General features: G+C 39.6%; 52 protein-coding genes, 1 tRNA gene, 1 pseudogene and 1 other annotated feature (1 of these 55 cut by a window edge). Of the genes and pseudogenes, 31 read left to right on the top strand and 23 right to left on the bottom strand.

The annotated features are described in order from the left end of the window. Positions 1 to 82: 82 nt before the first annotated feature. The 4 genes from AC504W_RS19955 to AC504W_RS19940 all read right to left on the bottom strand — a co-directional run bounded on the left by AC504W_RS19955 (position 83) and on the right by AC504W_RS19940 (position 1,696). Positions 83 to 523, bottom strand: coding sequence for an HNH endonuclease (locus AC504W_RS19955; protein WP_494873964.1), 441 nt, complete (start codon positions 521 to 523; stop codon positions 83 to 85). Continuing rightward, positions 520 to 918, bottom strand: a complete 399-nt coding sequence (locus AC504W_RS19950) for an STAS/SEC14 domain-containing protein (RefSeq protein ID WP_494873963.1) — start codon at positions 916 to 918, stop codon at positions 520 to 522. Before AC504W_RS19950 ends, AC504W_RS19955 begins: the two co-directional genes overlap by 4 nt. Before the next feature lie 200 nt (positions 919 to 1,118). After that, complete coding sequence (locus tag AC504W_RS19945) at positions 1,119 to 1,277, bottom strand: YqaE/Pmp3 family membrane protein (protein ID WP_103126829.1); 159 nt, start codon at positions 1,275 to 1,277, stop codon at positions 1,119 to 1,121. 71 nt (positions 1,278 to 1,348) lie between these two features. Then, positions 1,349 to 1,696, bottom strand: coding sequence for a translation initiation factor (locus tag AC504W_RS19940; protein ID WP_103126823.1), 348 nt, complete (start codon positions 1,694 to 1,696; stop codon positions 1,349 to 1,351). Between the two features lie 150 nt (positions 1,697 to 1,846). Here AC504W_RS19940 and trpB point away from each other — a divergent pair, with 150 nt between their 5' ends. The 6 genes from trpB (at position 1,847) to AC504W_RS19910 (ending at position 8,925) form a co-directional block, all read left to right on the top strand. Next, the gene (gene trpB, locus AC504W_RS19935) at positions 1,847 to 3,082 is read left to right on the top strand and encodes a tryptophan synthase subunit beta (protein ID WP_494873962.1); all 1,236 of its coding nucleotides are present in this window, start codon (positions 1,847 to 1,849) and stop codon (positions 3,080 to 3,082) included. A gap of 323 nt (positions 3,083 to 3,405) precedes the next feature. After that, positions 3,406 to 3,945, top strand: a complete 540-nt coding sequence (locus tag AC504W_RS19930) for a CAP domain-containing protein (protein ID WP_494873961.1) — start codon at positions 3,406 to 3,408, stop codon at positions 3,943 to 3,945. Between the two features lie 128 nt (positions 3,946 to 4,073). Further along, on the top strand, positions 4,074 to 4,472 hold the full coding sequence (locus AC504W_RS19925) for a Het-E N-terminal domain-containing protein (RefSeq protein ID WP_494873960.1): 399 nt from the start codon (positions 4,074 to 4,076) through the stop codon (positions 4,470 to 4,472). Positions 4,473 to 4,515: 43 nt separating this feature from the next. Continuing rightward, positions 4,516 to 8,103, top strand: coding sequence for an nSTAND1 domain-containing NTPase (locus AC504W_RS19920; protein ID WP_494873959.1), 3,588 nt, complete (start codon positions 4,516 to 4,518; stop codon positions 8,101 to 8,103). A gap of 178 nt (positions 8,104 to 8,281) precedes the next feature. Further along, positions 8,282 to 8,524, top strand: coding sequence for a hypothetical protein (locus tag AC504W_RS19915; RefSeq protein WP_494873958.1), 243 nt, complete (start codon positions 8,282 to 8,284; stop codon positions 8,522 to 8,524). Then, complete coding sequence (locus tag AC504W_RS19910; protein ID WP_494873957.1) at positions 8,521 to 8,925, top strand: type II toxin-antitoxin system VapC family toxin; 405 nt, start codon at positions 8,521 to 8,523, stop codon at positions 8,923 to 8,925. Before AC504W_RS19915 ends, AC504W_RS19910 begins: the two co-directional genes overlap by 4 nt. A gap of 142 nt (positions 8,926 to 9,067) precedes the next feature. On the opposite strand, the gene AC504W_RS19905 is transcribed toward AC504W_RS19910, so the two are convergent. Continuing rightward, positions 9,068 to 9,649: a Uma2 family endonuclease gene (locus AC504W_RS19905; protein ID WP_494873956.1), complete on the bottom strand. Its 582-nt coding sequence runs from the start codon at positions 9,647 to 9,649 to the stop codon at positions 9,068 to 9,070. 173 nt (positions 9,650 to 9,822) lie between these two features. Here AC504W_RS19905 and AC504W_RS19900 point away from each other — a divergent pair, with 173 nt between their 5' ends. Then, on the top strand, positions 9,823 to 10,359 hold the full coding sequence (locus AC504W_RS19900; RefSeq protein ID WP_103126778.1) for a CAP domain-containing protein: 537 nt from the start codon (positions 9,823 to 9,825) through the stop codon (positions 10,357 to 10,359). A 75-nt stretch (positions 10,360 to 10,434) separates the two neighbouring features. Then, positions 10,435 to 11,064 carry a ribonuclease H-like domain-containing protein gene (locus AC504W_RS19895; RefSeq protein ID WP_096579230.1) on the top strand — a complete coding sequence of 210 codons (630 nt, stop codon included), beginning with the start codon at positions 10,435 to 10,437 and terminating at the stop codon, positions 11,062 to 11,064. A 129-nt stretch (positions 11,065 to 11,193) separates the two neighbouring features. On the opposite strand, the gene AC504W_RS19890 is transcribed toward AC504W_RS19895, so the two are convergent. Beyond that, positions 11,194 to 11,649, bottom strand: coding sequence for a rhodanese-like domain-containing protein (locus tag AC504W_RS19890; protein WP_494873955.1), 456 nt, complete (start codon positions 11,647 to 11,649; stop codon positions 11,194 to 11,196). Positions 11,650 to 11,831: 182 nt separating this feature from the next. Further along, a complete protein-coding gene (locus tag AC504W_RS19885) occupies positions 11,832 to 14,222 on the bottom strand; it encodes an NACHT domain-containing protein (RefSeq protein WP_494873953.1) in 2,391 nt (796 codons plus the stop codon). Positions 14,223 to 14,755: 533 nt separating this feature from the next. Between AC504W_RS19885 and AC504W_RS19880 the strand changes: the two genes are divergently transcribed. From AC504W_RS19880 to AC504W_RS19860, 5 genes are all read left to right on the top strand, one after another. Beyond that, positions 14,756 to 15,472: a response regulator transcription factor gene (locus AC504W_RS19880; RefSeq protein ID WP_494873952.1), complete on the top strand. Its 717-nt coding sequence runs from the start codon at positions 14,756 to 14,758 to the stop codon at positions 15,470 to 15,472. Positions 15,473 to 16,068: 596 nt separating this feature from the next. Next, a complete protein-coding gene (locus AC504W_RS19875; protein ID WP_494873951.1) occupies positions 16,069 to 16,347 on the top strand; it encodes a hypothetical protein in 279 nt (92 codons plus the stop codon). 225 nt (positions 16,348 to 16,572) lie between these two features. Continuing rightward, positions 16,573 to 17,691 carry a T3SS effector HopA1 family protein gene (locus tag AC504W_RS19870; protein WP_494873950.1) on the top strand — a complete coding sequence of 373 codons (1,119 nt, stop codon included), beginning with the start codon at positions 16,573 to 16,575 and terminating at the stop codon, positions 17,689 to 17,691. A gap of 415 nt (positions 17,692 to 18,106) precedes the next feature. Then, entirely contained in the window at positions 18,107 to 18,712 is a 606-nt protein-coding gene (locus AC504W_RS19865; protein WP_494873949.1) for a helix-turn-helix domain-containing protein, read from the top strand. 47 nt (positions 18,713 to 18,759) lie between these two features. Then, positions 18,760 to 19,494 (top strand): peptidylprolyl isomerase, encoded by a 735-nt coding sequence (locus AC504W_RS19860; protein ID WP_494873948.1) that lies wholly within the window; start codon positions 18,760 to 18,762, stop codon positions 19,492 to 19,494. Between the two features lie 74 nt (positions 19,495 to 19,568). Here AC504W_RS19860 and lysS read toward each other — a convergent pair whose 3' ends face one another. From lysS to AC504W_RS19845, 3 genes are all read right to left on the bottom strand, one after another. Beyond that, complete coding sequence (gene lysS / locus AC504W_RS19855) at positions 19,569 to 21,095, bottom strand: lysine--tRNA ligase (protein WP_494873947.1); 1,527 nt, start codon at positions 21,093 to 21,095, stop codon at positions 19,569 to 19,571. Between the two features lie 430 nt (positions 21,096 to 21,525). Then, complete coding sequence (locus AC504W_RS19850; RefSeq protein ID WP_494873946.1) at positions 21,526 to 21,951, bottom strand: hypothetical protein; 426 nt, start codon at positions 21,949 to 21,951, stop codon at positions 21,526 to 21,528. A 410-nt stretch (positions 21,952 to 22,361) separates the two neighbouring features. Beyond that, complete coding sequence (locus AC504W_RS19845; RefSeq protein WP_494873945.1) at positions 22,362 to 23,324, bottom strand: M48 family metallopeptidase; 963 nt, start codon at positions 23,322 to 23,324, stop codon at positions 22,362 to 22,364. 114 nt (positions 23,325 to 23,438) lie between these two features. Between AC504W_RS19845 and AC504W_RS19840 the strand changes: the two are divergent. Beyond that, positions 23,439 to 24,995: pseudogene (locus tag AC504W_RS19840) on the top strand (helicase C-terminal domain-containing protein). Positions 24,996 to 25,190: 195 nt separating this feature from the next. Next, positions 25,191 to 25,406, top strand: coding sequence for a DUF2839 domain-containing protein (locus AC504W_RS19835; RefSeq protein WP_494873944.1), 216 nt, complete (start codon positions 25,191 to 25,193; stop codon positions 25,404 to 25,406). Positions 25,407 to 25,607: 201 nt separating this feature from the next. On the opposite strand, the gene AC504W_RS19830 is transcribed toward AC504W_RS19835, so the two are convergent. Then, the gene (locus tag AC504W_RS19830) at positions 25,608 to 26,147 is read right to left on the bottom strand and encodes a phycobiliprotein lyase (RefSeq protein ID WP_494873943.1); all 540 of its coding nucleotides are present in this window, start codon (positions 26,145 to 26,147) and stop codon (positions 25,608 to 25,610) included. 533 nt (positions 26,148 to 26,680) lie between these two features. On the opposite strand from AC504W_RS19830, the gene AC504W_RS19825 reads away from it, so the two are divergent. Beyond that, positions 26,681 to 28,117, top strand: coding sequence for an efflux RND transporter periplasmic adaptor subunit (locus AC504W_RS19825; RefSeq protein WP_494873942.1), 1,437 nt, complete (start codon positions 26,681 to 26,683; stop codon positions 28,115 to 28,117). Between the two features lie 29 nt (positions 28,118 to 28,146). Then, positions 28,147 to 31,383: an efflux RND transporter permease subunit gene (locus AC504W_RS19820; protein WP_494873941.1), complete on the top strand. Its 3,237-nt coding sequence runs from the start codon at positions 28,147 to 28,149 to the stop codon at positions 31,381 to 31,383. Between the two features lie 5 nt (positions 31,384 to 31,388). Here AC504W_RS19820 and AC504W_RS19815 read toward each other — a convergent pair whose 3' ends face one another. Both AC504W_RS19815 and AC504W_RS19810 read right to left on the bottom strand, forming a co-directional pair. Next, the gene (locus tag AC504W_RS19815; protein ID WP_494873940.1) at positions 31,389 to 32,456 is read right to left on the bottom strand and encodes a glycosyltransferase; all 1,068 of its coding nucleotides are present in this window, start codon (positions 32,454 to 32,456) and stop codon (positions 31,389 to 31,391) included. Between the two features lie 279 nt (positions 32,457 to 32,735). Continuing rightward, positions 32,736 to 33,680, bottom strand: coding sequence for a glycosyltransferase family 2 protein (locus AC504W_RS19810; protein WP_494873938.1), 945 nt, complete (start codon positions 33,678 to 33,680; stop codon positions 32,736 to 32,738). Positions 33,681 to 33,831: 151 nt separating this feature from the next. Here AC504W_RS19810 and rplS point away from each other — a divergent pair, with 151 nt between their 5' ends. The 8 genes from rplS (at position 33,832) to rplL (ending at position 38,113) form a co-directional block, all read left to right on the top strand. Continuing rightward, the gene (gene rplS / locus AC504W_RS19805) at positions 33,832 to 34,194 is read left to right on the top strand and encodes a 50S ribosomal protein L19 (protein ID WP_015114851.1); all 363 of its coding nucleotides are present in this window, start codon (positions 33,832 to 33,834) and stop codon (positions 34,192 to 34,194) included. Between the two features lie 151 nt (positions 34,195 to 34,345). Then, positions 34,346 to 34,418, top strand: a tRNA-Trp gene (locus AC504W_RS19800). Between the two features lie 192 nt (positions 34,419 to 34,610). Further along, positions 34,611 to 34,832: a preprotein translocase subunit SecE gene (secE, locus tag AC504W_RS19795; protein WP_015114850.1), complete on the top strand. Its 222-nt coding sequence runs from the start codon at positions 34,611 to 34,613 to the stop codon at positions 34,830 to 34,832. Further along, a complete protein-coding gene (gene nusG / locus AC504W_RS19790; protein ID WP_096579195.1) occupies positions 34,832 to 35,464 on the top strand; it encodes a transcription termination/antitermination protein NusG in 633 nt (210 codons plus the stop codon). The genes secE and nusG overlap by 1 nt, the downstream gene beginning before the upstream one ends. A gap of 6 nt (positions 35,465 to 35,470) precedes the next feature. Further along, positions 35,471 to 35,896 (top strand): 50S ribosomal protein L11, encoded by a 426-nt coding sequence (gene rplK / locus AC504W_RS19785; RefSeq protein ID WP_015114848.1) that lies wholly within the window; start codon positions 35,471 to 35,473, stop codon positions 35,894 to 35,896. Positions 35,897 to 36,002: 106 nt separating this feature from the next. Then, entirely contained in the window at positions 36,003 to 36,719 is a 717-nt protein-coding gene (gene rplA, locus AC504W_RS19780) for a 50S ribosomal protein L1 (protein WP_096579193.1), read from the top strand. A 70-nt stretch (positions 36,720 to 36,789) separates the two neighbouring features. After that, positions 36,790 to 36,955, top strand: a sequence feature (ribosomal protein L10 leader region). Positions 36,956 to 37,017: 62 nt separating this feature from the next. Continuing rightward, a complete protein-coding gene (gene rplJ / locus AC504W_RS19775; RefSeq protein WP_096579191.1) occupies positions 37,018 to 37,557 on the top strand; it encodes a 50S ribosomal protein L10 in 540 nt (179 codons plus the stop codon). A 166-nt stretch (positions 37,558 to 37,723) separates the two neighbouring features. Beyond that, positions 37,724 to 38,113, top strand: a complete 390-nt coding sequence (rplL, locus tag AC504W_RS19770) for a 50S ribosomal protein L7/L12 (RefSeq protein WP_096579189.1) — start codon at positions 37,724 to 37,726, stop codon at positions 38,111 to 38,113. Between the two features lie 136 nt (positions 38,114 to 38,249). Here the strand turns inward: rplL and AC504W_RS19765 are convergent, their stop codons facing one another. Continuing rightward, the gene (locus AC504W_RS19765; RefSeq protein ID WP_096579187.1) at positions 38,250 to 39,272 is read right to left on the bottom strand and encodes a GGDEF domain-containing response regulator; all 1,023 of its coding nucleotides are present in this window, start codon (positions 39,270 to 39,272) and stop codon (positions 38,250 to 38,252) included. A gap of 939 nt (positions 39,273 to 40,211) precedes the next feature. On the opposite strand from AC504W_RS19765, the gene AC504W_RS19760 reads away from it, so the two are divergent. Continuing rightward, positions 40,212 to 40,472 carry a CRR7 family NDH-1 assembly protein gene (locus tag AC504W_RS19760; RefSeq protein ID WP_494873937.1) on the top strand — a complete coding sequence of 87 codons (261 nt, stop codon included), beginning with the start codon at positions 40,212 to 40,214 and terminating at the stop codon, positions 40,470 to 40,472. A 39-nt stretch (positions 40,473 to 40,511) separates the two neighbouring features. Beyond that, the gene (locus tag AC504W_RS19755; RefSeq protein ID WP_494873936.1) at positions 40,512 to 40,646 is read left to right on the top strand and encodes a hypothetical protein; all 135 of its coding nucleotides are present in this window, start codon (positions 40,512 to 40,514) and stop codon (positions 40,644 to 40,646) included. A 37-nt stretch (positions 40,647 to 40,683) separates the two neighbouring features. Here the strand turns inward: AC504W_RS19755 and AC504W_RS19750 are convergent, their stop codons facing one another. Further along, positions 40,684 to 41,229 carry a DUF2854 domain-containing protein gene (locus AC504W_RS19750; protein ID WP_494873935.1) on the bottom strand — a complete coding sequence of 182 codons (546 nt, stop codon included), beginning with the start codon at positions 41,227 to 41,229 and terminating at the stop codon, positions 40,684 to 40,686. A gap of 212 nt (positions 41,230 to 41,441) precedes the next feature. On the opposite strand from AC504W_RS19750, the gene AC504W_RS19745 reads away from it, so the two are divergent. Beyond that, positions 41,442 to 41,624 carry a hypothetical protein gene (locus AC504W_RS19745; protein WP_096579181.1) on the top strand — a complete coding sequence of 61 codons (183 nt, stop codon included), beginning with the start codon at positions 41,442 to 41,444 and terminating at the stop codon, positions 41,622 to 41,624. A gap of 134 nt (positions 41,625 to 41,758) precedes the next feature. On the opposite strand, the gene AC504W_RS19740 is transcribed toward AC504W_RS19745, so the two are convergent. The 6 genes from AC504W_RS19740 to AC504W_RS19715 all read right to left on the bottom strand — a co-directional run bounded on the left by AC504W_RS19740 (position 41,759) and on the right by AC504W_RS19715 (position 51,182). Next, positions 41,759 to 42,172: a response regulator gene (locus AC504W_RS19740; protein ID WP_096579179.1), complete on the bottom strand. Its 414-nt coding sequence runs from the start codon at positions 42,170 to 42,172 to the stop codon at positions 41,759 to 41,761. 159 nt (positions 42,173 to 42,331) lie between these two features. Continuing rightward, on the bottom strand, positions 42,332 to 44,542 hold the full coding sequence (ppk1, locus tag AC504W_RS19735) for a polyphosphate kinase 1 (protein WP_494873933.1): 2,211 nt from the start codon (positions 44,540 to 44,542) through the stop codon (positions 42,332 to 42,334). Between the two features lie 135 nt (positions 44,543 to 44,677). Continuing rightward, positions 44,678 to 48,820 (bottom strand): carboxypeptidase regulatory-like domain-containing protein, encoded by a 4,143-nt coding sequence (locus AC504W_RS19730; RefSeq protein WP_494873932.1) that lies wholly within the window; start codon positions 48,818 to 48,820, stop codon positions 44,678 to 44,680. Positions 48,821 to 49,005: 185 nt separating this feature from the next. Beyond that, positions 49,006 to 49,896 (bottom strand): fimbrial biogenesis chaperone, encoded by an 891-nt coding sequence (locus AC504W_RS19725; RefSeq protein ID WP_494873931.1) that lies wholly within the window; start codon positions 49,894 to 49,896, stop codon positions 49,006 to 49,008. 19 nt (positions 49,897 to 49,915) lie between these two features. After that, positions 49,916 to 50,425, bottom strand: a complete 510-nt coding sequence (locus AC504W_RS19720; RefSeq protein WP_494873930.1) for a hypothetical protein — start codon at positions 50,423 to 50,425, stop codon at positions 49,916 to 49,918. 151 nt (positions 50,426 to 50,576) lie between these two features. After that, a complete protein-coding gene (locus AC504W_RS19715; protein ID WP_494873929.1) occupies positions 50,577 to 51,182 on the bottom strand; it encodes a hypothetical protein in 606 nt (201 codons plus the stop codon). Between the two features lie 451 nt (positions 51,183 to 51,633). Here AC504W_RS19715 and AC504W_RS19710 point away from each other — a divergent pair, with 451 nt between their 5' ends. The 3 genes from AC504W_RS19710 (at position 51,634) to AC504W_RS19700 (ending at position 55,095) form a co-directional block, all read left to right on the top strand. Then, a complete protein-coding gene (locus tag AC504W_RS19710; protein WP_494873928.1) occupies positions 51,634 to 53,046 on the top strand; it encodes a sensor histidine kinase in 1,413 nt (470 codons plus the stop codon). Between the two features lie 195 nt (positions 53,047 to 53,241). Next, on the top strand, positions 53,242 to 53,721 hold the full coding sequence (locus tag AC504W_RS19705) for a DUF2267 domain-containing protein (protein ID WP_494873927.1): 480 nt from the start codon (positions 53,242 to 53,244) through the stop codon (positions 53,719 to 53,721). A gap of 423 nt (positions 53,722 to 54,144) precedes the next feature. Next, positions 54,145 to 55,095, top strand: coding sequence for a hypothetical protein (locus AC504W_RS19700; protein WP_494873925.1), 951 nt, complete (start codon positions 54,145 to 54,147; stop codon positions 55,093 to 55,095). A 75-nt stretch (positions 55,096 to 55,170) separates the two neighbouring features. Here the strand turns inward: AC504W_RS19700 and AC504W_RS19695 are convergent, their stop codons facing one another. Both AC504W_RS19695 and hslO read right to left on the bottom strand, forming a co-directional pair. Continuing rightward, on the bottom strand, positions 55,171 to 57,237 hold the full coding sequence (locus AC504W_RS19695) for a chromosome segregation ATPase (protein WP_494873924.1): 2,067 nt from the start codon (positions 57,235 to 57,237) through the stop codon (positions 55,171 to 55,173). Between the two features lie 236 nt (positions 57,238 to 57,473). Next, positions 57,474 to 57,671: the final stretch of an Hsp33 family molecular chaperone HslO gene (gene hslO / locus AC504W_RS19690; RefSeq protein ID WP_494873923.1), read on the bottom strand. 708 nt of this gene lie beyond the right edge of the window; 198 of the gene's 906 nt are visible here — the last part of the coding sequence; the start codon falls outside the window, past its right edge; the stop codon is at positions 57,474 to 57,476.

Raw genomic sequence — 57,671 nt, 5'->3', positions numbered from 1 at the left:
CACACATCGTGCTGCTTCGTTAAGACATGGCAAAAATTGTCACGAGGCGCACAAGAGGTTGAACAAATAGTCAAGATTGTGATCAATCATTAACACTCTCTGGAGGATGTTCACCCATTGCGTATAATACTCGGCGCAAATTTACAACTCCTTCTCTGTTCAACTGTAAGGTTTCTACCGTAGCTCTGCCTGTTGGAGTCACACCAATAACTAATGTAAAATCATTATTCCACGCAAAATTATCATTCCATAATTGTTGACGTGGGTGATACAAAGGTACAGTTTCACCAGTCACTGGGTCACAGCCTTGGATTTTATTATATTTGTGATTGTTACAACCCTGACAAGAAAGAGCCAAATTATCTAGATTTGTTTCTCCACCTTGACTTAGAGAAATAATATGCTCGGCAGAAAAAGCTTGAATAGCAAAGCGTTCTTGGCTTCTACAATATTCGCAACATCCATTAGCTCGCTGAACCACGAATTTTTTTTGCCGCGCTGTCACTCTATTTTCAGACATCATTTGTTGCTTGCGTGAATGCCTAAATGTTCCATTAAAGTAGTTAGTGGAATCCCACGCAAATGTGCTAATTCAGCTAAATTTTCTAGACGCTGTGCTTGGATTTTTTCTATTTCATCAGTTAATAGCAATAATTTTTGATACTCATCTTCTGTAAGAATTTCATGATCTCGTTTAGTAATTAATTCTTTGTAATCTCTCTGAAGATTTGGAGAAATACCTTGATTAATTTTGAGCAATAATTCTGCTTCTGCTTGCGGGAGTCTAGTAGCTTTACGTTGAGCTTGTAAAATAATAACTTGCGATACAAATTGTTCTAATTCAGACAAGTTTAATTGCTCAACTGCTTTGAGCAATTCTTCCGAAGATAATTGTACTTCAACTTTAACGATGGACATTATCTGCCTTTTGTCTGCTAATTTATTGGTAATTTGACCTTAGACTCCCACAAACATCTTCTGGATGAGCGATCGCTTTCAACAGTCATCGAGTGATAGCATCGATTGTTACAACTTGGGTGAATAAATTAAGGTGCAATTGCTTACATTAAACCCTTGATTAAAAGCGATCGCTCAGTCATATAGTTAATTCAATTACATTATTTTCTGGCAATTACCCACACCGCGTGTACAATCCCTGGGATATACCCCAAAAAAGTCAAAAGGATATTAATCCAAAAATCTTTCCCCAAACCAACTTGTAAAAACACTCCCAATGGTGGGATAAAAATCGCCGCTAAAATTCTAATTAAGTCCATTTCAGCCTCCTGTATCGGTCTATTTATACTCCTCAAAGATAACATTGCAAAAATGTGGTTTATCTGCTTCCTCAACCGCCACTGAGTTTAGCTTTATAACCTAGTTTGGTGACAATCTCCAAAATCTTTTGCTTGTGTTCGCCTTGAATTTCAATGGTGTCTTCTTTGACTGTCCCACCAGTACCGCATTGAGTTTTCAACTGTTTGACTAAATCTGCTAAAGTTTCCGGCTTGCATTGAAAGCCAGTAATCACGGTGACTGTTTTACCCTTGCGTCCGGTGCGAGTCGCTTGGATTCTCAGATTTTGTTGTTGCGGCGGGAGTTCTTGAATTGGTCTTTCGGTAGCAGCGGAGTTATCGTTACCGAATTCTTGGTAGACAAACTTTTTATCAGACGAGTTGGATTTAGAAGCAGACATACAACATTCCGGCAGTGATGAATCCTACTACATCCATTATGGTGTCAGACTTCCGTAATTACGAATTACGAATTACAAATTGCGAATTGCGCTGATCTGCCGGAGAATACCTATAATTAATGAAGTCTTTACTTGTCATCAATATTTTCTGTGACTACTACTCCCCTTTCTCCAAATTCTTCCACAACTGCTCAGGTTCCCGATACACAAGGACGCTTTGGACGCTTTGGCGGTAAGTACGTCCCGGAAACGCTGATGCCCGCTTTAGCTGAACTAGAAACAGCTTATCAGCAATATCGTAATGCTCCAGAGTTTCAAGCAGAACTGCAACAACTCCTGCGAGATTATGTAGGACGCGCTACACCGTTGTATTTTGCTGAACGTTTAACTGCTCATTATGCCCGACCTGATGGTACGGGGGCGCAGATTTATTTGAAGCGAGAAGATTTAAATCATACAGGCGCACACAAAATTAATAATGCCTTGGGTCAGGTATTATTAGCCAAGCGTATGGGTAAACAGCGAATTATTGCCGAAACTGGTGCTGGACAGCATGGAGTCGCGACAGCAACAGTTTGCGCCCGGTTTGGATTGGAATGCGTGATTTACATGGGCGTTCACGATATGGAACGCCAAGCCCTGAACGTATTTAGAATGCGGCTGATGGGGGCAGAAGTCCGTCCAGTGGAGGCGGGTACAGGTACGCTCAAAGATGCAACTTCAGAAGCAATTCGGGATTGGGTGACGAATGTTGAAACAACTCACTACATCCTCGGTTCTGTAGCTGGCCCCCATCCTTACCCAATGATGGTGCGAGATTTTCATGCGGTGATTGGACAAGAAACTCGCGCCCAGGCGTTAGAAAAGTGGGGCGGTTTACCTGATATTCTCATGGCTTGTGTGGGTGGTGGTTCCAATGCAATGGGGCTATTTTATGAATTCGTCAATGAGCCATCTGTGCGGTTAATTGGGGTAGAGGCTGCTGGCGAAGGTGTGAATACAGATAAACACGCTGCAACCTTGACAAAAGGACAAATAGGTGTATTGCATGGAGCGATGAGCTATCTGCTGCAAGATGAAGATGGACAAGTAACTGAGGCGCACTCAATTAGTGCTGGGTTAGATTATCCCGGCGTAGGGCCAGAACACAGTTATTTAAAAGACATTAATCGGGCAGAATATTATAGTGTGACAGATGCCGAAGCTTTAGCAGCATTCCAAAAACTGTCTCGCTTAGAAGGGATTATCCCAGCATTGGAAACATCCCATGCGATCGCCTATCTCGAAACTCTCTGTCCGCAACTTAGCGGTAGTCCCAAAATTATCATCAACTGTTCTGGACGCGGTGACAAAGATGTGCAAACCGTCGCTAAATTTTTAACTTAGCAATAAAAAGTGCTGAATTGAAAGTGCTAAGTGCTGAGGGAGTCGATTAAGCCAATTAACACAGTTGCGTTGCAGAGGAAGAATATCTTTCCTCTGCACCTCTTTGAACTGAACATATAACCGAGGCGTGTCATCATTTATTTCTCTACCCAGAGAATGATGATGTATGGAAATTTATGAATATGTAAGTTGGTTGGTAGTTTTGCCAGATATAGCAGCATAAATCCCCAGATGCTGGCTAATAGCCTATTTGTCCAGTTTACATAAGTCCGGTTACATTATCTGGAAGTGTGTTCTTTCAGTGTGTTTAGGGCTACCTATTAATGATTCAGAATAAAATATCCAGTGCTGGTGTAGCGACTCTGGCCTTGATTGGAGGCGTAACCGCTTTTTCTACACCAGTTCAAACTGCTACCTTGCAACAACCTAAAATGTCAGACCATAGCATCCAACTGGCACAATCAACTGTGAATACTGCGACATTAGAACTTGCAGTATTCAACCAAATTAATCAATATCGAGCTTCACTTGGTCTACCAGCGTTAAGCCGTAATTCAACTATTGACAATCAAGCCAGAATTCACAGTCAAAACATGGCTCAGGGGCGAGTTGCATTTGGTCATGATGGTTTTGGTGCAAGAATTCAAGCGATCGCAGTGACAATTCCCTATACAGCAGCAGCAGAAAATGTGGCTTACAATCAGGGATATAGAGATCCTGCTACTCAAGCCGTGCAAGGCTGGCTGAGAAGTTCAGGACATTTGGCTAATATCAAAGGTAATTACAATCTCACAGGTGTTGGTGTGGCGGTAAATAGCAGAGGTGCGGTTTATTTCACCCAAATATTTATCCGCACACGTTAGGAAGATAATTCAGTTAAAACTTGCTTAAAACTTGGGGTGCGTTACTAAATTTGCGTAACGCGCCCTATTTTTGCTGTATGGTTCTTAGATACATCGAATTTCTCTTGCAAGCTTATTGAGAATTAACTATGGAACCTATTTCTCTGATTATCGCTGCTTTAGGTGCTGGTGCGATCGCTGCTACTAAAGAAACCGCAGGGACAGCCGTGAAAGATGCCTATCAGGGTTTGAAAACCTTGATTAAGAAGAAGCTTGAAAGTGATCCTCTGGGAAAAGGGCTGGTAGATGCGAAACCAGAAGAAATTAAGCAAGTGGAAGGTTTGTTAAAAGATAAGCTTACTCAAGCTGGTGTTGATAAAGATGAGGAAATTATTAAAGCAGCCGAAGAGGTCATGAAAAAAGAAGATCCTCAAGGATTTGAAGAAGGCAAATATAACACAAATGTCACAGTTCAAGGTGATGTATTTGGTGTGGCTGGAACCAACTCAGGAACGGTTAATATTGGCCCAGTTACTAAGGGCAAATAAATAATCTTTAAATTGTGTTTAATCAAATTTAAATAAAATTAGCATGACTACAGATCCTTTCAAAGTAACGACTGAAGGTGATGTATTAGGCGTTGCTGGAACCAATTCAGGAACTGTCAATATTACCTATATTTCTCGCACTTTATCTGATACTGAAATTCATAATCGAAAGCTTATTGAAGGTTCTCCTTATTTGGGATTAAGTAAATTTGAGACAAAAGATAGTAGTAAATTTTTTGGTAGAGATAGTTGGATTAGTGAACTAACAGATTACTTCAAAAAAAATAATGTTCTTCTGCTTTTAGGAGCGTCTGGAAGTGGTAAGTCCTCCTTAATTAGAGCAGGTTTAATTCCTGCTTTAGAAGATCAGGCTGGTTATGAACAATTAGTAAGTTTAACCTTTGTACCTGATGCAAACCCATTTCAATCTTTTCATAGTAGTCTTTTAACAAAATATAAACAATCAGAAGCAGAACTAGCCCAAGCTGTTAAAGAAGATACTCTGGTGAAAGTTGTGCAATCTCTTAAACGGGATTCTCAATGGCTGATTTTTGTAGATCAATTTGAGGAATTATTTACCACAACACCAAAGAAGGAAAGAGATTTCTTCATAAAAAGCCTCATTCAATTAATTGAAAAATCTGATAGTTCCGTTAAAGTTGTTCTGACTATGCGGGCTGATTTTCTCGATAAATTAAGCCCCTATCCAAAATTAGGAAAAATCCATGATTACTCTAGCCGAATGCTCACAGATATGGATGATAGTGAGCTAAAATTGGCAATTGTTGAACCTGCGGCTAGGAATGGAGTAACTTTTGCACAGGGATTAATTGAGCAAATTATTGCCGATTTTCATCAACAGGCTGGGTCTTTACCACTTTTGCAATATACTTTAAATGAATTGTGGAAAAAAGATAATATTCAAGACAGAGTTTTAAATATCAAGACTTATCAAGATTTGGGAGGAGTGACAGGCGCACTTCAGAAACAGGCTGATAAAATATATGATAAATTTAATGAACAAGAAAGAAAAGCAGCACAAAATATTTTTATAGGATTAATCGGATTAGAACGCAAAGAAGCTGTTAGTAAAAGGGCTGATATAACGGCTTTTGAGAAAGATGAGACACAAAAAAAAGTTTTGTATCAATTGATTGATAGTCGCCTTTTGGTAAGTAAAAGAGAAGACGGAAAGGCGACGGCTGAAGTGGCACATGAGGAATTACTTCGCTCTTGGAAAGTTTTACAGAATTTAATTCGGGACAAAGAAGAGATAATAGTCCTGGGAAATCGGTTATCTGCTGATGCGAAACAGTGGGATGAGTTACGCAAAAAAGATGCCCAAAAAGCTAACAGTGAACTTTGGAGTGGTTCTAAGCTGGTGCGAATTGTTGAGCTTGAAAAAGAGCAATCTTTCCCTAATTTTGATGATGTGGCAAGAGAATTTATTAAGGTTAGTGTCGCTCAAGCAGAACGCCAAAAGAATGAAAAGATTAGAACAGCAAGAACAATTGCGGCGGGTTCCTTGGTGGCAGTGGTAATTAGTGGTGGCTTGGGTTTGACGGCATGGAATGAGAAAAACCAATCGGAACTCAATCAAGCCGAATCTCTTGGTCGATATTCCTTGTCTCTATTTAATGAAAATAAACAATTGGAGGCTTTTGTCCAAGCAATCAAGGCGGGAAAAATCCTGCAAAGCCAACACACAACTAACCCAGAGGTATTCAATGCCTTACAGACAGTTCGTTTTCAAGGAAGAGAGCGCAACCGCTTAGAAGGGCATAGTCTACCTGTCTGGAGCGTGAGTATTAGCCACGACGGCAAGACTTTGGCTTCTGGCAGTGAAGACAACACAATCAAACTCTGGAATCTAGAGACAGGCAAGGAAATCCGCACCCTGTACGGGCATAGTCAACCTGTCTGGAGCGTGAGTATTAGCCCCGACGGCAAGACTTTGGCTTCTGGCAATAGTGAAAAGACAATCAAACTCTGGAATCTAGAGACAGGCAAGGAAATCCGCACCCTGAAGGGGCATAGTGGAGGTGTCATTAGCATGAGTATTAGCCCCGACGGCAAGACTTTGGCTTCTGGCAGTGAAGACAACACAATCAAACTCTGGAATCTAGAGACAGGCAAGGAAATTCGCACCCTTATTGGGCATATTAACACTGTCACGAGCGTGAGTATTAGCCCCGACGGCAAGACTTTGGTTTCTGGCAGTGATGACCACTCAATCAAACTCTGGAATCTAGAGACAGGCAACCAAATCCGCACCCTGAACGGGCATAGTGAAAGTGTCAATAGCGTGAGTATTAGCCCCGACGGCAAGACTTTGGCTTCTGGCAGTGATGACCACTCAATCAAACTCTGGAATCTAGAGACAGGCAACCAAATCCGCACCCTGAACGGGCATAGTGAAAGGGTCTATAGCGTGAGTATTAGCCCTGATGGCAAGACTTTGGCTTCTGGCAGTTATGACAAATCAATCAAACTCTGGAATCTAGAGACAGGCAACCAAATCCGCACCTTGACTGGGCATAGGGAAGGTGTCCATAGCGTGAGTATTAGCCCTGACGGCAAGACTTTGGCTTCTGGCAGTCTTGACAGCTCAATCAAACTCTGGAATCTAGAGACAGGCAACCAAATCCGCACCCTTATTGGGCATAGTTACACTGTCTATAGCGTGAGTATTAGCCCCGACGGCAAGACTTTGGCTTCTGGCAGTGGTGACAAGACAATCAAACTCTGGAATCTAGAGACAGGCAAGGAAATTCGCACCCTTATTGGGCATAGGGGAGGTGTCCATAGCGTGAGTATTAGCCCCGACGGCAAGACTTTGGCTTCTGGCAGTGATGACAACTCAATCAAACTCTGGAATCTAGAGACAGGCAAGGAAATTGGCACCCTTATTGGGCATAGTGATCTTGTCATTAGCGTGAGTATTAGCCCCAACGGCAAGATTTTGGCTTCTGGCAGTCAAGACAAGACAATCAAACTCTGGAATCTAGAGACAGGCAAGGAAATTCGCACCCTCAACGGGCATAGTAGAACTGTCTATAGCGTGAGTATTAGCCCCGACGGCAAGACTTTGGCTTCTGGCAGTGATGACAACTCAATCAAACTCTGGAATCTAGAGACAGGCAAGGAAATTCGCACCCTTATTGGGCATATTAACACTGTCACGAGCGTGAGTATTAGCCCCGACGGCAAGACTTTGGCTTCTGGCAGTGATGACAAGACAATCAAACTCTGGAATCTAGAGACAGGCAAGGAAATTCGCACCCTTATTGGGCATAGTGGAGCTGTCAGTAGCGTGAGTATTAGCCCCGACGGCAAGACTTTGGCTTCTGGCAGTTTTGACAAATCAATCAAACTCTGGAATCTAGAGACAGGCAAGGAAATTCGCACCCTGTACGGGCATAGTCAAGATGTCTGGAGCGTGAGTATTAGCCCCGACGGCAAGACTTTGGCTTCTGGCAGTCAAGACAACTCAATCAAACTCTGGAATCTTCCAGAATTGGAGTTAGACCCTTTAATGCAGAACAATTGTGATTCAATACGCGGTTATTTACAAAATCCTAATGTTAGCGAGAGTGATAGGCATTTGTGCGACGGTATAGGCAAGAATTAGGGGTGTAGCACTTCGGCTTACCTCGACTTCGCTCGGCAGGCAACGCTCAGTGATAAGGGCAGGGGTGCGATTGGTATACTCAGAGAAACTTCTAGAAAGGGCGATCTTCCTGATGATGTTGTGGCTATTATTCATGTCCGCCACACTTTACTAAAATTATGAGAGGTTGGTAGTCAAAATGAGTGCAGAACAAGAGTTATTAACTAAGTGGCGTTCCCTTCCACAAGACAAACAGGAAGAAGTCTTAGATTTTGTCGAATTTCTTCGCTTGAAAACCTCTGCAAATAAAGCTCCTTTGGGAGAACGTTTACGCCAAATTCGCTCTAAGATTGTTGCTTCTGGTGAACCTTTATTAAGTCGAGATGAAATAGCAAAAGAAATTGCTAGTCGTCGCGGGGGATTACAAGAAACTGATCTATGAAAATCACTTTTATTGATTCTGGAGTATTGGTAACTGCGGCGCGTGGGGTGGGAGAAGATGCAGAGAAAGCTTTAGAAATTTTAGCAGATTCAAACCGTGAATTTGCTTCGAGCAAATTTATCAAAATGGAGGTAATACCTAAAGCAATTTATAATCGAAAAACAGCAGAAGCTGAATTTTACGAATCATTCTTTAGTGCAGTCACTTACTGGAATAACGATATAGAAAAAGTCATACAAGATGCTTATGACATTGCTTGTCAGTATGGTTTAGCGGCTATGGATGCGCTTCATGTAGCTGCGGCGTTGTCAGTTGGTGCAGAGGAATTTGTGACAACTGAGAAAAAAACCAAACCTATGTTTAGAGTATCTAGTCTTAATGTAATTTCTATTTTTGATTAATTTTTTGGGAAACTTCAGGGGTGTTAGCATAGCTTACCGTAGGTATCGTGCATTGAGGAAAGGTGCAATGGGTATACTCAGGGAAACTTCTAGAAAGAGCGATCGCATTTTTGCACAACTTCAGGAGTGATCGCACGATAAACTATTCTTCTGCTGGTGCAAAGATAACATCTTCATAGAGTAGTGCGATCGCTAACTCAAATTCTATGCTAGATAGGGTAATCATATCTCCCTCAGTGTAGGGATAGTAAAGCCACATTCTCCCCTCTCCACGAGAGTAGCGTTCAACAGAGATTTTTTCGGAATCTATCAATAAATATTCTTGTAAAGAGGGAATTGTTAAGTAATTAGTGAATTTTTCGCCCCGATCTTTGCTACTCGTATCAGGAGATAAAACTTCAGCAATGATTGTAGGATTTTGAATAAATTTGCGAGCATTCAAGTCTTGATGGTCGCAACTAACAATCACATCAGGATAATAATAGATATTTTTAGCATCAAATTGCACTTTCACATCCGACACATTCACTCGGCAGCCTCTAGCGCGTAAATGTGGGCGTAAGGCTGTGTAAAAATTCAGTGCAATGTCATTGTGGGGAATTGTCCCACCTGTCATGGCAAAAACTTCGCCGTTGACATATTCATAACGCAGCTCTTGCTGGGGTTCCCATACGAGATATTCCTCGATGGTCATTTTTTGTGGTTGTGGGGAGATTGCTACCATAGCAAGATTGTTTCCCGTTTTTTTGATTTTAGCTTGGAGGGCGGAATGGCTATAGTCCTTAGTCTCTAGCCTTTATTTCCCAGATTGAGCAATTTTTCATAATATCCTGTTACAGATTCTCGGAAGTCGAAGGTAGAGTATAGGTCTTAATCATCTATATTTTGTAACTCTCCATGTTTCGACAACCTGCTTTTGGCATCGCTTTAAGTACGCTTGTCCTTGCTAGTGGATTTATCACTACTCCCATACCAAGCCACTCATCTACTAACAACACAACTCAGCAAATTGCTTCAAGCCAGCTGGCCTCATCCACTACTACCTTTAACACGACCGCATTAGAAAAATCAGTTTTTGAACAAATAAATCGCTATCGATCTGCTAAAAAACTGCCAAAGTTAACTCTAAATGCTAATATCTCTCGACAAGCCAGAATTCACAGTCAAAATATGGCTAAGGGGAAAGTTCCCTTTAGCCATAACGGATTTGAAAAGCGTGTCACAGCTACTTCAATTCGCTTCAATAGTGCAGGCGAAAATGTTGCAGTGAACCAGGGATACAGCAATCCTGCTAGTCAGGCTGTGATTGGTTGGTTAGATAGTCCTGGACATTTAAAGAATATCAAGGGTAAATACAACCTGACGGGGGTTGGTGTGGCTACTAATCAGCAAGGTGAAGTTTATTTAACGCAAATTTTTATTCTGACCAGATAAATTTACTGGCTGAAATTATGTAGTGTCTAAGGGTATTCTTTTGTGAAAGACACTGCATTTATGGTTGAGTGACTCATGACATTACCAGATTTTCAGGTTTGCGATCGCGATATTAATGACTCTACCCTCAGTGAGTACTTAAAAGCCGAGGCGATCGCTGTTGATACAGAAACTATGGGATTATTACCACAGCGCGATCGCTTGTGTCTCGTTCAGCTGTGCAACTCACAAGGTAAAGTCACAGCAATTCGCATCACTAGAGGACAGACCCAATCGCCCAATTTAAAACAACTTCTTGAAGCCAAGAATGTACTGAAGATTTTTCACTTTGCTCGTTTTGATGTTGCGACTTTACGCCACAACTTAGGAATTTATGTCCAGCCTGTTTTTTGTACCAAAATTGCGAGTAAGTTAGCCCGGACTTATACCAACCGTCACGGACTAAAAGAGGTAGTACAAGAGTTAGAACAAGTAGAACTTGATAAAAGCGCCCAAAGTTCTGATTGGGGTAATGCTGCTAATTTAACTGAGGCGCAATTAAGTTATGCTGCCAATGATGTTCGCTATTTAATTAGTGTCCAGCACAAGCTGAGTGAAATGCTCAAACGAGAAGAACGTTGGGAACTCGCACAAGAATGCTTTCAAGTTCTACCAACAATCGTTTCATTAGATTTATTGCAGTTCAAAGATTTATTTGAACATTGATTAAAAGTCAAGAGTCCATAGTCCATAGTATTAGGACATCAGTAAAAGATAAGACTTAGACAGCACAGGTTTCTTAATACTGTCACCTGTCCCCTGCTATACCATTGACTATTGACTCTTGACCATTGACTATTGACCAGATTTTTGTTGATTTTCTGCGTGGTTTTTCAGACGAGAGACAACATTATAGTCATCTGCACCTGCGGGAGTTCTAGATTCAACGATACCTTCTGTTGGGCCGCCAATTGCCTTCCATGCGCCTAGACCACCAATGAGTTGAGAGATATGCTCAAAACCAGCAGAACGCAGAACTTGGGCAGCTTGAGCAGATTCTTCGTCATTGCCACCGTAAACATAAATATCACGGCTTTTATCTAGAGATGGTACTGCTCGGTCTGCTAGTTCATCAATTGGCATGGGCATTGCTCCCATGATATGGCCTTCGTTGTATGTCTGGCGATCGCGCACATCCAAAATTGTAAAAGCTGGTTCGCCCCATTCCAAGCGAGACTTGAGAACATGAGCATCAGACCGAGGCTCGATTGGTGGCTGTTGAGGAATAATACCGCCTACTAAATTATTCATAGAATATCCTTAACTGACTTCGCTAACAGCAATTTAACGAGATTGAACTATTTAATTGCTCTTTCTCTGGTATGAATGTTATAAAAGTCTTTCTTATGGAGTATTGGTTGATTTTTTATTATTGATGACCTCTTTATAAGAGTTATTAAATTAATATTTACTTTCTACAAAACCTATATAATTTATTGTTTTATCTGAGTAGTTGCCAACAATAATTTTTCTTCAATATCGTGTCGAATTGCTGGTCTAATATTATTGGCACTATTCAGACAATTTATCAGTAACTTATTAGCCATATAATATTGCTGAAGTAACTCTATTTGCTGTTTACTCAACTGCCAATCGTGACAAATATTCCGATATTTAACCAAAAGTTCTCTAAAATTTTCATTCCAGAATTTACCATGCTCTATCCACCACTTACGAAATTTATGGGGATTGCTTTGTGCATTTGGTAGTTGTTTTTTCAGATTGTGGAGAAATTGTTTAAATTTAGGCTCAACAACTAAATTCAGTGCTTTATCAAAGGCAATATTTAAAGCATGGTCATAGTCAAAAACAATAGCATCATTCAAAATATAATTACAGGCAAATTCTAGTTCCCCAGCACAGGCAAAAGTACTCGTGAGAAACTCATCTATAGCAAGTTCAGGATTAAATGCTAAGTTCCCAATCATAGCACGTTCCAGACCATAGCTAGATGAATGGCAAAAGACTTGGTGTTGAGGAAAATTGCTACCTTTGAGAAACACCTCTAATGAACGACCAACACAAACGATGTAAAAAGCTCGAATAGCACCTGATTTATATTGAGTAGTAACTGAGTTAGATTTTTGATGCAGCCACAATAGAAAATCTTGAATTTTCTGGTCATGAGCCACTAAAAGATCTATTTTTTGTTTCATTAACCCCAGCATTGCTTCAGCATCTGGCAACATACTTACGGTTAGTAAAAAGACATTTTTCCAGCGTTTATCAGTAATATGACTAATCAGTTGATTTATCGACTGTTCTTGGTAATTTAAGACAATATTTTTTGCTGTCAAATATTCTTGCAAAGCCAGATGAGAGAAAGAGTAGATTCCCTGCGATCGCTCCACTAATATACCATAATTTACCTCAAGCAATTTCATAATTTTTGCACTATCTTGAAACTGCTGATTTAGTAATTTTGAACTACTACTAAAATATTCATTATCTTTAGTTAAATATTGAAATATTAGTGTTTGGATTATTTCTTCTTCAAAAAAATAATTACCCTGTTCAAAAGTAATAGCAGCAATTTGAGCCAGTAGTTTTTTTGCATTAGCTAAGTTTAAATTACAGCCAACTGAATGCCTTTTAATACCTTTGGTTTCATCCCATCGACTCAGCAAAATATTTAATGCTTGCTCATATAATTTAGCTGGCTTAAATGTAAATTCAGATTTTGCTTGAAAGAATAAACAAATTAAATGTAGCAAAATTGGTGTTATTGCTAATTCTCTAAATTGCTTATTTTCTGGTAAATTTAGTTGATGAATAAATAAATTGCCGATAGCTTCCCCATCTTCTCTAGATTCATGAGCAACTGCTACGAACCAGTTTTTGACAAAAGCCTCAGCCTGTTGCATATCAAAGTCGGCAATTTCGATTTCTGTAAACCCCGGAAATTTGTATTTTTGAGCCGCTATTCGACAGCTAATCACAAACTTATTTTTGTAATAAGTCTGACAAAAACGCCGAATTTCTTTATTAACCTGATTTACTTCCTCCAATTGTACTTCATCTAACCCATCCAATAAAATCAACATTTTACCTGCAATTAATAAACTTAATGTTGATTCAGATTCAATCCCGCAACTCAGAAATTCCTGGCTAATATACTTCAACAAATTGAAATCACTATTATCTTTAAAATCTTCAGCAAAGTCCTTGAGACTGATAAAAATTGCCACAAGATTTGGTTGTAATTCTCCTTTATTACACTCAATCGCCAAATATTTTAAGAATGTTGTTTTACCTATAGCTGGCTTACCCAGTACCATCAATTTCGAGTAAAGTAATACTGCTTCTAACCCTGATAATTTTTGGGGAACCTGGTCTTTCACTAGCCATTCAAAGCCTGATTCAAAACAAAATTCTTTCAACAAATCTCCAATCTCTAACCATCGTTGGCTAGTAATTTTTTCTAATACATAAACAGTAGTATAAATATCAACTAATGGAATTGCCTGAGCAATATCCAACATTTGCAAAGTACCGCATTGGTCTTGAATTTTGTCTTGGCGCTTTTGGCGGATTTCCTGCACCAATATATTTAAATCTCTATTATTGCTATGTGATGTAGTAGTCAATTCTGAAGTTATATCTTCTGGTAGACCAGCAATTTTTTGCCAAGATAATCCTAAATGTTGACAAATTTGGACAAAGCAACTGCGAGAAACTGGCTCACCTGCAAAAAACTTAGATACTGGTTGACGAGTAATACCTAAAGCTATTGCTAATTTATGTTGGCTTAAAGTTTTGTCAGTTAAAGCTGTTTTTGCAGCTCTGATACCTTCTAAGGAAGCTCTTAGTCCTTGGCTTGTCATACAATCAGCTTTTTAAGTGTTTTTGGTTACATAGAGAAAGGTAGCTGCACGTAGACACACCCTGGACAGATGGCTGTACTTTTCCAAAGGGGATAGTTATGGAAAGTTGAGAGTGAATTATGTTACTAGATGTACACCTGAAATCAGTTGAGCCAGGCTTAGTGAGGAATTTACTTTCTGTCTGAAGGGTATTTTTTTGGTAAATACTCAGGAAATTTAACTTCCAGTGAAGATAGAAGTATTACGATATACTGCAATATTCAAAAACATACAAAAATCATACAAAACTTATACATTTGGTATGCACTATGATAGCTGAACTTTTCTGAAATTTAATAGAAAATTAAGTGTATCTCAGTAGAGTAGTTGCAATGTCTGACTAAAGGCTGTTTTCTGTCTAAGTATTCAACTTAGGTAAATGTCAAGAAAAGCTAAAAATTTTTGTAATATTAAACTTTCTTAGAGTGGCTTCTCGTATTTCAACAAAGCTATCTCAACTGCGAGTTGCCAGATGAATAATAGGCTAGAACTTTATGGTGATGCTTCCTGCTACAAATCCCAAAATTCTTGTTGTAGATGACGACTTTGGTGTACGTAATCTGATCTATCGTTTTCTTGGTCGAAAATATCACATAGAGTCTGCGGCAGATGGCAAAACTGCTCTATCTATGTTTGAGCAATTTAACCCAGCCTTAGTAATTTTAGATTGGAATTTACCAGATATCAGTGGCTACAGTTTATGTGAAGAAATGCAGAGCCGTAATAATGTCTTAGTAATGATACTGACAAGTAGAAATGCGGAAGAAGATAAAATTAAGATTCTTTCTGCTGGTGCAGATGACTTTATGACTAAACCTTTTAGTTTGGCAGAAGTAGAAGTTAGAGTACAAGCACTTTTGAGACGGGTACGTTGCATTAATCCTTATCCTGTACAACGCTTGGTATTCAAGCAACTAGCAATTAACCCAGAAGGTAGAGAAGTCACACTAAATGATAAGCCACTAAATTTAACAGCATTGGAATTTAATATTCTGCATTTTTTAGCAAGTCATCCTGGTCAAGCTTGGAGTCGTTCACAACTCATTCAAAAAGTTTGGGGTTGTGACTATGTAGGAGATGGAAGAGTTGTGGATGTACACATTGGTCAACTACGCAAGAAATTAGAAGTTGATCATAACGTGCCTGAGTTTATTAAGACGGTTCGCGGCTACGGTTATAAATTTGAATTGCCAGAAGTAACAACTGCTTGAGAAGTTAATCACGCCAATACAATGGCAATGTTTACAATCGTCAAGATTTGCCGAGTATAGTCATATCTCGGCTAAAGCTTAGTGAGAAGTTAAAACATATAACAGCAGGATTATTTGTCTCTTTTAAAGACAAAATTTGTCTAATTATGTCTTAAGAGTTGATTGGCAATATACACATTTTTCTCAATACTCTAGATATGTAGCGACACTACTAGTATCGCAAGGCGGCAGTCACACATTTTTTTGATAAGCCTTCATCAGATTTCATCAAGTACCTGATATATCTGCCTCATCAGAGCGCACATCTGTGCGCTCTGAATAAATTGTGAATGTTTTTAGCTGGATATAGACCAATATTAAAGATATATCTATTAATTAAAAAATATTTTTTCTATAAAAATTGAAATAGAATTTTCAAAGACATATTAAAATTCATTACTCGACATAATTAGTCAATTTGTGTCGAATAAATCAATTATTCAGGCTTGAAAATTTATTTTTTGCAACTAATAATGCAAGTGTAAGGTTAAACAAATAAGTTTACTTACACACAGGTGATAGATTTTTGTTCCACAAATAATTGGAGAATAATCATCATGAATTATCAAGATTCTGCATTGAATTCTGTTGGTTCAGAACTGTTTATAGATTCTGAAAATTTTCTGCAAGATTTAGCTGATACAGATGCTATGAACTTGCAAGGAGGATATGGCCCCGGCATCGAGAAATTACTGGAATTCGGCATCAACCTGTATGCGCTGAATAATATTGTTTCTATCGCTAAGACATTTAGCGGTGCTGCTGGTGGTGTTCTGGGTAACGGTGGTGCTGGTGGTGCTGGTGCTGGTGGTGGCGTTGGTACTGGTGGTGACTAGAGTTCAGCTTGTTATTGCTGAAGATTAGTCTAATAAACTAATGAGCAGGATTAAGCATTAAATTTCTTTATCCTGCTCCGATTAATGGCTATTATTTTTGAGTTGGTATGTTGCTATTTTTTTAATAGCGGGAAAAAATAACAATCAAATATGAAAAATTCTATTTTAGAGGTCTAGCTTCTAGTTTCTATTTTGAAAAGTAGTTTTAATTAAAAATAGAAAGTTATGCAATTGCTAAACTCACTTATATTACAACCTGACAATAATTTGAGTCAAGCCTTATTAAATATTTTGGAAGATATCGTTACTAAGATTCAGATTCAACCTAATTTTTGTATTTATCATCCCAATTACAAACCATTAAAACTGCCAGATGAAGCAGTGGAACGCTTTCAGAAATTACCTTTAAATCTTCAGCACAAGTTTTTGAATTCACAATTGTGCAACTTTCTCTATGGGATTTACTATAACGGCGCTAGTCGAACTGCTCTGTCTTTAGATATAAATCTCATGGATTCGACAATGCCCAAGAATTTAGAGAATAATACTTATCTTGGAGTAGATGTGGGGTTTTATGAGCAATTACACTTTTCCAATAAAGGTATAGGCTACTTTGATCCAGCTTGGCAAGTTGTAGTGGAAGAAAGCGATCGCTCTCTGGTGGTGAAAAAAGGTGGCTTGACTTTGCATATAGAACGCGATCGCCATCTTCGAGATATTGAACAAAATGCGATCGCTGGAGATATCGTTGCTGTCAAGATGCCGCGTAATTTAGTGCAGAATGGTTTTTATATGGCGGTTGGCAATGCTGGATTATCAAGTCATGCTGATGCGATCGATTCACCGCTTGTACGTGTTTACTTTAATTTAAGTCCTGAAGGTGCAGTTGCAGTTATGAGCAGCCTCACTCAGCAATTAAACACTATATATATTCCTTTTACTTTTAAAGCGCTCTACAATCCTTCAAACTACGATCGCTACGATACAGCAGTACTTTATTTTGGCAAAACTCAATATTCAGTTATTCAAGTAGTGTTGCAAGATATTTATGTCAACTATAAACCGTATTTTCGAGAAGAAATCCCACTATTTACAAAATTACTCGCTCCAGGAGTTGCACTTGCGGAAGAGCCAAATCATAAATTCTCGGAAAAAGAAAGTTTTGGTATCAACCGTTGTCAAATTGTGACCAACGCTTTATTAGAAGCTTGGCAACAAGGAGATGAATCAAAAGGCAATCGTATGGCTTTAATTCAGAAGCAATTTGCCTTATATGACATTAAATTGCAATATCCTTATCTGAATTCTAATTCTCATGATATATACACACCATTATCATCATGACTTATTTAAAAATAGAGCTATTTATACCTTTAAATTAGCCTATTATCAAACTTAATCAGTGATACACATAGATTAATTACATGATTACGATTGTTAGCCTTTAATAAATGTCCTTAGCTTTAAGTATTTACCTTAGACTAAGGACTTTTTTTAGACACAAAGTTTATTGAATCCTCTAACTTACTGATTGATTAATAGAAAACTATTGATTTAAATCTTTCTAAAGATATAAATAAAATCAAATCCCCATAATCAACTTTACTCCTATTTATGGCTGTGATTGATGAAAGTACTTTACTAAGATTGAAGTTATTAAAAATAAATCAACAATTTTTCTCTTTAGCCTATCACTTCACTTTCGCCAAAAACGCCAATTTGGATTGCTTTTTCTAGTTGGATGAGGTTTTTAATATCTATGTCACATGAAATTAACCAATTTCAAGATTTTGACAACTATAACGTTAATATTAGTAAGTTTTTAACACCTTTTCAGCAAAAAGTTCTGCTGAAAAATCTCCAAGCAAGTTTACAACCCGAATACCGTCGTCGAATCGAAATTATGTTATTGGCAGATCAAGGTAAATCTCCAAGCAAAATTTGTCAAATATTAGGCTGTTCTTACCACATGGCGCGATATTGGAGTGGTGTGGCAAAAGCTGGATTAGCTCACCAATGGCAGGAACAGAAAATAGGTAGGCCAAAGAGTGTTAATGACCAGTATATTGCACGCTTGAAAGAATTAGTAACTCATAGTCCTCATGAATATGGCTATCCATTCCAAAACTGGACAGCGCAATGGTTAAGTAAGCATTTAGCAAATGAAATGGGCATTAAAATTACCGAACGCCATATTAGTCGTTTACTTAAACAAATGGGATTGTCTACAAAACAACGTAACAATCTCCCTCAACAAGAAACTGCTGATATTCAAGATTCTGATATTCTAATATGCGACTTGCAATTAAGCTATGAACATAATAGTTTAGAAGATTTACTCAATTTCGTTAATACTCATCACTAACTCTGGGATAGAAGGGAGTATTTTTTGAAAAAAATAGGAATTAATTAATGACTAATATTTTCATTATTTCTCCTGAAGATATATTGTATCAAATGAAGCTTTCTTGTCAGCTTCCCGATATGATTGAAGCGATCGCTACTCGAAAGATTATTACTGATGCTGCTGATCAAGCAGGGATAAAAATTCAGCCCGGAGAGCTTCAACAGGCAGCCGATAATATGCGGCTGCTAAAAAAACTTGTCAAAGCTAAAGATACTGAAATATGGTTAGAAAAACATTATCTTTCGTTAAATGAGTTTAAAGAAGTAGTAGAAATTTCCCTACTTTCGGCAAAGTTAGCTCATCATCTCTTAGCAGAGCAAGTCGAACCTTTCTTTTTTACACATCAACTTGATTATGTTAAATCTATCACTTATGAAGTTGTTTTAGATGACGAAGACTTAGCTTGGCAGCTATTCTATGCAGTCCAAGAAAATAAAATATCTTTCCCAGATATTGCTCAACAATACATAAAAGAACCTGAATTACGCCGTGTTGGTGGATATTGTGGGATACGATGCCGGGGCGATTTTATTCCAGAGATTGCAGCGTATGTTTTTACTGCCCATCCACCAAAGATTATCAAGCCAATTCTCACACAAAAAGGAGTTCATTTGATTTGGGTTGAAGAAATTATTCAGCCTTATTTAGATGAAGTACTGCGCTGTAAAATACTTAGAGATTTGTTTGCTGCTTGGCTACAACAACAACTTGAGGAAATTAAACTTGTGGTGCAGATTTAGTCTGCATAAAAAACCTGCAATAACATAGAATTGTGCGTTATTACAGGTTTTTCCCTGAATAAATTGCGATTTTTTTAACTTGCTGATTCTGGGGATGCTTCTGATTTTTCTGGCTTGAGTAAAGGGAAAGCAATAACATCTCGAATACTGGCAGAATCAGTTAATAACATTACTAACCGATCAATCCCAATACCTAGACCGCCTGTAGGTGGCATTCCATATTCCAACGCTGTGAGAAAATCTTCATCTACACCTTGGGCTTCTAAATCACCAGCGGCTTTACGGGCGGCTTGGTCTTCTAGACGTTCTCTTTGGTCGACGGGGTCTGTTAATTCTGAGAAGCTGTTGGCGGTTTCGCGTCCCACAATAAATAACTCGAATCTTTCTACCAAACCTGGTTGAGAACGGTGCGGTTTTGCCAGTGGTGAAATTTCTACAGGATAGTCAATGACAAAGGTAGGTTGAATTAAATTTGCTTCTACCTTTTCTTCAAAAGCTAAACTTAGTAATTTACCAATTGATTGGGTTTCATCTACACCAGGAATCCCAGCATTTTTAGCGGCGGCTTTTGCTTCTTCCAAGGTTGAAAAAGCATTAAAGTCTAAGCCTGTGCTTTCTTTGACAACATCGTGCATTGTTACCCGTCGCCAAGGTGGTGTTAAATCTACAGTTTCGCCTTGGTAGGTGATTTGCAATGTGCCGAGTACATCTTGGGCGACGGTGGTAATAATTCCTTCCGTCAGTGCCATCATATCGTTGTAGTCGGCGTAGGCTTGGTAAAGTTCGATTGTGGTAAATTCGGGGTTGTGACGGGTGGAAATTCCTTCATTGCGGAAAATTCGTCCCATTTCAAACACTTTTTCAAAACCACCGACAATCAACCTTTTGAGATGGAGTTCTGTGGCTATCCGCAGATACAATTCCATTTCTAGGGTGTTGTGGTAGGTAATGAAGGGCCGTGCATCTGCACCGCCAGCTTCACTTTGTAAAACAGGCGTTTCAATTTCGAGAAAATCTCGCTGTTCTAAATAGCGGCGAATACCTGCGGTAATTTGGGCGCGACGGCGAAAAGTTTGGCGGACTTCGGGGTTAACAATCAAGTCAACGTAGCGTTGACGGTAACGTTTGGCAATATCGGTTAATCCATGCCACTTGTCGGGTAGGGGCAGTAGGGATTTTGTGAGGATGGTGTATTGTTTGACGTAGACTGATAACTCGCCCTTTTCAGTCCGTTTGATCGTACCTTTAACGCCTAGAATATCGCCTGCATCTGTGAGTTGCTTGAGGTGGTTGAAAGCATCAGCATCAATTTCTGCCATACTTTCTTGGATGCGATTTTTCTCCAGATAAAGCTGTATGTTGCCAGTTTCGTCTTGCAAGGTGAAGAATGCCAACTTACCAAAAACACGCCGCGCCATAATGCGACCGGCGATCGCAATTTCTAAATCGACTTCTTCGCCACTGGCTAAATCAGCAAATTTTTCTTGCAATTGGGCGGCGTGATGGCTAGATTCCCAACGATAGGAGTATGGATTACCCCCTAACTGCTTAATCTGGTCTACTTTTTCCAGCCTGGCGGCACGGATATCTTCTTCCGACATGGTAACGAACTCTCAGAGGGCAAGATTAATTATAGATGCTGCGCTCAAGTGGGCGCGAACACCAAATTCTCAGTTTCAAGCATAAAATTTCGAGTTCCAAGCACAAAATTTCGAGTTCCAAGCACGAAGTTTCGAGTTTTGAACACCAACTTCCGAGTTCCAAGCACGAAGTTTCGAGTTCCAAGCACGAAGTTTCGAGTTCCAAGCACCAACTTTCGAGTTCTAAACACCAACTTCCGAGTTCATAACTACAACATCCACCCGTAAATCCTTAATCGGTTTAGGTACCAGCAGTCTTTAAAAATCAAAAGGGAGATATGCGATATTTGAGGGGAAGCGATCGCCTGCACAATCCAGAGAGCGATCGCTTTTTATTGATGCAGCTATTAACACAATTCTAAAACTACAAATTAGTGGTCAAAGACAACATCTATTCTTGTCCTAATTGTAGAGAATGCCGAGATAAAATAGTCTTTGTTTTTAAGTGATATAACTGCATCACAGCTTTGATCATACTTTGCTGATCGGGATGTAAATCTAAACCCTCTATGGCTTGATAAATATTATGACCCGCCTGCAATTGTTCTTTCAGTTTTTCACGTTGGAATGAACTTAAGATAGTACTAATTTCTTTGTTGCGACGTTGACGTAAACCTTGGAGTTGTTGACGTTCTTGGGGAGTAAAATCAGTTTCCGAATATGCTAAGTTGATTGCAGTTTTGTAAGTTTGGGCAGAAATCACACTAGAATTAGCATGAATTTGTAGAGGCGTAGCTAAAGCAATCCCAGGCATGAATATGACAAGGAAAAGAATATTAGCTAACAAAAATAGCCATTTGGGAAAGTTAATTACCATGTTGAGAAATGCCTAAACGAAATTTCATGCTCAGACTTAGTTAGGCAAGATTCAAACCAAAGTTTTGAATCTTGGATGTTGAACATTCACAAACAGATGGTAGCTTAGATGATTTTGCAGCCTATGTCCAGAAGGCATAACAGCAGAATGCAGAAGATAAGTTTTTGCTGAATATTTATCTCTACCAAGCACCCCTAAAAAGTATTATCGGAGATAAAGGAATCTTAAAAAATAAATCACGCTACAGAAAATTTATATTTAGATAAGCAGGTAAAAAGCCTCTACTGAAAAAATTATCATTTGAGGATAAAAACTAATAAGACAATGTTATGTATGTTACGAAAATTATCATTAATTGTAAATAAAAATAAATTATTTGAGGATGGGCATAATCATACCCACCCTCAAAGCTACTGAGACCTTTTCATTCTGTTAATTTCTTGTTGTAATTCTTCAATTTGCCGCCGCAAATTTTCTGCTTCACTTGCGGAAGTTTCTGATGCAACATTTACTGCACCTTCGGCTGGCGATCGCTGATAGTTTCCTCGGCGAATTTGCTGATATTCTTCTGATACTGCCCACTCCCTTAGATAATGTATACGCTCTACAGCAAAGGGATGGCTTAACATCATGCCCTGAGCGCCATTGTAGATCAAGAACTTATATATTTGATTCAGTCCATCTTCATCCAGTGCTTGATAATTTTCTGATTGGTGGATAAATTCTTGTAAACTACATTCATGGGCATATTTGCTACTTCCGCCCGATACCTTCATCATCGAAGACATCACAGGATTTATGTCATCAATTACTAACAAGGCGGCGCGATCTGCTGTCAGTTCAGCTTTTCGCCGCCATTCAAAAAAGGCATAAATTAAAGCTTGGGTAACGAAATTACCAATGCCAAAGGTCAATTCACCTAGGGCAGAAGCAGCACTCATCGCCCACATCGCCATTTGAATTAAAATAGTATGACCACATTTAATATGTCCCAGTTCATGGGCTAACACCGCCCTAATTTCGACTTCCTCCAGTAAGTCTAGTATGCCTGTATTGATAACAATGTAAGGATTTTCTTGCCCTAAAGCATAGCTATTTGCTTGGGGATTTTGTGAGACAAACAGTGCAGGTTCTGGGTAAACATCCAAATCCCGCACACATTCCCGAAATATCTGGTAAATAGTGGAATATTGTCGCGGCCCTACTTGGATGGTGTTACCCATTAGATAGACTAACTGCGGGCGTTCGTAGACAAACTCCATGAATTTACGGGCAATTAACTCAAACCCTGGTAAATTTCGTAAAGCTTGTTCAGCTTGGCGGTCAAGTGGATGCCTGAACGCATCGCTAGAAATTCCTGTGTAAGTTGGCATAATTTAATCAGTGAACAGTGAACAGTGAACAGTTATCAGTCTAATAACTGATAACTGAATAATAGAAATGGGGCTAATGGAAGTAAAAATCACTTTGTATGGGATTAAAAGCGTGTGATTGAGGCAGAAGTTCATTTGTCACTACATAACTTTTTGCGATCGCAGGCGGGGTTCCCTTCCTGACCTCATCATTTGACGATGGCAAGGTTGGTAGCCCGCGCCTTGCGTCTAGGACGTAGTGCTTTAATTCAAGTTGGGGCGGCTTGTGGCTATCAAGGGCGATATCGCACTAGTTTTGTCGCATCAGCATTGATGTGGCAAGGCCCTGTTATTATTGTTGCTCCAGAAACTGTGCAACAACGTCTGTTGCAAGTAGAAATTCCCCGCTTACAACAGTGGTTACAAGTTCAAAAGCCAATCAGAACAGGTAACGCTTGGCCTAATTCTGGGTTTCAAGGACTACTCCTAACTTCTCCAGAAGCTTGGTTAAAAGGACAGTTAACATCTTCTGAAACTTTTCCCCCAGGTATTCCCACAATTATTGATGGTGTAGATGATTTAGAAGATTGGGTACGTCATCAACTAATTCAAGATGTGCAACCTCAAGACTGGGAAGAACTTATACTGGCTTGTCCTCACCAAGTTGAAGCAATTCGTTCTGCTAGAACACAACTCACAAAAGAAGTCTTCCAGCATCCAGCAAATCCTTATGAGTGTTATCTCATCTCCCAGCCAGAAGCAGAAATTATTCATGGTCTTTTTGCTCAATTAAACTTAGAGACTATTCCTCATGTTTGGCAAAATTTCTGGCAGCAATTTCAATACATTCATGAAAATACTCCTCTAAATCAGCCACCGCATCTTTTTTGGACTACTATTGCGCGTCGCCAAGGTTTATTTTCTTTGCATTACGCACCGATTGAATTAGCTGGAATACTGTCACCGATTTGGGAACGACAGCCAGTGGTTTTAATTGGTAGTGCATTAGAACCAGAAACGGAAGCGCCTGTATTTCGTCAGCGTTTGGGTTTGGATGATGTCACTTGTCTGAGGTTCTCTTCAGATAGTCAAGCTCAAGCGATTCAATTATATGTACCCCATCAGTTACCTTTACCGAATACACCAGAATTTCAGCCAGCCTTTATTCACAAAGTTCGCACCTTACTTTGTTTAAGTGCGACAGCGCCAGGATTAACAGTTGTTTTGGTAGGAGATGTCCCACTCAAGGCGCAAGTCGGTGCAATTTTGGCTTCAGAGTTTGGTACACGGGTACAAGTAGAAAAAACCTGTTTAGATGAAAACGGTATTTTAATTAGTGGTTGGGAATATTGGCGAGAACATCAACATGTTTTACCTGCGCCACATCTATTAATTATTGCGACTTTACCTCTACCATCTTTAGAAAATCCCCTAGTGGCTGGAAGGGTAGCTCACTACAAGCGATCGCATCAAGATTGGTTTCGGGTATACTTACTCCCGGCAGCTTTAAATGAACTACAACGCGCGATCGCCCCTGTACGCGAAAATCAAGGTGTAGTAGCATTGCTCGACAGTCGAGTTATTAACCGTAGCTATGGTTCCCAAATCCTCGCAGCACTTAGCCCTCTAGCACGCATTAATTATCTTGACCCTAGTTTATTCGCCAACCCCGATGAAGAAGATTCGGCTTAACAAGAGTTCAGTGTCAAAAGTCAATAGTTAATCAATTTTTGACTATTTACATTTTGTCAACGGATAGCGATCGCATCTTACCAAACGGTATTATCAGCTTGTGCTTACATTTGGAACTTCATCAATTGGACTAGAGATGCGATCGCATCTCCGGGATAAGACACACAAACTAATTTGAATTTTGAATTGCTAATTATGGGTGAAGCAAAACGTCGCAAAGAAACGCTGGGAGAAAAATACGGTCAAGATGAGCGCATATTATCTTGGATTCCCATCACCAAACGCCAATCTGAATTATTTGTGGATTGGACTACTCGCGGAGCCTGGATTGGTATTATCGGTATGGTTGTCGCTTGGGTAACTATTCGTTTTATCGGCCCCGCTTTCGGTTGGTGGCAAGTTTTAGATTAATACAGTACAGAGAGTAGGTTGGGTTGACATAAGGAAACCCAACATTACTAACATTTGTTTTGGGTTTCCCTATCGCTTCAGTTAATCAGCCTTTCGATGATTTATAGCAGTCGAATTATAGGTGAAGACATTTAAAAAGTATAAATGGCAGATATAGTAAAACTTTTACCTCCTGCCTTGTGCCTCCTGCCATACTGTGGCTTAGTCAATTCGCTTTTCTAAATATTGACCAATCATTAACTGTTCACCAGCGCGAGAAATAATTGTTTGTCTGGTGCGATATTTATTACCAATTAACTTTAATTCTTCCTCAAATACTGAGCCGTTGTACTCAGTTCGCAAGCACAAAGTTTCTGAATTAGGAAAATGATACTCTGCGGTGATGGGTTTGGATGTGGCAAAACCGCGATCGCGGTACAAAATATTTCCTAATGCACCAAATAATGTCGAGCCTTGAGAATCTTGTCTATTTTTTAGTATATCCGTACTATTCCACAGTACTTCTGCACCACAGATTAAATTAACCGTCTCAGATAAATTGTGCAATTGCGCCAACTTTTGCAACTCAGCGCATCCTGCTTCTAAAAACCGAATGGTGATCAGACTCACCATTTCTTTTGTTTCGCCCTCTGGCAGAGTATAGTAGCGTCTTTCTGAACGCCACTGACCTGCTGATTTGCGGAAAAATTCTGTAATTTCTGCTTCGTTAGTGGATTGAGTCAGTCTTAGCGGTGATGTCACGCGTTATTGTCCTCGCCTATTCTAAAAATAGCGTTTGTACATATACTACATGGTGACAAAAGACAATTACGGTTTAGATTTTTTAATATATCTCATAAATACTCAGACTTGCCGATTGCTTTTTTAGCAGCTTTGCTAGTATATATTAGGTATACTTAGTAAAACTAAATATCGTTATTTCACCAATGCTAATGCCAAAATTCAGGCATAAATTAGCGCCAAATTAGATTTGTTAAAATTCTCATGTCTACGCTTTATGGTCAAGATATGAGTAAAACATGCCTTAATCTTAATTCTATCGCAGATAAAATCGTTATCAATCTGCACTAGCAGACAGGATTTTTTTGGAAACTTTTATTTAGAGAAGGTAGTAAAAATTGACACAAGAAGATATATCTCAACATTAATTTATCATCAATGCGTCTATCTAGAGACATATATACAGAATGGCTTGGGTGTAAAAGGCTGCTATTTTTGGAAAAATTTTTATATAAGCAAAATAAATGATTTGCAACGGACAACCGCAAAAATCGATGAAACAGCAAACCTACATACCTCCAATCCCAGTGATGAATAGCCAGTTAGATTTAATCGCCAAGATTGACACAGGGAAACCAACAAACAAAAGGATATTTCCCCAGGGACAAACAGGAAAATTCATATCATTATGTGCTTGCTTATTAACTACCGGAGTACTTTCTGCTAGTTGTGCTTCTCTACCTAAAGAAGCAGCCGAAGCTCAATCGCAACGTGGTAGTAAAGAAAGTGGTAGTACAACACCTGTAGATGTAGCGATCGCCCGTACAGATACACTCGAAAAACAGCCAGAGTATACAGGTACAACAATTCCCTTCCGTACCGTATCACTGCGATCGCAAATAGAAGCGCGGCTATTATCTTTAAATGTAGATGTAGGTAGTATTGTCAAAAAAGGGCAAAACATCGGACAGTTAGATGATACCTTGCTGATGACAGAATTAAAACAAGCCGAAGCCGAACTCGCAGCCCAAAAATCTGATGTAGCCAGAGCCGCAACCCAGGTAAGTAATGCGCGTGCAGAAGTGGAAAGACTGCGCTTACAGATGGTGCAAGCTCAAGCCGACTCTCAAAGACAACAGCAATTATACCAACAAGGTGCGATCGCCCAACAAACCGCCGAACAAGCACGCACTCAAGCCCAAACAGCCGCCCAAGCCTTGCGGGCTGCAATAGAGCAAGTCCGCACAGAACAACAAGCCGTCGCCGCTACCCAAGGTAGAGTTTTAGCGCAACAAGCAGTAGTCGCCCAAGCCAAAGAACGCCGTTCCTACTCCCGATTAATTTCCCCCATCAATGGTGTCGTTACCAGCAAAGTTACAGAACCAGGTAATCTTTTGCAAGCAGGCGGCGAAGTTATACAAATTGGTGACTTCAGCCGAATCAAAGTAGTCGTGCAAGTTTCGGAATTAGAACTAGCAAAAATTCAACTTGGACAATCTGTACAAATACGCTTAGATGCCTTTCCCCAAAAAGCATTAACTGGCAGAGTTATACGCATATCTCCCACCGCAGATGCGACTGCTCGCCTGATACCAGTAGAAGTGGAAGTTCCCAACAGTAACAGCAATATAGGTAGCGGACTATTAGCCAGAGTTAATTTTGAAAATCAAATACAACCGCGAGTTGTAGTCGCGCAAACTGCTATTCAAAAATCAGCCAAACAACCTTCTGGGTCTGAAACAGCAAATAATGATACTAATGGCACTGTATTTGTAGTTACAGATAACCAAGGCAAACCAACAGTAATAGCACGTACCGTCACTTTGGGCAAAAAAGCTGATAGCAAAGTGGAGATTTTATCTGGTTTGCAGCCAGGAGAGCGCTATGTAGTTCGCAGTGGGAGACCATTAAAAGATGGCAACCCGGTACGTCTTTCGATTCTTTCCGAAACAGGCGAATCAAATTCGACACCGCGCAGAACTAGAAATTAAGAATTTAGATTTGGAGTGCAATCATAGTCATGCAGCAAGTCCAAAAAAGCGGCGGATTTAGTATCAGCGCCATCTCCATCCGTCAACATATCGGTACCCTCATGCTTACCCTAGCGGTAATTGTGATGGGTGTATTTTTTATAGTCAAATTACCAGTAGATTTACTACCATCAATTACCTATCCTCGGATTGGTGTGCGAATACAAGCACCAGGCATTTCGCCAGAAGTAGCAATTGATGAAGTCACAAAGCCTTTAGAAGAAGCTTTTTCCGCTACAGAAGGTGTATTACAAGTCTTTTCTCAAACCCGTGAAGGACAAGTCAGTTTGGATTTGTACTTTCAACCAGGGGGCAATATTGACCAAGCCTTAAACGATGCTACTGCGGCCTTTAACCGAGCTAGAGGTACTTTACCAGACACCCTAGAAGCACCACGCATATTTAAAGTAGATCCTTCTCAGTTACCTGTTTATGAAATCGCTTTAACTTCACCGACCTTAGAAGGTGTAGATTTACGGGTGTTTGCCGAAGAAGAACTAGCCCGTGAACTAGGTGTTGTACCTGGTGTAGCAGGGGTAGACGTATCGGGAGGAGTGCCAGAAGAAGTTAGAGTAAATATTGATTTAAATCGATTGCAAGCTTTGGGTGTAGGTTTAACGGATGTTTTAGATGAATTGAGAGACCGCAACCAAGATATTTCCGGTGGTCGAATTTTAGGGCAGAATTCCGAACCATTAACTCGGACTGTGGGTCGCTTTCGGAGTGCTGAAGAACTGAGAGATTTATCATTTGAAGTATCTTCATCTAGCAATAATACTCAAACCTCAGTCCCCACTCGTCGTGTTTATCTGCGAGACTTTGCCGAAATTATCGACGGCTCAGAACAACAACGAGTTTTCGTTTCCCTTAATGGTGAACCAGCGGTAAAAGTCAGTATTCAAAAACAACCAGATGCCAATACTATCAACGTTGTTGATGGAGTGAAACAGCGTGTAGAAGAACTGCGACAGTCTGGTGTTATTCCTGAAGGCACAGTCATTACACCGACCTTAGATGAATCGCGGTTTATCCGTAACTCTATTTCTAATGTTACTAGTTCTGGGTTGATTGGTACAGCATTAGCCGCGATCGCAGTTTTATTATTTCTCGGTTCCATCAGACAAACTTTAATTATTGTTCTGGCTATCCCCTTAGCCACCCTAGCCGCAATTATCTTAATGGGTTTATTTGGTTTATCTATTAACGTTTTTAGTTTGGGTGGTTTAGCTTTGGGTGTAGGGATTGTAGTTGATAACTCCATCGTGATGTTGGAGAACATTGCTGAAGGTGCAGGAATGACCCCCGGTAAAACAGCTAAAAGCAAGTTGAGTAAACAGCAACTAATTAATCAATCAGAACAAAGTAGTCGAGAAGTCGAGTCAGCCTTAGTTGCTTCTACTAGTACCAACTTGGTTGCAGTATTGCCATTTTTGCTCATTGGTGGGTTTATCGCCCTGCTATTCAATGAATTAATTTTAACTATTAGCTTTTCCGTAGCGGCTTCAATTGTCATTGCCGTTACCGTTGTCCCTATGATGGCATCTCGCTTATTAGGATGGAAGTTTTCTAGCCGTTTAAATCAATTTTGGCTATTGCGAGAATTTAATCGCCGCTTTGATGCTGCGACCAGGGGATATGGCGGCTTTTTAACTATGATATTACGCTGGCGATTCATTACAGTGACGATCGCCCTCCTCTTCTTTGGTGGTGGTAGTTTGTGGATGGCTCCGCAAATTCCCCAAGAAATCCTCCCCAGAATTAATACCGGACAAGCTAACTTAAATGCCCAGTTTCCCCCAGGTACACCCTTAGACACTAACCTCAAAGTCATGAGCGCCGTGGATGAGGTTCTCCGCCAACAGCCAGAAACAGAATATATATTTTCCACGGCTGGTGGAGCCTTATTTGGTAACACCACCAACGCCAACCCCTTACGCGGTTCCAGCACCATTAGCTTAAAATCTGGTACCGATGTCGAAGCTTATGTTGAACGAGTTACCCAAGAACTTGACAAATTAAACTTAGCCGGAATTCGTCTGCGCCTTTCACCCGGACAAGTGCGGGGTTTGATTTTGAATAACTCTCCTGTACGGGGTGCTGATGTTGACGTGATTTTGCAAGGTAACGACCCAGACAATTTACAACAAGCTGGTCGTCAAGTTTTAGCAGCTTTAGAAGAGCAAGCCACCCTCGCTAGATTCCGTCCCGATGCTGATGAAAGACAACCCGAAATTCAAATCTTGCCAGACTGGGAGCGTGTTGCAGCTTTAGGCTTAACTACTACAGATATTGGCGATACCATTCAGACTGCTCTAGAGGGTAGCATCCCCACACAGTTACAACGTGGCAACCGCTTAGTAGATGTACGCGTAAAGTTGAATGAAACAGCAGTCCAAGCACCATCTCAATTAGAAAGACTGCCGTTATTTGTAGACAATAATCACCAAGTCCGGTTGAGTGATGTTGCGAGAATTGTTGAAGGGCAAGCGCCTGGCGAAATTCAGCGAATCAACCAGCGCCAAGTTGTCATCCTAGCGGGGAATTTAAACGAGGGCGCTAGTTTAAGTCAAGCCATAGCCCAGGTGAAACAAGTAATAGATAACCTCGAATTGCCAGAAGGTGTGAGTGTTTTACCCAGCGCCGCCGCTGAATCAAATCAACAATTGCAAAGCTCACTACAACTATTAGGTGGATTAGCCACATTTCTTGTATTTGTAGTTATGGCAGTGCAATACAATTCCCTCATTGACCCATTGGTCATTATGTTTACCATTCCGTTAGCACTAGCCGGGGGAATTTTCGGTCTTTATATTACCAAAACCGCCATTGGCGCAACCGTGATAGTAGGTGCCGTTTTATTAGTTGGTATTGTGGTGAACAATGCCATCATCATGGTCGAGTTAGCTAATCAACTTCGGGAACGAGACAATATTGACCGCAAAACAGCCATTTTACAAGCTGCGCCACAACGGTTGCGTCCTGTACTCATGACTACTATTACTACCGTTTTAGGTATGTTCCCTTTAGCATTAGGAATTGGTGAAGGCTCAGAGTTTCTGCAACCATTGGGTGTTGTTGTTTTTTCTGGTTTGTCATTAGCAACTGTATTGACCCTGTTTATTATTCCGTGTTTTTATACACTGCTACACGATTTGCTAGGTGGATATTGGCTCAAGCCAGTGGTTTCCTGGCTACGTTTATGGAAGAAAAAGTTTAATAAAGCGTAACTTTATTATGGTTTAACGGTAACTAGCTCACGATAAACTGATAGTGTTTCCTGATGGACACGGGAAACATTTAACCTGTCTAAATTTTGGCTTGCTCTATATTGCCAATCTTTGAGTCTATCTAAATGATCGAGTAGTTTGGCTATTTCTGCTGCCAAGGCATCACTATCTCTTGGTGGTACTAAAATACCAGCTTGTCCATAATCTAATACTTCTGGAATACCATCTACTTGAGTGGCAATAATTGCAGTACCCACTTCCCTCGCTTCCGAAAGCACGAGTGGACAAGGATCTTGGTGAGAAGCAAGCACAAAAATATCACAAGCTAATAAATAACGTTGAGGTTCTGGCTGGAAACCTTGAAAATGAATGCGTTTTGCTACACCAGTTGCTTGTGCTTGTGACTCAAATAGCTCTCTATCAGGGCCATTTCCAACTAAATAAAGATGTGCTTGGGGAAAATCTAAGGCAATTTTTTCAAAAGCTGTGATTAGCTCATAAATTCCTTTTCGTTTATACATTCCTGCTACAGTCACAATTGCTGGATGCTGTAACTCTAAAGCTTGATATTCAATTAGTTGGCGAGTTCTCGGACTACCCAAAGTTCCATTGCACACTACCCGTAACTTATTTTCTAAGATACCCCGCCGCACCATTGACTCTTGCACAGCCTTGCTGACAACAATTACTCTCTCTGCTAAACCCATTAGTATGCTGGCACGCTGAAATTCATTATGTACGGTGGAAACTAAAGCATACTCATAACCTTTTCTCAAGATGCGTGCTAAGACAACGCCTGTCATCATGTGGGCATGAACAATATCGGGCTGAAATTTATTTACAATCAATCGATAACGCATGGCTGTTTTTATCAGATTGATCACTTGCCTATTCTGGTTGAGTTGGTAATGTTCAACTCCATATTTATCAAGCAAGAATTCATATTCTCCACCAGCAGATATTACTGCTACCTGATGACCGTTTTTTGCCTGTAGACAAGCAAGATCCACGGCTACATTCACAATTCCGTTACCAATTTCTTGAATATGGTTCAAGATATGTATGATTCGCATGAACTTTGAAAGTAGTAAGAAGATTTAAAATACCTGTCAGTCATTGATTATCATAAGTAAAATTACTTCTTATTCCTTATATCTAAAGTACTATCTATAACTAAATAAATGTATTTAAATATACAATTAAATAAATCAGCAGACACCTTTTAAGTATCATCATAAACTAAGCACATAAGGATATATGAAAATACCTCTTTACCTGCTCCCTAATTTCAAGTAAGATAAATAATTTAATGAAATTTTGATAGGACAAAATGTCTTTCATAATTCACAAATTTAGGATTGAATTAGAATAAACTTACGTATATTAGAATTGTTTAACTGAGCGCGACGTAAGAAAACCACATTGAGCATAAGCCTCCATGCTCCAAAATAAAATAAAGCATTACTTAACAATATGAAGAAGTTTGGTAAATTTTTTTGTTTCAGTGCCACAAAAGCCCAATGTAAGATCAAATAATTCTTGATATCTTCCATCTTGGGAATATCATAACGATAATTTTCATTAACTAAAGCGTAGATTTTTTCTTTAATTAAAATATTAGTATCTAGGCGTTTATAAACAGCAAATTTATGATTATATGCTCCTGTCCAAATAGTCCGGTAAGCTAAACATTGATTGAGAAAAATCGCATCACCAAATTGAGCAATCCGTACCCAAGAATCTATATCATCACAATTAGCATCAAGTTTGGAATCCCAACCACCTGTTTTATAAAAAGCATCACGGCTGCAAGCAACTTGTACAGGCGTGCCAAAGGGTAGTAATTCTAACAACATCCCATAGTGAATATCTTCTTGGGGAACAGAAAAAGCCAAACCAGTCCCAAGTTGTGGGGTGCGACTCAGTTCAACTTCATGTTCATCTACCTGCGCCGCCACACACGAACAAATCACAGCACTAGGACAAAGAGCGATCGCCTTTGCCATCTCTTCGATACAATTAGTTGCCAAATAGTCGTCATCATCCAAAAACTTAATCCAGTCGCCACTGGCTTGATTGACTCCTGCATTTACTGTAGCTGCATGACCTTTGTTGACCTCATGACGATGGTAAATTACTCTATTACCTAAGCTTTCTACGTAGGCTTGCGTGTCATCAGCGGAACAATCATCAGCTACAATCACCTCACAAGGAATTGTCTGGTTGATAGCAGAATCAACGGCTCGGCGTAGTAAGCTTACGCGGTTATAGGTAGTGATCACAACGCTAAATTTCATAAACATCACACCTGTAGCAAGCTTTATGCAATATAGCTTTCATTTTTAGATATGGCGGATCGGGTAAAAATTTTAAATCTCACATATCACTAGACTGAAAGCAGATTCTCGATTTATTATGGATGATTGTGAGTTTTTCACCAGATAGGCTATGAACGCTCAAGAGATCATCCGTTCCATTGAAGCGGAACAACTAAAATCTAATTTGCCCAACATTTATGTGGGCGATACCATCAAAGTCGGCGTGAAAATCAAAGAAGGTGAGAAATACCGTGTGCAACCCTACGAAGGCGTTGTCATTGCTAAACGCAACGGCGGTATTAACGAAACTATTACCGTTCGCCGCGTATTTCAAGGGGTAGGCGTAGAACGTGTATTTTTACTGCACTCTCCTCGCATCGACAGCATCAAGGTCATCCGTCGCGGTAAAGTACGTCGTGCTAAACTTTACTATCTGCGCGATCGCGTTGGTAAAGCTACCCGGATTAAACAGCGTTTCGACCGCCCTTTGTAATTTTTTGCTCAGGGTATGAGAGAAATCTCAGTTAACAAGCGGCTTTTGCCGCTAAGTTGTCTCCCCGACAAAAATCATGTACAATAAGAATCGCAAATTGCGTTACACTAAATAAAAGTTCAACGCAATCACCGAATCCAAACCAACCTGTGCGCTCTTAGTTCAGTTGGTAGAACGCAGGTCTCCAAAACCTGATGTCGGGGGTTCAAGTCCTCCAGGGCGCGCTCGCAAGCAAAAAATACAACCCGAAACAATAGCACTTCTACTCAATGTAGTTAGTGCTGATGATTTCGGGTATAATTGTTTGATTATTGAGAGATTTTTTGCTGCAAATCAGCAGGATGGAATCAAAGCTGTAAAAGTAAGATAAAAATTAGCAACATACAGCTGTACAAGAAACGGGGGGATAAACAACAGTGGCGAAAAAAACTGAAGCTGAAATGCCTGAAAACACTAGTGGGCTAAACGTACAAAACTTTATTCAAGGGACGAAAGAAGAACTTGAAAAAGTAGTTTGGCCAAGTCGCAGACAGCTAGTGAGCGAATCAGCAGCCGTGCTGTTAATGGTTACACTCTCCGCATCTTTGATTTATTTGGTGGATGGATTGTTTGCTTGGGCAGCAAAACAGGTGTTCTGATGACTTTTGCAACAGACGACCCACTTAACTCAAATTTGCAGTCAGAGGAAACAGCAGAAGCAGCGCTCAAAGAAGCGCGGTGGTATGCAGTACAAGTAGCCTCCGGCTGTGAAAAGCGCGTCAAAACCAACTTGGAACAACGCATCCAAACCTTTGACGTAGCAGACAAAATAATTCAAGTCGAAATCCCCCACACACCAGCAGTAAAAATCCGGAAAGATGGCAGTCGCCAGCACACAGAAGAAAAAGTGTTTCCTGGTTATGTGCTAGTACGGATGGTCTTGAATGACGATACATGGCAGGTAGTGCGTAACACCTCTCATGTCATCAACTTTGTGGGAGCAGAACAAAAACGTGGCAGTGCCAAAGGTCGTGGTCACGTTAAACCAGTACCTCTGAGTTACTCAGAAGTAGAGCGCATATTCAAACAAACCACCGAACAAGAGCCAGTTGTCAAAATTGATATGGCAACAGGTGATAAGATAATCGTGCTTTCTGGCCCATTTAAGGACTTTGAAGGCGAGGTGATTGAAGTCAGTCCAGAGCGAAGTAAACTTAAAGCCTTGCTCTCGATTTTTGGCAGAGATACACCCGTTGAATTGGAATTCAATCAGGTAGAGAAACAGAGCTAAATACAAATGGCGAAAAAAGTAGTAGCGGTCATTAAACTGGCCCTGAACGCTGGAAAAGCCAACCCAGCACCGCCGGTAGGCCCTGCATTGGGTCAACATGGCGTTAACATCATGATGTTCTGCAAAGAGTACAACGCCAAAACAGCAGACCAAGCTGGTATGGTAATCCCTGTAGAAATTTCGGTTTATGAAGACCGGAGTTTTACATTTGTACTCAAAACCCCACCAGCATCAGTATTAATTCGCAAAGCCGCGAAAATCGAAAGAGGTTCCAACGAACCCAACAAAAAGAAAGTTGGTTCAATTACTCAAGCACAATTGCGGGAAATTGCCCAAACTAAATTACCCGATCTCAACGCCAACGACATCGACGCGGCAATGAACATTGTGGCCGGAACCGCAAGAAATATGGGCGTTACCATTACAGAATAGTCAAGAGTCAAAAGTCAATGGTCAATAGTCCTTAGACTCAGCACTCAGCACTTAAAAAACTATCGGGGGAGAAGCTTGGCTTCGCCACTAACCCCAGGAGAAAAAAATGACAAAAAAAGTATCGCGTCGCTTGCGGGAACTGCAAGCAAAAATAGAAGATAGAGAATACTTACCTCTAGACGCTTTAACACTACTAAAAGAAACAGCAACAGCTAAATTTGCTGAAGCCGCAGAAGCACATATCCGGTTGGGAATTGACCCCAAATATACAGACCAACAATTACGGACAACGGTAGCGCTACCCAAAGGTACAGGACAAATTGTCCGGGTGGCAGTTATCGCTAGAGGCGAAAAAGTCACAGAAGCAAGCAATGCTGGTGCTGATATAGTTGGTTCCGAAGAACTGATTGACCAAATTCAAAAAGGCATGATGGACTTCGATAAACTAATTGCGACACCAGATGTTATGCCACAGGTAGCGAAACTAGGTAAATTACTAGGCCCCCGTGGTTTGATGCCATCACCAAAAGGTGGTACAGTAACATTTGATATTGCAAGTGCGATCGCAGAATTCAAAGCAGGTAAATTAGAATTCCGGGCTGACCGTACTGGTATTGTCCATGTTATGTTTGGTAAAGCAGGTTTCTCGCCAGAAGATTTGTTAGTAAACCTGAAGGCGTTGCAAGAAACAATTGACCGTAACCGTCCTTCCGGCGCAAAAGGTCGTTATTGGCGGAGCTTCTATGTATCTGCTACTATGGGGCCTTCGATTAAAGTTGATATCACCGCTTTACGGGATTTAAAACTTAACGAAGCTGCATAATTTTTAGTCAATCTTCATTTGTCAATCGTCATTTGTAAAAACAAAGGACAAGAGACAAGTGACTAATGACAAAACTAAATAGTTCAAACCGGAGACAGCAGGTGTAAATAGCTTAATATCCTGCCGAGGTAAAAACTCTCATTGCTTGAAGCACTACTTACAAAGTGTAGATGCCATAGCGTCAAGAGTTTTGCTGCAAAACCCCGGTTAAAAAGCCGGGGTTTATTGTTTTGGGTAGGTCAGAACTAGAACACACAAACAGGGAAATCATTGATTTTGCCCTTGGAGGTGAAACGAGATGGGTAGAACGTTAGAAAACAAACAAGAAATAGTAGCTGACCTCAAACAATCTTTGAGTGAGTCAACTTTGGCACTGGTAATTGAATACCAAGGGCTAACAGTTGCTGAAATCACAGATTTGCGGCGGCGGCTACGTCCCACTGGCACTACTTGTAAGGTAACAAAAAATACCTTAATGGGTATTGCCATTCAAGAGGACGAAAAATGGCAACCAATGTCCGAGTTGCTGAAAGGTTCTTCTGCCTTTTTGTTAGTCAAAGAAGATTTCTCTTCAGCAATTAAGGCTTACCAAGACTTCCAAAAAGCCACCAAAAAAACAGAAATGCGTGGCGGTGTCATGGAAGGTCGCTTGCTGAAAGAAGCAGATGTCAAGGCTCTAGGGGACTTGCCATCCAAGGAACAACTCATGGGTCAAATTGCTGGAGCTATCAACGCTTTAGCTACAAAAATTGCTGTGGGTATCAACGAAGTTCCTGGTGGCTTGGCTCGTGCTTTGCAAGCTGTGGCCGAACAAGAACAAGGAAGCGCGGCTGAATAAAGTATGAAGTATGAAGTGTGAAATAAGCCAAATATAAAAAAGCGGTTTATTTACTGAGTTTTTCATTCTTTAGACTTCTTTAGTCAAAAGTCAAAGGTCAAAAACTAATGACAAATGACGAATGACAAATTACTAATAACTAATCAAACATTACGGAGTTACATCAATGTCTGCTACAACCGACAATATTTTAGAACAATTGAAATCTTTGACATTGCTAGAAGCTGCTGAATTAGTTAAGCAAATTGAAGAAGCTTTTGGCGTAAGTGCTGCGGCTCCTGTTGGTGTGGCTATTGCTGCTCCTGCTGGTGGTGGTGCTGCTGCTGAACCAGTAGAAGAAAAAACCGAGTTTGACGTAATTTTGGAATCTGTTCCTGCTGACAAGAAGATTGCCGTACTGAAGATTGTGCGTGAATTGACTGGTCTAGGACTGAAAGAAGCTAAAGACTTAGTAGAAGCTGCACCTAAAGCAGTTAAAGAAGGTATTGCTAAAGATGCAGCGGAAGATGCTAAGAAGCGGATTGAAGAAGCTGGTGGTAAAGTTACTGTGAAATAGTCCAGTTTCAATACTAGTCTTAAAAAAGAAGCCTAAAATAGGCTTCTTTTTTTATCGGATTCATATTTTATATAGCCGTTCTTAATCAAATTAATACCAATAATTTCAGGATTATGAGTTTGATTTCCTGACTATTTCACCTGAGAATGATTCGATTACGTCCTTCTGCCTTTGCTGTGTAAAGCGCTTTATCTGCCGCTACAATCAAATCGGAAGGAGAGGATTCCCAAGTCGGAACCAGGGTAGCGACCCCTATACTCAGGGTGACAAATTCATTTACAGCAGAAGCGTCATGAGCAATTTGTAAATTTTGGACACCAGCTTGCATAGTTGTAGCTACATAAAATGCACCAGAAGCGTGAGTATTTGGCATAATTACTGCAAATTCTTCGCCACCGTAACGTGCTACTAAATCGTGATGTTTTTGTGCATTTTTGCTCAAAACAGTACCTACCTTTTGCAAACAAACATCTCCAGCTGGATGACCATATTGATCGTTATAAAATTTGAAATAATCGATATCACATAAAATTAATGACAGGGGAGATTCCTCCTGTGCTAGATTTATCCACTGCGTATTCAAATATTCATCAAAACGACGGCGATTAGCAAGACCTGTTAAGCCATCAACGTTAGCGAGTTGCTGTAAAGCTAGGTTTGCTGCTTCTAATTGTTTATATACTTGCGCTTGTTGTAGTAGACGACGTAAACGCTGGCGCAAAACAGCCCAATGAATTGGCTTGGTAACATAATCAGATGCTCCTGCTTCAAAGGCACGGTCTACAGACTCTGCGTCATCCAAACTAGTAATCATCAATATTGGTGTTCGTTCCCATAATTTGGAAATAACAGTGTTGCCTGTAGCAGAGTCAGTATCAAGATCTGCCAGGGCTGACATGAGATTATTTCTGGCAATTTGGAGCAAGTGCTTACAACAAGTAAAGCCATCCATTACAGGCATGATTGCATCTAGCAATACTATGTCTGGTTTGACAGTCTCATAAGCATCTAAACACTGCTTACCGTCTGCAACTTCAACAACTCGATAGCCTTCTTGTTCCATAGCTTCACGCAAAAGCAGGCGGATGGTTTTATCGTCATCAGCCACCAGAATTACTGGAGGTTGTTTAGGAAGAGAAAAGGGGCTTAAGCCTGACATGAATTGCGTTCCACAGAAAATGAAAGTATCGACGAGGGGGAAACTTGAGAAAACCTGCATAACACAAAAAATAGCCAATAAGCAAGATTTTGTGACAGTAAATATTACTGGAAGGCAACTGGTTGAAAGTTTATGACCGCAGTAGAAGTTGGCGGTACAGCAATGCTCTATTTTGTACAGGATGTCTAAATTTCTCTGGTAAGAGAGTGTTGGTTAGCATGTCTGATGACACAATCTATCTGACTGACAACTGGGACGGCGATCGCATAAAAGTTCAATCAAAACTAGAAATTTTATCCCTAAGCTGTCTAACTGCACCATCAGGTTTTTTCGGAAAAGAGAATATTTAATCAGCTTCAGCAAAGAAAAGTTTAGATAAATGGGTTTCATAGACAATTTACTGAAAAGGAAAAAGCAATTTTTATTTGGCTAGTTCTGGCTTTGCAAGGAAGTCTTACGTTTATATTTCCCTAGTGATAAAGTGTAATTACTATTTTGAGCAAAACTTTAAATCTACACTATACTAATTAAGTTCTAAAGTGACTTTAGACACATACTGATGAGTTTTTCACCAATTACAAAATATTATCGGGAAAATAGATGACCCTAAACTTCACAATCTCTGGACTTTATTAATATATATGGCTAAATTTTACCCATTTCAATTGATGGGTAATTACACAAATTACATGAGGCTAATATCAAGTTGTATAATAAACTTTATTCTTGAGAGAGTAATTAACTTGAGAGTTAAGTAAAATTCCTGATTTCAATCTCAATAAATCATGTGTAATGCAAAATATCTATAAAGCTTTCAAGAAATTCTAACTTTAGTGCCTAGAATATATAAAGGCAAAATATAAGAGAAAATTATTTAACCAACCTGATTGAATATAAACTTCTCTATAAAAACAAATTTAAATTAACTGAAGTACAGATATGCCAGACTCTTTAATGTATCAACAAGATAACTTTGTGGTGTTAGAAACTAATCAACCAGAACAATTTCTGACAGCACAAGCATTATTTGAAAAGCTGAAAACAGTTTTACAAACAATTAATACTCAAGATTTACCACCAGATTTACAAAATATTGATTCTTTGGAAGCTAAAGTCCAATATCTCATCGATACTAGTTGTGAGTTAGACATTGGAACGGGTCAATATTTGCAGTGGTATGCAGTCAGATTAGAAAAATGATTTATGCTCAATAGTCAATGATCAACAGTCGTTAGTCTAATGGTATGCAGGATATTGCAAAATGCTTGGCTCGTTTTTTTATCCAGCGATATTGTGAGAAAAATTCTTTATGGCGATCGCACTGCGGATATATTGATGGCTGAAATTTTGGGCGATCGCACAGTCAATAGCTAATAATTAATATTTATTGCTATTGACTATTGACCATTGGCTATTGACTAGTAACTAACGCTAACTCAATTTTATCTTCTGTTGGCTGGGTAATTTTTATCTCTACTCCTGGGCCAAAATAGCTGGTCATTTTTGCTTGTTTTTCTTCCCAAACATTAATCGGGATGAAAGGAGAATCAAATTCTAAAATTAACGTGTAAGCGCCATTAATATCCTCTTCTCGTAAACTTGTAACAATTGGTCTTTCTTCATCAGAGGGACTAAGACCTAAGTAAGAGAGTGCTGCATCCAAGTGAGCATCTTGACCGTAACAATACCGAGTGATGTCTTTGCGAATTTTATTTTGAGTTACTGTTGCTTGCTGTTCCCGCAGAGATAATACTGATGGTGTTGTGACTTGACTAAAAGGGATCGGGTTAATTTCATTGGCTTTGAGTGCCAGCCCTCCCAACAACAAAGGAAAACCGTAAAAGAAGCCTACAAGATTAAGTGTGGCATTGTTGGCAGCATAGGCTATAAAGCCAACAAGAGTTAATATGCCACCAATAGTTAAACCTAGAGTTCCCAAAGATATTTTACGTAACATGAGCCAAAGATAATATTTATTAACACGTTAGTTTTATTATCATCGGCTATGTGTAACAAATTAGGGAAGCCCAACGACTTAAAAACTAGGTTGCTTGATTCTTAACAACTTAGATGGTGACATAGGTAACAACTTTTAATTGCTTGAGCAAGCTTTGCCCTGTTTTGCGTTAACTTTAAACTGGACTGTAGTTAATAAAAGGCAGACAAACAATGGATTTACAAACTATCAAAGACCGAATTGCGGTAGTTAAAAGCAAACGCGACTACCTTTTAAGTCTGTTAGAACAGCCAAACTTAGGAACTTTGAGAGTCGATGTCAATCAGGCTTTAGAAGAACTAGATGACTTAATTGATGAATATAAACGTACTATCCCAGAAACAGGAAATAATTAAGTTCCACTAAAAATTGCGTCGGTACCTCTAATAAGTAAGAGTTATGCCGACGCTTCTCAATCATAAAACATTACCAACTCTCCAGAACTGAGCCAAGCCTAAGTCAATGTGACATTATTTTGCTGAAAGATTTATCAGACAATTTCACTATCTCCTCTACGGTTGCCTAATTGTCTAACTAAAGCAATTAGTTCAGTTGTTGATACATCTTTCTTACAAAAATCATCAAAGTTAGTCATTCCCCTCGCACGTGGTGAATTAGCATCTTCTACGGAGGAGTAAGCAAGTATCTGAGTATGGGGAGAGAAGGACTTAATTTGACTAGAAGCACTCCAACCATCCATGATTGGCATCTGTAAATCTAAAACAATCACATCAGGCTGGTAGCGTTTAACCATTTCTATAGCTTCTTGACCGTTACTAGCTAACCCAACAACTTGAATATTCTCTTGACAAGAAAAAGCTAATTGTAGGGTTAAACGAGTCAGTTCGTGGTCATCAACTACAAGAACGCGTAAAGCAGAAGACTCACAGGAGAGCATTAACATTCAAGAAAAGAAAAAAGTAGTCACAACAATGCTTATAGTGTATGAGAGTAAGTCCAGACAATTACTCTATCTTATGGTTGAATAACTACTTTTTTCTCAACTAATTCATTTAGATAAAATGCGAAAAAATTAAAGTTTGCTAAAAAAATAAAATTTTTCCTAGTTATCAGTATAAGAAAGACCTTTCTGTGAATCCAGCAAGTTTGGAGTTCCCCCTGTGGAACGCAGTGCCATATTCATAAAACTGATTTGTGAATTAGCTTCTGGACAATCATCACCAGGACGGCGTTGTATGTAACTACCATCAGCTTGTAATTCCCAAGCTTGGCGGTTATCTGCCAACATAATTCCCAAGATTTCTTGCAAATCTTTAGCAATATCTTGATCTTTAATTGGCGTAATTACTTCTACTCTCCGATCTAGGTTGCGGCGCATCCAGTCAGCGCTGCCAATATAGATTTCTTCTTGGCTATTATTGTAGAAATAATAAATGCGGGAGTGTTCTAAAAAGCGACCGACAATGCTGATTATGCGAATATTTTCACTAATGTCTTTGAGTCCTGGACGTAAACAGCAAATCCCTCTAATAATGAGGTCAATTTGCACACCAGCACGAGAAGCTTCGTACAAAGTAGCGATGATTTGTGGGTCAACAAGAGAATTCATTTTGGCAACAATCCGTCCAGTAAACCCTTTTTGAACATTTGTAATTTCGCGCTGAATTAAAGACAAAAAGCGATCGCGCATATTCACTGGTGCAACTAATAATTCTCGATAAGATTTTTGTCGTGAATAACCAGTCAAAAAATTAAACAAATCCGTAATATCAGCACCTAATTCTTCACGACAACTAAATAATCCTAAATCGGTATATAGTCGTGCAGTTTTTGGATTGTAATTTCCCGTGCCAATATGCACATAGCGACGCATTCTATCTTTTTCTCGTCGCACTACCATCACAGTTTTGCAATGGGTTTTTAAGCCAACTAATCCATAGACAACGTGAACGCCCACTCTTTCTAAACGCCTTGCCCAGTAAATATTATTTTCTTCATCAAAGCGGGCTTTTAATTCTACTAATACTGATACTTGCTTACCATTTTCAGCCGCTGCAATTAAGGCGTTAACTATCGGCGAATCACCGGAAGTTCGGTAAAGGGTCATCTTGATAGCTAAAACATTTGGGTCATGGGCTGCATGAGTGATAAAACGTACAACTGTTGCTGAGAAAGATTGATAGGGATGGTGGACAAACAAATCCTTTTCTCTAATCACAGCAAAAAAATCTTTGCCTTCTTCCATTTCCACAACATCTTCGTCTATATGCGGTTCGCGTAACCGTTGCAGACGGGGAGGAACGACAGACTGACGGGGAGGATCTTTCAGTTCCGGCAAAGGCAAAGCCATAAAATACATTAAATCTCGCAGACCCAATAAACCATCTACTTGATAAACATCGCTGTCGGTTAAATCTAAATCTTGTAACAACCGTGTACGAATTGGTTCTGGAGTCTGGGATTGAATTTCTATTCTGACAGGACTACCACCGATGCGGCGTTTGCGTAGTTCCTGTTCAATGGCTAATAACAAGTCATCTGCTTCATCTTCTTCCAGGGCTAAATCAGCATCACGAGTAATACGGAAGGGGTGATATTCCTGAATATTCATCCCTGGAAATAAAGCATTTAAATTATGGGCGATCGCCTGTTCTAAAGGTACACCTGTCCAGTTGGCGGGTTGTCCATTTTCTTGAATGCCTAACTCTGGTGGTAAAGGCAAAAATCGCGGTAAAACGCTAGGAACTTTGACTCTGGCAAAAAATTCTTCTTCTGTATCTGGGTTTTTGACAACAACTGCCAAATTTAAACTGAGATTGGAAATGTAGGGGAAAGGATGGCTAGGGTCAACAGCCAAAGGAGTCAAAACGGGAAAGATTTGTTCTTCAAAATAATTATCTAAATAAGTCCGTTGTTTCTGGTTTAAATTAATGTAGTCGAGGATATGAATACGGTGCTGGGCCAATAGTGGACGCAGGACTTGTTCAAAATGTTGATGCTGTTTGACTACTTGCGGACTAAGATTTAAGCGAATATCATCCAGTTGTTGTTGCGGGGTACGTCCATCAGGAGTTAACTGAGTAACTTTCGCTTCCACCTGTTGCTTTAAAGCAGCAATCCGCACCATGAAGAATTCATCTAAATTAGAACTGAAGATGGCTAAGAACTTCAGTCTTTCTAAAAGTGGTGTGCGTGAATCGCAAGCTTCGTGCAGTACTCTATGATTAAATTCCAGCCAGCTTAACTCTCGGTTGAGATAATATTGTGGATCGTTGAGATTGATGGGATTGGCGCTCTTTTTAGATTTCGGCATGACGATCTGCGGGTAGCCAGAAGTAGCCCACACGACTGGAGAACAATAATCATAGTAGTGGAAATCTGTGATGGACGAGAAGTTGGTTTTTTACAAAAGCCAGACAATTTGAGATTTTAAATTTGAGATTTTAGATTATTTTTCTTTAATTTCTTTGGCTGCTGTCGAAATTGGTAATTGTAGATTTTGGTCGTAGACGAATTCGTTGTGAATATCTACCTCGCGTTTGGGGAGAGCCTCACTATTCGCGATCGCATCTTGAGGCGGAACCCGCAATGTATACTTGCCAACAGGAACACCATCTACACGATATAGACCAAATTCGTCAGTCATCGCTGATAAAACTTCTGTACCAGCAATATTTACTAGTTCTACCCGCACATCAGACAAAGGCTGGCCTGCAACATCAGTAATTCGACCAGCTAAACCGTATTCTAATCTGGCGGCAAAATCTACATTGGTAACACCTGCTATTCCCACCTCAGCCACTCTACCTGTTTTTGGTAAGGTAAGTTCTACAGGTAATTTATCTGGGTCAACTTCTACTCGATAAACACCTTCTGGTAAACCACCAACAAAGAAATTCCCGCTAGAGTCTGTTGTTGCACCACCAACAGGCTTGTTGTGGTTGTTTATTACTCTTACACTAGCGCCTTGTAAATCATAACCTTGATTTTCTCCTGAGACAGCAATGCGTCCAGCGATCGCACCCCGTTCCTTACTCAGAGAGTTAAAGCTACTCGGAATAGCCCTACCACCAGCAAAGGATAAGTCTGATACTAATGATACTGTCAGGCGATCGTCATTAAATCCGCCAAAAGCATTTCTTCTCCCAGCAAAAGGAATACCTTGATATTCAACTCTGGCAAATAATCCTGGTAGTACTTGCATACTAGCACCAACAATCGGGCCAAAATTACCCTCACGGTAAGCCAGTCCCATTCGCCAACTCAGTTGTCTAATATTTGGAGGATTATAGTTTAATGCTGCTGTATAGCGAGTAGCATAACTACCACCAAAATCAGTACCTAAAGAAACTTGATAGTTGCGATTAAAGTCATAACTTAGACCAGTAGTGTATCTATCACCAAAAGTATTAAAAGATAGTCGTGCCGCACGATTTACTTGATAATAAGCATTGAATAAATACTGCCCATTAATATCAGGCCTACCGTTTAAAGATAAACTACCAAAAGGTCTTAAAGAGAAAGTAGGCGATATATATTCATTTGTATCACTACCGCTTTTACGACTACGTGCTAGAAACCCTAACTGAAAATTATTATTAAATCGATAACTTACTTCGGCACTATGGTTAAAAAACTCACCAGAGTTTTTCCCATTCCGATATCCATTAGGATAAGATTGAGAATTAGCTGTAATATCTAATTTTCCTAATTGAATATCTAAATCTGTATTGTAAGCTAACTTACCAAACGAATTACCTACACTAGCAGATAAAACAACCGGGTTAGCTACCCGCCAAATTAATCCAGCTTGACTCTGTAATGTGTTAGGAATAGCTTGTAAAGAACCTTCAAAAGTTAAATTGTTAGAAAGACCTTGACGAACTTGATAAAAACCTGCAAATTGACCAGCATCAGTACCATTATTATTATCAAACAAAGAATTTTGTACTAAATTTCCAGTTAAACCTACACCAGCTAATTGAACATTTCCACCTGCTGGCAGTAATAAATCAGAAGAATTAATTCTTACAGAACGAATCTCACTAGGAACGTTCAGATTATTCCGGTCAAAAACTAAAATTTCAATTTGATTATTTTGCCCAACAGGTAAATTAACATCAACAAATTCGTATCTACCATCAAATCCGACCTGCTGCTGTGCTACAACAACTCCAGAAACTCTAAGCTGCACAAAACTAGCTGCTGGGACTACACCTTGAAAAGTTTGTAAAGGTCTAGAACGTCTAGGTAATAACTCATTGGCACTGTTAGTTTGATTAAAGCGATTGGTTGGTATATTGGTATAACCGAATTGCGCTCCTGTCAAATTCAGACTATTGACTAATGGGTTAATACCAATTTGTTGCCGACCGACTTGATAAAGGAATCCGCCATTGCGTTTATAGTAAAAATATTCAGATAAATCAGGAGAGTTTTCAAAATTATTATTGACCCGTACTCGCCATAAACCCCCTGCTAATCTGCCACCCAGTAATGTAGTACTGCGTAAGTTTACATCCCCAGCATTACTAACAATATTTAACTCTTGCCTTAAATTAGAAAATCCGTTGAGTGGGGCAAATACATCTGGTTGTAAGTTAACTGCTTCACTTGTATACGCTGTACCATCACCACGCCAAGGTAAATCAATAATTAAAGCTAGATCCAAAGAGTTAAATTCAATATTTGAAGACAGTTTATCTCTAATAAAAGCATCACTAATGTAGTTAACACCTTTGAAGTTTTGAATGTCATCTTCAGCCAGATTAATTGAGCCTAAAGGCGTGTTTAAATATGTATTATTATCTTTTTTTTCAACTGTAATACCAGCAAGTTTAGCAAAATCATCCAAAGGCAACAGTAAAGTATTTCCTTGACGGATAACATCTAAGTTACCTACTTCTCTCCTGTTAATGATTACCCCAAGCAACAAATTTTCTAAATTTGAGCTTGCTGTTTGAGTGAAAGTTATGCGTGAGTTATCATTTACATTTAATATATTCGTGCTGACATCTACCCCTTGTTTCTTCGGCTGTACTTCAACCGGTTTAGTATTGAGAGGTTTTTGAATTGATTCTGCTGATGAATTTGGCGCAGGAGTGGGGTTAGTTGCAGTTTTTTGTGGAACCTGTGAATGAGATGGTTGTTTTGTTAAAAACGCTGATAAATCTTCTGATTTTTTTGATGTCTGGGTGGTAGTTGGAACTTCCGCAGGTACATTGGCAACTTTATATTGAACTGATGAATGAGGGGGTTGTTTGGTTAAGAAACCAGCTAAATCATGAGAATTTATCGAAGTTTCAGTAATTGCTTCAGTAGATTCCGTTGTACTAACATCAGGAAACTGTGACTGAGATGCTTGTTTACCTAAAAAAGTGCCAAAATCATCAGCACTCTCAGAAGTATCTTTGGTAGTTACTTCTGAGAGTGCTGTAACTGTTTGTGACCTTTGTTTAGTGACAAAAGTTGCTAAATCTTCTGGTGCTTTAGCCGCAATTGTAGTTGACGCAGAGGCTGTTGTAATTTGACCTTGTTGTGGTTTTTTGGTCAAAGAACTAGTTAATTCTTCTGATTTTTTGGCAGCATCAGCAGTGCTGGCAACTTCAACGTTGGTATTTAATGCCTGTGGTTGAGGTGATTGTTTTAATGTTGTTGAGTCAGTCTCACTAGTAGCAACTTTAGCAGGTGCTGTGGTTCTTGTACGCTGAACTGATGCTTTTGGTTTGGTCTTTTTGTTGGGAGTTGTAGCAGTAACTTGAGTAGATGCTTGAACTTTGCGTTGAGCAGAAGGTTGTAGTGGTTTTTTTGTTGTGGATGCTGAATTATTGGTAGTTACAGCAGCAATTTCAGTAGGTGCTTTGACTTTCTGTTGAACCGAAGGTTGTGACGGTTGTTGTGTTAATAATGCTGCTGAGTTATCTGGTGTTGTTATAGCAACTTGAGCAGGTGCTTTGACTTTCTGTTGAATTGAAGGTTGTGACGGTTGTTTTGTTAATGACGCTGCTGAGTTATCTGGTGTTGTTATAGCAACTTGAGCAGGTGCTTTGACTGGTTCACATTTCACCAGTTGCTTAGTCAATAAATCAGGAGACTCTTCTAATTGTCCTGACTTTGCATTAGTTGAAGCTACTTGTGCAGATATTGTAGCTGTTTTGCATTGATCTAGTTCTTTAGTTGACTTGTCTGATATTTCGGGAATTCCACTAGTAAAGGAAATATCAGAGAGTACTGTACCTGACTTCTTCTGTGGAACTGATGCTTTATCAGAATTGTCCTCATCTGACTTGTCTGATATGTCGGGAATTCCAGTTGTAAAGGAAACATCAGCGAGTATTGTATCTGACTTCTTCTGTAATACTGGCGCTTCATCAGAATTACTTTCAGCAGAGGATTCCCATTCTTCTAAGCCATTGGTGGAAAACTCCGCTTCTGGTGTGGTTTCTGGCGGAATAGGGGTCGCTACTGTATGCCGTGCAGTTTTGTAGGCTGGGTTAGCACTATTTTTATCCGGCGCTGTAATAGGAGTATCTTGCGCGGGTAGAGTAGTAACTTCTGCTGGTGGTAAAGGCGGTGAAGCTTGGTAGATCATACTTGTATACAAATGCTGGTACGACAGCCTAAAAAAGTTCTAGGCTGGAAATTAATTGCAGAGACAGACAAAGTAAATAACTTAAAAAATTAGAAAATTTCGGTTGAGAACTGGCAAAATCTATATGATGTGAGGAGATATTAGAAGATTACCAGAAGTGAGAAAACTGATATTTAAAAGCTGTTTTATTTACTTCTGGATGTAACTGTAAAAGCAATGCCTTTATCAATTGCACCGCCATTCAAATCACCATTAACATCTAAAACATATTGACCAGGAGGCAGTTTTTTACTGATATTAAGGATTAATTGACGACGAGTACCAGGTAACACAGGCGTTGAAGGTAACATTCCAGCATCTAACACACCATCTGGTTTCTTATTTTTTTGTGCTTGCAAGTTAGCTATTTGCTTAGTAGCACTCGCACCCGGATATTTGTTAGCAGCCCAGATTGCATATTGACCATTCATTCGCACATAAGCATTACCTTGGCTAGAAATGTCAAATGCAGCTTTGAGGTTATTGGCTTTACTATCAACCGAAATTGAATTGAGAACACCTAGTTTTTTGATACTGCCAACATAAGCATAGACAGCAACACCAAAACGTCCCAAAACTCTAACTCCAGACCTGGGTTTTTTGTCTTGGTCAGAATTGACTTCTTCAACAAAAATTAAAGCGCGGTGTTCTCCAGCTGGAGGTTTGACACGAGGACGAACTGAAAAACGCACGGTTTGGGTTTTACCAGGAGGAAGGGTAAAGGTTACAGGGTTGACGGTAATCCAGTTATCTAGAGATTGCTCGCTTGATTTTACAGGTTGAATTTCATTTTTTTCGTCAATTGTCCAACCTTGGATATAAATCCTAAATGTTGCGGGTTGATTATCAACGTTAACGACACGAAAAACCTGAGTTTTGGCTTTTTTATCATCAAGTTTGAATTCAAACCTCGGTGGACTAACCCCTATTGAGATTGCAGAAGTATGGGGACAATTTAATGCTAATGTGCTTAGTGTTAATAGCGCAGTAGCTCCAATTTTATAAATGCTGTTAACTAATTTTTGCTGCTGATTCATTGGTTGATTGAGTGAAGATTTAAATCCCGGTAAAAGTTATAGTTAATGTGCCTGAATAAACACCGGGAATTTTGATATCTGAAAAGTCTAAGTTAAAGATAGCTCCTCCCTGTAGAATTCTCTTGGCAGAATTGGGATCTATAGTTGGGTTAATAGGAGTAATAGAAACTTTAATTTGTTCACTAATACCTCCTTTACTCAGACTATTAGTAGTTCCCTGATCTGAATTCAAACCATAACTAACAGATATTTGATTTTCATCTTGATTCGCATCAAGTTCTAGTCTCCAAATGTTTGAGACTGTACGATTCACTGTTGTATTCAGTGTAGGTGCGGTTAATGATGGACTAATTGATGATTTGTTAATTATGCCATCGTTGACTTGATTAGAACCTGCCGAAAAAATATCAGTGACTTCAATTTTGTCTAGAGTTAGGGTATTACCAGGTAAACCTAATTGCCCAAAAGTTTTGGGGTGAGCCAACAGAAATACAGACAAAAATGTACTGAGAAATAATAGTCGGTTCATCAGATGCTTACCCAAACTAATTCAGAAAATGACCTTGAGATAAGAAGTTTCGGGAAGAGCAATTAAATTAATATGGTAATTTTGCTCTCAGCCAGAACTGTTTATTTTTGGCTTTTGTTGAGAAACAACTCAAGGTCAAAATATATGATGTCTAAATACCCGTAGCTGTGATGGTCAAATATTCGTTAGGATTAGAGTACGTACCAGCTGATGAGGCGTTTGCGAAGTTAAATGTAAATGCTACAGATCCTTCAATGGGAGTTGCGTTCGTTACATCAAGCCCTGGTGCTGTCGCAGTTCCACCAAGTGCGCTGATTGTCACACCTACATTAGAGCTAGAGGCCGTATCACCACCAAGATAAAGCGTTCCAGTGGTGCCACCGTTAAATTCAACAGAGTGCTGAATCTGACCGGTAGCACCAGTACTAGTACCCCAAATTCTATAAATTAAAATATCTCCTGTTGTGATATCTCCTGTAGTGGGAGTTAAAGTACCATTAGGAGCAGGAAGTGTAGTAATAGTACCGTCAGAAGAAAAGAATCCATCAGTATCATTTACGGGTGCGGCAGATCCTAAAAACTCTGCGCTAGTAGGCTGAAAAGTCAGGCTTTTGTAAGTTTGGATGTAAATAACTTCTGGAACTTCGACTTGGAGTGGGACATCAACAGAAACGGCTCTAGCAGGCGCACATAATAAAGTATTCGCCAGAGAAACTGCACCGAGAGTAAATGCTGCTAAAAAGAATTTCTTTTTCATGGGGGCTAAATAATTACTCTTTAGAAAAAGATGACAAAATCAATGTAGCCGTTGTAGCAAAAATAGCACCTCAGAGAATTTACCAAAGTCTACGCATTTTACATATATTTGCTTTGGTAAAGCTACTCTATAAAGCTCCTGTAAAAACAGGAATTATTTATGCTAATTTCTTCCTAAGTATATTGATATAAACTTAATTAATATATCTTTGTCCACGGTGAAATTACTATTATTAAGTCGGGTTATCTAGGCTTAGAACAAGCAGTTTATGAGTTAAAATTAGGAGAAAGATGTAAAGTTTTTATTAAATCAACTTCTAAATTGATAATGTAGACTCAATTTACTTGGATCTTATGGAACTTTTTAGCCATAAAGTCTTGTAATCTATTATATTTTTAGCTATTAGTTAATGTTCTCAATAAATCTACTTAAGTAGATTTTGGTTGCAAGTATGTTTCAAGCTACTCGCCGTCGGTTGGCTATTTGGTACACTGCCGTAACAGCGGTGTTATTATTACTGTTTGCCAGTGGTGTTTATTTATATGTCCGTAGTACGTTGGTGGAGCGAATTGACGATACTTTAAATCATGTGGTGGAAATTGTAGAGCGATCGCTTGTTATTGAGCCAGTAAATAATGAAATTAATAAACTCCACATCAATGTAGAAGCCAGTTTTCGCAACAATGCCAATAATGTAGATGATGACCACATTGATTTGGAATGGTTTAGTCCTACAGGAAAATTACTTTGGTCGACTTTCTCAGAACCTCTCAATATCCCTATTCACGGCAATCATACTGGTGAAACAGTCCGTGTACCCAAACAAGACCAGTGGGGAGACTCAGAACTATCGTTGCGTCAAGTAACCCAGCGCGTGGAATTTGGCCGACAAGTCTTAGGATATCTGCGTGTAAGTCATCCCTGGTTTGAAGTTACTAAACCCAGTCGCCAGCTAATTTTGGATTTAGCACTAGGAATTTGGTTAATGTTAGTATCTGTAGCTGCAAGTGGCTGGTTTCTTTCTGGGAAAGCAATGGAACCAGTAGGTGATTCTTATCAAAGACTCAAGCAATTCACGGCTGATGCTTCCCATGAACTGAGAAGTCCCATTACTTTAATTCAAACTAATGTGCAAGTCGCCTTGAGTGAATTGGAGTTGGTAGAAACAGAAGTGAGTAATTCTACTAACTATCGTCAGCAGTTAAAAGTAGTGGAACGGCTGACACAACGCTTAGGTAAGTTGGTTAATGATTTATTATTTTTAGCACGACAAGATAGCGGTATCAGTAAAGATACATTCTCACCTTGTCCTTTAGATGCCTTACTTATGGAAGTTATTGAAGAACAGCAACTTCTAGCTTGTGAAAAAGGCATTGCTTTAAATTTAAATTTAGTTGATCCTCCTGTTACTGAAACCAGTCCTGAATTACTAGAAAATTGGTTCACTCTAGCAGGTAATTGGGATCAGCTGGTCAGACTATTGACAAACTTAATTAGTAATGCTTTACAGTATACTCCGCCTGGTGGCAAGGTCAATGTAGAATTGGTACGCCAAGAAGGAATCAGCCGCGTTTCCAGAATGCGCGTCACTACTTCTCAGTTACAAATTAAAGTGAGTGATAATGGTGTTGGTATTCCTACAGAAGCATTACCACGTTTGTTTGACCGCTTTTATCGGGTAGATCCTGCACGTACGCATAAAAAAAGTGGCAGTAAAGCTACAGACAGTGCTACAGGTTCAGGATTGGGATTAGCGATCGCTCAAGCTATTGTCGAACATCATCAAGGTCAAATTCAAGTAGAAAGTACCATTGGCAAAGGAACGACTTTCATTGTCACTCTACCCATAACTCTAGAGTCTTAAATTTTCTTTTATTTTTTTGTTTCCTGTGACAGATGAATATATTTGACATTACTTACTAACTTATATAGCAAAGCTGGCATTTTTAAATCATAAATTTGAGCTATCACAGTTTACTGTTTACTCTATTGAGTATGCAGATAAATTGCTAATTTATTTTACTTAAATGCAGCTAATAAATTTATTGGAGGAGATTAGATGCAAACTCCTATTGCAGAAAAAAATTTACCTTTTTTAGAAAAGGTGAAACAAAACAGTGGTTTAGCTGACCTTTACGATGCTAGAGATATTACAGAGGTAGTATTTAGGGTTATGCGTGACCTGATGACTACAGAAGCGGCTGACCGCGTTGAAGGAGAACTACACAAACCAGCCGAAGAAACTGACGATAAATCTCTGCAAATGGAAATTGCCGAACTGTGGCATGATACAAATCCGATTGTGAGCTTTTTGAGCCGTGTACGTCCACCTTGGCAAGGCCCTGGCATTTTTAAAATTGATAGCGATCGCTTTTTATTCCGAGTAGCGAATGAAGGCACTATGCCACCAAATGTAGACCGTGAGCAAGTGGTTAAAGCAGTTTTCTCTGCGACTAAGGATGAATTATCAGCAGAGAGAATTGAAGAAATTGCTAGTTGGCTACCAGATAGAGTTCGTCAACTTTGGGAAGAAGCTTAGATTCTTCAATATAGTTGGCTAAAGTTTTTGGGTTATGAATTGTAATTTACTTGCAATTTATAACTCAAATATTATTTATCAAAGTTTTAGTGCAATTGCTAATATCCCACTCTAGAAGTAATTTAATTCTTGATATTTCAACACTCTAGCTAGATACAAAAAAACAAGTTAACAATTAAATTTAATGATTGTAAGTCAAAAAAACTACCCTTGAATTAAGACTGATTAATTAGCTTCATCTTTATTGTATTTATCCAAAAATATGCAAGTATGAAAATAAAGTTTGGGATTGATTACTCTATCTAATCAAAATAAAATTTTCAGTCACGAACTAATACTATAACTGCTGAATTCATTTAAATTGAATTCACTATTTTCTCAAGTTTTCAGACAGCTACTACTCAATTTGCTCAGGAGTTAAGAATGAATATGACTTATCAAAAATTACGCAAGTTTACTGAGATATTCGGCGCTGTTTGCGGAGGTTTATTGATTAGTGTGCCTGCAATTTCTCAAACAGCAGTAGCACAACAACCAACTTCTGTAACACCGCAACAGTCTACTGCTAAAATTAACCCTTGCCCTAGTATTTTTTATGAAGAACCCCACAACAGTCGGGTTATAGTACCGCAAGGATGTCCGCCTAATGCACTCACTCAAAGACTAGCTAATCAAGGCCTTCTGCCTACGGCTCGTACCACAACTACATCCAGTCCATACCAAGCAGGTGTAGGTGGTGAAACACCACAGGCTGGTGCAAGTGCAATTAATCCTTGCCCCCGGATTTACTATGAAGAACCTTTCAATAGTAGAAATGTTGTACCTCAAGGATGTCCGCCTAACGCTTTCTCCCAAGGACAGCAACCGCAAGGAAACATTTCTAGTCAAGGTGTACCTGTAACTCCGCAAAGTTCTACAAGTGAAACTATTACACCTCAAACAACTGTGCCATCTCAAGGGGAAACATCTAGTCAAGGTGTACCTGTAACTCCGCAAAGTTCTACAAGTGGAACCACCACAAATCAAACCCCTTCAGCATCTCAACAACAAACACCTAGTACAACGATCGCTCTTGCCAATGGTAAAGTTAATGTGAAATTGATTAATGATACTGGAGCTAAAGTAACTTACCAAGTGATTGGCGATACAGAAGCGCGATCGCTAGAAGGTAAGTCAAATGTTATGTTACAAGGTATCAGCGCCCCAGTTACCGTTACATTCCAAAGAGAAGACGGTGGACTATTGTTAGTCACACCCCAAGCGTCTGCTGAACAACCAGGAATGTTAGAAGTAACTTTGAATGAAGCTACTGACTTAGCTCAAGATACTAAGGCTATGCGAATTCAACAAAACGGTTCAGTATTCTTGAATTAGTTTTCATAGGGAGTAGGGAAAAAATCTTTAGGATATATAAACTTTCATATTGAGTATTTTCCTACTCCCCACTCCCTAGTTTTGCAAATTAGTACCCTCTGGAGTTGATGACTGAGGCAATACAGGCTCAGGTTGAGGAACGGGTTGCGGATTTAATAATTGCTGCCAATTTCTGATTTGTTCTTGTGCTGTGTTGTAAGCAGTTGTACCTCTAGGAATCAACTGAGCAGTTTCAATGGCTTTGCTGAGATTAGAACTACTTTGAGAGCGAGCAATGTCTAGTAACTGTTGACTCCATTGGTCAATCGCTACATTCGCATCTAAACGGAGGATATTACTACTTGGTATTTTATCCGCTAAACGAATCGCTTCCAGCAACCCATCTGGTGTTCCAATTACTGCAACTTCTCTAGCTCGCTTCCAGTTATCTTTAGCGCGAATTTGACCTCGCCAATCATCAATAGCTGCTTGAGCTTCACCAGAAAGCGCTCTTCCAGAAGAGGCAATTGTTTGCGCTGCATTAATCGCAGCATTTAAATCTCCGGTTTGGGCTAAATCTCGCGCCTGATCTAAGTATGGCTGATCTTGAATGCGTTGTACTTTAGCTGTCCAACTGTTAATTCTTTTGCGTGCTTCGGAATATAATGCTCGACCCCGACGGATTTGACTGGCTTCGGAGATTGCAGCCTGCAAGGAGTTGATGTCTTCTAGTAATGCCAATTGTTCTGCACGTTCTAAGTAAGGACGGTCTTCAATTGTCTCCACTTGAGCTTGCCAACGGTTTGCTTCTTGCCTAGCTTCTGAACCACGGGGATTGTTAGAGGGAATCTGCTGTGCTTCAATAATTGCTGCTGCTAAGTCGTTAATTGTACCTTGGCTTGCTAGTGTCCGTGCTTTTTCCAGGCGAGCAACGTCTTCAATTTCCAGTTGCCAACGAGTAATTAAGTCTTGTGCTTTGTTATATTTTGGTCGGGAAGGGTCAATTTCTTGCGCTTGAGCGATCGCTGTTTCTAAACTAGAAACTGTACCTATCCAAGCACTTCTTTGTGCATCTGCTAAAGAAATAAAGTCTTCGACATCTGCTTGTAACTTGGTACTATCAGGAATTTGTCTGGCAATATCTAAGGCTGCATCTGCATCCCGTGCATCCATCTTAGCTTGCGCTAATTCCAACATTTTGCGCCCAAATAAAGGAATCAACTCCTGCGCTTTTTCATAGAAATAGCTATCTTTGCCAATCGCTTCCGCAATTTTAATTGCTTCTAATAAGTTATCTACGACTTTGGTTTTTGCTAAACTATCAGCTTTATCTAACTTATCTCCATCTTCCCGCACTGATACAATCAATCGGTTGACTTGATCATACTTAGTACTTGACCAGTATTTATTATCTATACGCAGTAATTTCGCTGCCAGTAGTGATGCTGATTGCCAGCGTCTTTGCTGCAATTCTTCTTGTACTGCTTGATAAATTCCGTCTGCTTTAGACCAGATAGATTCCCACTTGGCAATTTTTTCGTCAACTAACTTATATGCAGGTAAGTCTTGGGGGATTTTTTGGGCTGTGGCGATCGCTTGTTCTAAATCTCCCGCTTGAAAACTTTGATCAGCTAACTGTAAAATATCCCGTGACCACTCCTCGACAAACCGATCAATTTCTCCGCGCAGAGGATGGTTTTGTGGTAACTGTTTAACTAAGGCGATCGCTTGTAATAAATCATCTACCGTCTGCTTAGAAGCTGCCAACTGAGCGCAGTGCAACCGCACCGAAGCACTGGCTAAAGGCCAAAAAATAGACGGGCAGTTTGGGGCAGCAGGCAACTTTAACAGCATTGCCATTGCGATAAACCCTATACTGCCGGGAATTAACGCTAACAATATTGACCATAATACCCAACTTTTCATCCAGCGCCGCAATGGCCGAGAACGTTTGCTGGGGGGAATAGTTTGGGCGGAATGATGATCTATTATGGGTAATCCTTCTGGATTATTTTCTGTTTGTTGTTTCACTGACTTAGAGGTAGAACCAGTAGCTGGGATGCCAAATGCTTGCGTTTCACCGATGTTTGGTGTTCGGTTTGTGTGATCTGGCTCTCTGGCTCTGGCTGGAGACCAACCTTCTGGAATATCCCGCTCTGTCATCTCTCACACCAAAAATTTATTAAATAGCGATTGGCTCTAGGCCAAACAATTTTGGATTTTGGATTTTAGATTGACCCCACAGATAAATCTGGGGGCTGTTTGTACCATTAAGAAACTCTAGGTCAATAATTCAGTTGTTGCCATAGTAACTTTCTCATTGTTAAAAAGCTACTGTTTATCAGAACTTTCTCCTGGTATACCTTTAACCTTTGAAAAATTCAGTGTTATTTTATACTTTATTTTCCAACAGAAGATTCTGCCTGTAAATCAACAATCAACTGAGCTAAGTGGTCAATACTTGCCTGATATACTCTGCCACAAAAATCACAAGTAGCTTCAGCGCCATCGTCTTTGACAATCATGTCTTGTAATTCAGCTTCACCTAACATCTTAAGTGCGCCTAACACCCGATCAAAAGAGCAACCGCAATTAAA

Source organism: Nostoc sp. C96 (genome assembly GCF_059384975.1).
This window is presented reverse-complemented; position numbering and strand designations above follow the sequence as displayed.

Coding starts and splice junctions, on each gene's coding strand:
- AC504W_RS19955 (WP_494873964.1), bottom strand. CDS start 523: ATGATGTCTGAAAATAGAGTGACAGCGCGGCAAAAAAAATTCGTGGTT.
- AC504W_RS19950 (WP_494873963.1), bottom strand. CDS start 918: ATGTCCATCGTTAAAGTTGAAGTACAATTATCTTCGGAAGAATTGCTC.
- AC504W_RS19945 (WP_103126829.1), bottom strand. CDS start 1,277: ATGGACTTAATTAGAATTTTAGCGGCGATTTTTATCCCACCATTGGGA.
- AC504W_RS19940 (WP_103126823.1), bottom strand. CDS start 1,696: ATGTCTGCTTCTAAATCCAACTCGTCTGATAAAAAGTTTGTCTACCAA.
- AC504W_RS19930 (WP_494873961.1), top strand. CDS start 3,406: ATGATTCAGAATAAAATATCCAGTGCTGGTGTAGCGACTCTGGCCTTG.
- AC504W_RS19925 (WP_494873960.1), top strand. CDS start 4,074: ATGGAACCTATTTCTCTGATTATCGCTGCTTTAGGTGCTGGTGCGATC.
- AC504W_RS19920 (WP_494873959.1), top strand. CDS start 4,516: ATGACTACAGATCCTTTCAAAGTAACGACTGAAGGTGATGTATTAGGC.
- AC504W_RS19915 (WP_494873958.1), top strand. CDS start 8,282: ATGAGTGCAGAACAAGAGTTATTAACTAAGTGGCGTTCCCTTCCACAA.
- AC504W_RS19910 (WP_494873957.1), top strand. CDS start 8,521: ATGAAAATCACTTTTATTGATTCTGGAGTATTGGTAACTGCGGCGCGT.
- AC504W_RS19905 (WP_494873956.1), bottom strand. CDS start 9,649: ATGGTAGCAATCTCCCCACAACCACAAAAAATGACCATCGAGGAATAT.
- AC504W_RS19900 (WP_103126778.1), top strand. CDS start 9,823: ATGTTTCGACAACCTGCTTTTGGCATCGCTTTAAGTACGCTTGTCCTT.
- AC504W_RS19895 (WP_096579230.1), top strand. CDS start 10,435: ATGACATTACCAGATTTTCAGGTTTGCGATCGCGATATTAATGACTCT.
- AC504W_RS19890 (WP_494873955.1), bottom strand. CDS start 11,649: ATGAATAATTTAGTAGGCGGTATTATTCCTCAACAGCCACCAATCGAG.
- AC504W_RS19885 (WP_494873953.1), bottom strand. CDS start 14,222: ATGACAAGCCAAGGACTAAGAGCTTCCTTAGAAGGTATCAGAGCTGCA.
- AC504W_RS19880 (WP_494873952.1), top strand. CDS start 14,756: ATGGTGATGCTTCCTGCTACAAATCCCAAAATTCTTGTTGTAGATGAC.
- AC504W_RS19875 (WP_494873951.1), top strand. CDS start 16,069: ATGAATTATCAAGATTCTGCATTGAATTCTGTTGGTTCAGAACTGTTT.
- AC504W_RS19870 (WP_494873950.1), top strand. CDS start 16,573: ATGCAATTGCTAAACTCACTTATATTACAACCTGACAATAATTTGAGT.
- AC504W_RS19865 (WP_494873949.1), top strand. CDS start 18,107: ATGTCACATGAAATTAACCAATTTCAAGATTTTGACAACTATAACGTT.
- AC504W_RS19860 (WP_494873948.1), top strand. CDS start 18,760: ATGACTAATATTTTCATTATTTCTCCTGAAGATATATTGTATCAAATG.
- lysS (WP_494873947.1), bottom strand. CDS start 21,095: ATGTCGGAAGAAGATATCCGTGCCGCCAGGCTGGAAAAAGTAGACCAG.
- AC504W_RS19850 (WP_494873946.1), bottom strand. CDS start 21,951: ATGGTAATTAACTTTCCCAAATGGCTATTTTTGTTAGCTAATATTCTT.
- AC504W_RS19845 (WP_494873945.1), bottom strand. CDS start 23,324: ATGCCAACTTACACAGGAATTTCTAGCGATGCGTTCAGGCATCCACTT.
- AC504W_RS19835 (WP_494873944.1), top strand. CDS start 25,191: ATGGGTGAAGCAAAACGTCGCAAAGAAACGCTGGGAGAAAAATACGGT.
- AC504W_RS19825 (WP_494873942.1), top strand. CDS start 26,681: ATGAAACAGCAAACCTACATACCTCCAATCCCAGTGATGAATAGCCAG.
- AC504W_RS19820 (WP_494873941.1), top strand. CDS start 28,147: ATGCAGCAAGTCCAAAAAAGCGGCGGATTTAGTATCAGCGCCATCTCC.
- AC504W_RS19815 (WP_494873940.1), bottom strand. CDS start 32,456: ATGCGAATCATACATATCTTGAACCATATTCAAGAAATTGGTAACGGA.
- AC504W_RS19810 (WP_494873938.1), bottom strand. CDS start 33,680: ATGAAATTTAGCGTTGTGATCACTACCTATAACCGCGTAAGCTTACTA.
- rplS (WP_015114851.1), top strand. CDS start 33,832: ATGAACGCTCAAGAGATCATCCGTTCCATTGAAGCGGAACAACTAAAA.
- nusG (WP_096579195.1), top strand. CDS start 34,832: ATGACTTTTGCAACAGACGACCCACTTAACTCAAATTTGCAGTCAGAG.
- rplK (WP_015114848.1), top strand. CDS start 35,471: ATGGCGAAAAAAGTAGTAGCGGTCATTAAACTGGCCCTGAACGCTGGA.
- rplA (WP_096579193.1), top strand. CDS start 36,003: ATGACAAAAAAAGTATCGCGTCGCTTGCGGGAACTGCAAGCAAAAATA.
- rplJ (WP_096579191.1), top strand. CDS start 37,018: ATGGGTAGAACGTTAGAAAACAAACAAGAAATAGTAGCTGACCTCAAA.
- rplL (WP_096579189.1), top strand. CDS start 37,724: ATGTCTGCTACAACCGACAATATTTTAGAACAATTGAAATCTTTGACA.
- AC504W_RS19765 (WP_096579187.1), bottom strand. CDS start 39,272: ATGTCAGGCTTAAGCCCCTTTTCTCTTCCTAAACAACCTCCAGTAATT.
- AC504W_RS19760 (WP_494873937.1), top strand. CDS start 40,212: ATGCCAGACTCTTTAATGTATCAACAAGATAACTTTGTGGTGTTAGAA.
- AC504W_RS19755 (WP_494873936.1), top strand. CDS start 40,512: ATGGTATGCAGGATATTGCAAAATGCTTGGCTCGTTTTTTTATCCAGC.
- AC504W_RS19750 (WP_494873935.1), bottom strand. CDS start 41,229: ATGTTACGTAAAATATCTTTGGGAACTCTAGGTTTAACTATTGGTGGC.
- AC504W_RS19745 (WP_096579181.1), top strand. CDS start 41,442: ATGGATTTACAAACTATCAAAGACCGAATTGCGGTAGTTAAAAGCAAA.
- AC504W_RS19740 (WP_096579179.1), bottom strand. CDS start 42,172: ATGTTAATGCTCTCCTGTGAGTCTTCTGCTTTACGCGTTCTTGTAGTT.
- ppk1 (WP_494873933.1), bottom strand. CDS start 44,542: ATGCCGAAATCTAAAAAGAGCGCCAATCCCATCAATCTCAACGATCCA.
- AC504W_RS19730 (WP_494873932.1), bottom strand. CDS start 48,820: ATGATCTACCAAGCTTCACCGCCTTTACCACCAGCAGAAGTTACTACT.
- AC504W_RS19725 (WP_494873931.1), bottom strand. CDS start 49,896: ATGAATCAGCAGCAAAAATTAGTTAACAGCATTTATAAAATTGGAGCT.
- AC504W_RS19720 (WP_494873930.1), bottom strand. CDS start 50,425: ATGAACCGACTATTATTTCTCAGTACATTTTTGTCTGTATTTCTGTTG.
- AC504W_RS19715 (WP_494873929.1), bottom strand. CDS start 51,182: ATGAAAAAGAAATTCTTTTTAGCAGCATTTACTCTCGGTGCAGTTTCT.
- AC504W_RS19710 (WP_494873928.1), top strand. CDS start 51,634: ATGTTTCAAGCTACTCGCCGTCGGTTGGCTATTTGGTACACTGCCGTA.
- AC504W_RS19705 (WP_494873927.1), top strand. CDS start 53,242: ATGCAAACTCCTATTGCAGAAAAAAATTTACCTTTTTTAGAAAAGGTG.
- AC504W_RS19700 (WP_494873925.1), top strand. CDS start 54,145: ATGAATATGACTTATCAAAAATTACGCAAGTTTACTGAGATATTCGGC.
- AC504W_RS19695 (WP_494873924.1), bottom strand. CDS start 57,237: ATGACAGAGCGGGATATTCCAGAAGGTTGGTCTCCAGCCAGAGCCAGA.